General features: G+C 41.6%; 45 protein-coding genes, 2 rRNA genes and 1 pseudogene (1 of these 48 running past the window's edge). 33 read left to right on the forward strand and 15 right to left on the reverse strand.

The window, feature by feature from the left end:
• The 5 genes from ATS75_RS13710 to creD all read left to right on the forward strand — a co-directional run.
• A 23S ribosomal RNA gene (locus ATS75_RS13710) occupies window positions 1-556 on the forward strand; the annotation flags it as partial.
• A gap of 132 nt (window positions 557-688) precedes the next feature.
• Window positions 689-803, forward strand: a 5S ribosomal RNA gene (gene rrf, locus ATS75_RS13715).
• 407 nt (window positions 804-1,210) lie between these two features.
• Window positions 1,211-1,891 (forward strand): response regulator, encoded by a 681-nt coding sequence (locus ATS75_RS13720; protein ID WP_058560991.1) that lies wholly within the window; start codon window positions 1,211-1,213, stop codon window positions 1,889-1,891.
• The gene (gene creC / locus ATS75_RS13725; RefSeq protein ID WP_058560992.1) at window positions 1,878-3,359 is read left to right on the forward strand and encodes a two-component system sensor histidine kinase CreC; all 1,482 of its coding nucleotides are present in this window, start codon (window positions 1,878-1,880) and stop codon (window positions 3,357-3,359) included. Before ATS75_RS13720 ends, creC begins: the two co-directional genes overlap by 14 nt.
• A gap of 77 nt (window positions 3,360-3,436) precedes the next feature.
• A complete protein-coding gene (creD, locus tag ATS75_RS13730; protein ID WP_058561181.1) occupies window positions 3,437-4,741 on the forward strand; it encodes a cell envelope integrity protein CreD in 1,305 nt (434 codons plus the stop codon).
• A gap of 44 nt (window positions 4,742-4,785) precedes the next feature.
• Here the strand turns inward: creD and ATS75_RS13735 are convergent, their stop codons facing one another.
• Together ATS75_RS13735 and ATS75_RS13740 are read right to left on the reverse strand one after the other, a co-directional pair.
• Window positions 4,786-6,066 carry a LysM peptidoglycan-binding domain-containing protein gene (locus tag ATS75_RS13735; protein WP_058560993.1) on the reverse strand — a complete coding sequence of 427 codons (1,281 nt, stop codon included), beginning with the start codon at window positions 6,064-6,066 and terminating at the stop codon, window positions 4,786-4,788.
• A gap of 66 nt (window positions 6,067-6,132) precedes the next feature.
• Window positions 6,133-6,996 (reverse strand): LytR/AlgR family response regulator transcription factor, encoded by an 864-nt coding sequence (locus tag ATS75_RS13740; RefSeq protein ID WP_058561182.1) that lies wholly within the window; start codon window positions 6,994-6,996, stop codon window positions 6,133-6,135.
• A 179-nt stretch (window positions 6,997-7,175) separates the two neighbouring features.
• Between ATS75_RS13740 and ATS75_RS13745 the strand changes: the two genes are divergently transcribed.
• Window positions 7,176-8,459: an acyltransferase family protein gene (locus tag ATS75_RS13745; protein ID WP_235591182.1), complete on the forward strand. Its 1,284-nt coding sequence runs from the start codon at window positions 7,176-7,178 to the stop codon at window positions 8,457-8,459.
• 46 nt (window positions 8,460-8,505) lie between these two features.
• Here ATS75_RS13745 and ATS75_RS13750 read toward each other — a convergent pair whose 3' ends face one another.
• Both ATS75_RS13750 and ATS75_RS13755 read right to left on the reverse strand, forming a co-directional pair.
• Window positions 8,506-9,828, reverse strand: coding sequence for a sensor histidine kinase (locus ATS75_RS13750; protein WP_058561184.1), 1,323 nt, complete (start codon window positions 9,826-9,828; stop codon window positions 8,506-8,508).
• A gap of 3 nt (window positions 9,829-9,831) precedes the next feature.
• Window positions 9,832-11,259, reverse strand: coding sequence for a sigma-54-dependent transcriptional regulator (locus tag ATS75_RS13755; RefSeq protein ID WP_058560994.1), 1,428 nt, complete (start codon window positions 11,257-11,259; stop codon window positions 9,832-9,834).
• A gap of 225 nt (window positions 11,260-11,484) precedes the next feature.
• On the opposite strand from ATS75_RS13755, the gene ATS75_RS13760 reads away from it, so the two are divergent.
• The 4 genes from ATS75_RS13760 to ATS75_RS13775 all read left to right on the forward strand — a co-directional run bounded on the left by ATS75_RS13760 (window position 11,485) and on the right by ATS75_RS13775 (window position 18,591).
• Complete coding sequence (locus tag ATS75_RS13760; protein ID WP_058560995.1) at window positions 11,485-12,741, forward strand: efflux RND transporter periplasmic adaptor subunit; 1,257 nt, start codon at window positions 11,485-11,487, stop codon at window positions 12,739-12,741.
• 61 nt (window positions 12,742-12,802) lie between these two features.
• Entirely contained in the window at window positions 12,803-13,522 is a 720-nt protein-coding gene (locus ATS75_RS13765; protein WP_058561185.1) for an ABC transporter ATP-binding protein, read from the forward strand.
• A 201-nt stretch (window positions 13,523-13,723) separates the two neighbouring features.
• On the forward strand, window positions 13,724-16,120 hold the full coding sequence (locus ATS75_RS13770; protein ID WP_058560996.1) for an ABC transporter permease: 2,397 nt from the start codon (window positions 13,724-13,726) through the stop codon (window positions 16,118-16,120).
• A gap of 68 nt (window positions 16,121-16,188) precedes the next feature.
• Complete coding sequence (locus tag ATS75_RS13775) at window positions 16,189-18,591, forward strand: ABC transporter permease (protein ID WP_058560997.1); 2,403 nt, start codon at window positions 16,189-16,191, stop codon at window positions 18,589-18,591.
• Window positions 18,592-18,664: 73 nt separating this feature from the next.
• Here the strand turns inward: ATS75_RS13775 and ATS75_RS13780 are convergent, their stop codons facing one another.
• Window positions 18,665-19,195, reverse strand: coding sequence for a sugar O-acetyltransferase (locus ATS75_RS13780; RefSeq protein WP_058560998.1), 531 nt, complete (start codon window positions 19,193-19,195; stop codon window positions 18,665-18,667).
• Window positions 19,195-20,097 (reverse strand): pepsin/retropepsin-like aspartic protease family protein, encoded by a 903-nt coding sequence (locus ATS75_RS13785; protein WP_058560999.1) that lies wholly within the window; start codon window positions 20,095-20,097, stop codon window positions 19,195-19,197. The genes ATS75_RS13780 and ATS75_RS13785 overlap by 1 nt, the downstream gene beginning before the upstream one ends.
• 156 nt (window positions 20,098-20,253) lie before the next feature.
• Here ATS75_RS13785 and ATS75_RS13790 point away from each other — a divergent pair, with 156 nt between their 5' ends.
• The 7 genes from ATS75_RS13790 to ATS75_RS13815 all read left to right on the forward strand — a co-directional run bounded on the left by ATS75_RS13790 (window position 20,254) and on the right by ATS75_RS13815 (window position 28,053).
• Window positions 20,254-21,009, forward strand: a complete 756-nt coding sequence (locus ATS75_RS13790; RefSeq protein ID WP_058561000.1) for a DeoR/GlpR family DNA-binding transcription regulator — start codon at window positions 20,254-20,256, stop codon at window positions 21,007-21,009.
• A 115-nt stretch (window positions 21,010-21,124) separates the two neighbouring features.
• A complete protein-coding gene (gene glmS, locus ATS75_RS13795) occupies window positions 21,125-22,945 on the forward strand; it encodes a glutamine--fructose-6-phosphate transaminase (isomerizing) (RefSeq protein WP_058561001.1) in 1,821 nt (606 codons plus the stop codon).
• A 112-nt stretch (window positions 22,946-23,057) separates the two neighbouring features.
• Window positions 23,058-24,236 carry an alpha/beta hydrolase-fold protein gene (locus ATS75_RS13800; RefSeq protein ID WP_058561002.1) on the forward strand — a complete coding sequence of 393 codons (1,179 nt, stop codon included), beginning with the start codon at window positions 23,058-23,060 and terminating at the stop codon, window positions 24,234-24,236.
• A 212-nt stretch (window positions 24,237-24,448) separates the two neighbouring features.
• Window positions 24,449-24,577: a hypothetical protein gene (locus ATS75_RS20755; RefSeq protein ID WP_268801571.1), complete on the forward strand. Its 129-nt coding sequence runs from the start codon at window positions 24,449-24,451 to the stop codon at window positions 24,575-24,577.
• Between the two features lie 602 nt (window positions 24,578-25,179).
• Window positions 25,180-26,811 (forward strand): serine hydrolase, encoded by a 1,632-nt coding sequence (locus ATS75_RS13805; protein WP_268801572.1) that lies wholly within the window; start codon window positions 25,180-25,182, stop codon window positions 26,809-26,811.
• A 55-nt stretch (window positions 26,812-26,866) separates the two neighbouring features.
• Entirely contained in the window at window positions 26,867-27,532 is a 666-nt protein-coding gene (locus tag ATS75_RS13810; RefSeq protein ID WP_058561004.1) for a hypothetical protein, read from the forward strand.
• Between the two features lie 2 nt (window positions 27,533-27,534).
• Window positions 27,535-28,053 carry an RNA polymerase sigma factor gene (locus tag ATS75_RS13815; RefSeq protein ID WP_058561005.1) on the forward strand — a complete coding sequence of 173 codons (519 nt, stop codon included), beginning with the start codon at window positions 27,535-27,537 and terminating at the stop codon, window positions 28,051-28,053.
• Between the two features lie 431 nt (window positions 28,054-28,484).
• On the opposite strand, the gene ATS75_RS13820 is transcribed toward ATS75_RS13815, so the two are convergent.
• Window positions 28,485-30,020 (reverse strand): winged helix-turn-helix domain-containing protein, encoded by a 1,536-nt coding sequence (locus ATS75_RS13820; RefSeq protein WP_058561006.1) that lies wholly within the window; start codon window positions 30,018-30,020, stop codon window positions 28,485-28,487.
• Window positions 30,021-30,199: 179 nt separating this feature from the next.
• On the opposite strand from ATS75_RS13820, the gene ATS75_RS13825 reads away from it, so the two are divergent.
• From ATS75_RS13825 to ATS75_RS13855, 8 genes and pseudogenes are all read left to right on the forward strand, one after another.
• Window positions 30,200-31,000, forward strand: coding sequence for a CPBP family intramembrane glutamic endopeptidase (locus ATS75_RS13825; protein ID WP_161936903.1), 801 nt, complete (start codon window positions 30,200-30,202; stop codon window positions 30,998-31,000).
• 12 nt (window positions 31,001-31,012) lie between these two features.
• Window positions 31,013-31,753, forward strand: coding sequence for a hypothetical protein (locus ATS75_RS13830; RefSeq protein ID WP_058561008.1), 741 nt, complete (start codon window positions 31,013-31,015; stop codon window positions 31,751-31,753).
• Window positions 31,750-32,886 (forward strand): DUF4405 domain-containing protein, encoded by a 1,137-nt coding sequence (locus tag ATS75_RS13835; RefSeq protein WP_058561009.1) that lies wholly within the window; start codon window positions 31,750-31,752, stop codon window positions 32,884-32,886. Before ATS75_RS13830 ends, ATS75_RS13835 begins: the two co-directional genes overlap by 4 nt.
• A 147-nt stretch (window positions 32,887-33,033) precedes the next feature.
• Window positions 33,034-34,608 (forward strand): MBL fold metallo-hydrolase, encoded by a 1,575-nt coding sequence (locus ATS75_RS13840; RefSeq protein ID WP_058561010.1) that lies wholly within the window; start codon window positions 33,034-33,036, stop codon window positions 34,606-34,608.
• A 112-nt stretch (window positions 34,609-34,720) separates the two neighbouring features.
• On the forward strand, window positions 34,721-35,269 hold the full coding sequence (locus tag ATS75_RS13845; protein ID WP_058561011.1) for an outer membrane beta-barrel protein: 549 nt from the start codon (window positions 34,721-34,723) through the stop codon (window positions 35,267-35,269).
• A 56-nt stretch (window positions 35,270-35,325) separates the two neighbouring features.
• A complete protein-coding gene (locus tag ATS75_RS13850) occupies window positions 35,326-36,021 on the forward strand; it encodes a M23 family metallopeptidase (RefSeq protein ID WP_082665487.1) in 696 nt (231 codons plus the stop codon).
• An 86-nt stretch (window positions 36,022-36,107) separates the two neighbouring features.
• Window positions 36,108-36,336 (forward strand): annotated as a pseudogene (locus ATS75_RS20650) (esterase); the annotation flags it as partial.
• 113 nt (window positions 36,337-36,449) lie between these two features.
• Window positions 36,450-37,751, forward strand: coding sequence for a DEAD/DEAH box helicase (locus ATS75_RS13855; protein WP_058561013.1), 1,302 nt, complete (start codon window positions 36,450-36,452; stop codon window positions 37,749-37,751).
• A gap of 344 nt (window positions 37,752-38,095) precedes the next feature.
• Here the strand turns inward: ATS75_RS13855 and ATS75_RS13860 are convergent, their stop codons facing one another.
• The 3 genes from ATS75_RS13860 to ATS75_RS13870 all read right to left on the reverse strand — a co-directional run bounded on the left by ATS75_RS13860 (window position 38,096) and on the right by ATS75_RS13870 (window position 45,353).
• A complete protein-coding gene (locus ATS75_RS13860; protein WP_082665488.1) occupies window positions 38,096-41,317 on the reverse strand; it encodes a S41 family peptidase in 3,222 nt (1,073 codons plus the stop codon).
• Between the two features lie 155 nt (window positions 41,318-41,472).
• Window positions 41,473-42,876: a hypothetical protein gene (locus ATS75_RS13865; protein ID WP_058561015.1), complete on the reverse strand. Its 1,404-nt coding sequence runs from the start codon at window positions 42,874-42,876 to the stop codon at window positions 41,473-41,475.
• A gap of 32 nt (window positions 42,877-42,908) precedes the next feature.
• The gene (locus ATS75_RS13870; protein ID WP_058561016.1) at window positions 42,909-45,353 is read right to left on the reverse strand and encodes a TonB-dependent receptor; all 2,445 of its coding nucleotides are present in this window, start codon (window positions 45,351-45,353) and stop codon (window positions 42,909-42,911) included.
• Window positions 45,354-45,762: 409 nt separating this feature from the next.
• On the opposite strand from ATS75_RS13870, the gene ATS75_RS13875 reads away from it, so the two are divergent.
• From ATS75_RS13875 to folE2, 4 genes are read left to right on the forward strand one after another with little or no spacing between them, the layout of a single operon-like run.
• On the forward strand, window positions 45,763-46,236 hold the full coding sequence (locus ATS75_RS13875; RefSeq protein ID WP_058561186.1) for a Fur family transcriptional regulator: 474 nt from the start codon (window positions 45,763-45,765) through the stop codon (window positions 46,234-46,236).
• Between the two features lie 15 nt (window positions 46,237-46,251).
• Window positions 46,252-46,680: a MerC domain-containing protein gene (locus ATS75_RS13880; RefSeq protein WP_058561017.1), complete on the forward strand. Its 429-nt coding sequence runs from the start codon at window positions 46,252-46,254 to the stop codon at window positions 46,678-46,680.
• Window positions 46,677-48,005, forward strand: coding sequence for a dihydroorotase (locus ATS75_RS13885; protein WP_058561018.1), 1,329 nt, complete (start codon window positions 46,677-46,679; stop codon window positions 48,003-48,005). Before ATS75_RS13880 ends, ATS75_RS13885 begins: the two co-directional genes overlap by 4 nt.
• 22 nt (window positions 48,006-48,027) lie before the next feature.
• Window positions 48,028-48,936, forward strand: coding sequence for a GTP cyclohydrolase FolE2 (gene folE2 / locus ATS75_RS13890; protein ID WP_082665490.1), 909 nt, complete (start codon window positions 48,028-48,030; stop codon window positions 48,934-48,936).
• A 154-nt stretch (window positions 48,937-49,090) separates the two neighbouring features.
• Here the strand turns inward: folE2 and ATS75_RS13895 are convergent, their stop codons facing one another.
• Window positions 49,091-49,888: a response regulator gene (locus ATS75_RS13895; protein ID WP_058561020.1), complete on the reverse strand. Its 798-nt coding sequence runs from the start codon at window positions 49,886-49,888 to the stop codon at window positions 49,091-49,093.
• A 301-nt stretch (window positions 49,889-50,189) separates the two neighbouring features.
• Window positions 50,190-50,435, reverse strand: coding sequence for a DUF3297 family protein (locus tag ATS75_RS13900; protein ID WP_058561021.1), 246 nt, complete (start codon window positions 50,433-50,435; stop codon window positions 50,190-50,192).
• A gap of 249 nt (window positions 50,436-50,684) precedes the next feature.
• Between ATS75_RS13900 and ATS75_RS13905 the strand changes: the two genes are divergently transcribed.
• Window positions 50,685-52,760 carry a TonB-dependent siderophore receptor gene (locus ATS75_RS13905; protein ID WP_058561022.1) on the forward strand — a complete coding sequence of 692 codons (2,076 nt, stop codon included), beginning with the start codon at window positions 50,685-50,687 and terminating at the stop codon, window positions 52,758-52,760.
• Complete coding sequence (locus tag ATS75_RS13910; RefSeq protein WP_058561023.1) at window positions 52,750-53,895, forward strand: DUF1624 domain-containing protein; 1,146 nt, start codon at window positions 52,750-52,752, stop codon at window positions 53,893-53,895. The genes ATS75_RS13905 and ATS75_RS13910 overlap by 11 nt, the downstream gene beginning before the upstream one ends.
• Window positions 53,896-54,052: 157 nt before the next feature.
• Here the strand turns inward: ATS75_RS13910 and ATS75_RS13915 are convergent, their stop codons facing one another.
• The 3 genes from ATS75_RS13915 to ATS75_RS13925 form a co-directional block, all read right to left on the reverse strand.
• Entirely contained in the window at window positions 54,053-54,469 is a 417-nt protein-coding gene (locus ATS75_RS13915) for a hypothetical protein (RefSeq protein WP_058561024.1), read from the reverse strand.
• A gap of 88 nt (window positions 54,470-54,557) precedes the next feature.
• On the reverse strand, window positions 54,558-55,001 hold the full coding sequence (gene nudB / locus ATS75_RS13920) for a dihydroneopterin triphosphate diphosphatase (RefSeq protein WP_235591184.1): 444 nt from the start codon (window positions 54,999-55,001) through the stop codon (window positions 54,558-54,560).
• A 78-nt stretch (window positions 55,002-55,079) separates the two neighbouring features.
• Window positions 55,080-55,973, reverse strand: a complete 894-nt coding sequence (locus ATS75_RS13925; RefSeq protein ID WP_058561025.1) for a LysR family transcriptional regulator — start codon at window positions 55,971-55,973, stop codon at window positions 55,080-55,082.
• Window positions 55,974-56,510: 537 nt separating this feature from the next.
• On the opposite strand from ATS75_RS13925, the gene ATS75_RS13930 reads away from it, so the two are divergent.
• Window positions 56,511-57,167: an ABC transporter ATP-binding protein gene (locus tag ATS75_RS13930; RefSeq protein WP_058561188.1), complete on the forward strand. Its 657-nt coding sequence runs from the start codon at window positions 56,511-56,513 to the stop codon at window positions 57,165-57,167.
• A protein-coding gene (locus tag ATS75_RS13935) for an ABC transporter permease (protein WP_058561189.1) crosses the window boundary here: on the forward strand, window positions 57,160-57,671 show its beginning. It continues 1,927 nt past the right edge of the window; only the first 512 of its 2,439 coding nucleotides appear in the window; its start codon is at window positions 57,160-57,162; its stop codon lies off the right edge, out of view. The genes ATS75_RS13930 and ATS75_RS13935 overlap by 8 nt, the downstream gene beginning before the upstream one ends.

A 57,671-nucleotide genomic window follows, 5' to 3' on the forward strand; every position in this document is an offset into this window, starting at 1 on the left:
GCGAGACAGACACGTCGAGCAGGTACGAAAGTAGGTCATAGTGATCCGGTGGTTCTGAATGGAAGGGCCATCGCTCAACGGATAAAAGGTACTCCGGGGATAACAGGCTGATACCGCCCAAGAGTTCATATCGACGGCGGTGTTTGGCACCTCGATGTCGGCTCATCACATCCTGGGGCTGAAGTCGGTCCCAAGGGTATGGCTGTTCGCCATTTAAAGTGGTACGCGAGCTGGGTTTAGAACGTCGTGAGACAGTTCGGTCCCTATCTGCCGTGGGCGTTTGAGAATTGAGAGGGGTTGCTCCTAGTACGAGAGGACCGGAGTGAACGAACCGCTGGTGTTCGGGTTGTCATGCCAATGGCATTGCCCGGTAGCTACGTTCGGAACTGATAAGCGCTGAAAGCATCTAAGCGCGAAGCAGGCCTCGAGATGAGTTCTCACTAGACTTTTAAAGTCTCTGAAGGGCCGTTGAAGACTACAACGTTGATAGGCAAGATGTGGAAGCATGGCGACATGTTAAGCTAACTTGTACTAATTACCCGTGAGGCTTAACCATACAACGCCAAACGCGTTTTATGTGACTGTTTAAGCGCAGAAGTTAATAGACTAAAGTAGATTACAGAAAACTTTATTATCAGAATTCCAAATTTAGTTAGTGCGTAGTGATGCGGACTGACAACCAAATTTGCTTGGTGACAATAGCGTTTTGGACCCACCTGACCCCATGCCGAACTCAGTAGTGAAACGAAACAGCGCCGATGATAGTGTAGCATTTGTTATGTGAAAGTAGGTCATCGCCAGGCTCCAAATAAGAGAAACCCGTTACAGCGATGTGACGGGTTTTTTGTTGTCTGGGATAAAGTAAATACATCAGGCCACGCCCTCCTGCTGTACTCAGTAGTGAAACGACACAGCGTGAAGGCCAACGATGGTATAGCATTTATTATGCGAAAGTAGGTCATCCTACTGCGTAGCGCACCATGGCTCCAATTAAAGAAAGTCCGACTCAATGAGCCGGGCTTTTTCACGTCTGCAGGAAAGTGAAATAGTTAGGGAGTCGCAAGCTGTTTAATCTTTCTATCTCGGTTTATACAAAGTACCTAACCACGCCATTATGAACAAATAGCATTCTTATAAATGATATTGACTGCATTGATACTTACTGTAACTATGAATGTGTATAGTAGGTTGTAGTAAAGGAATTAGTTGTATGACAACTGCACGGGTTGTGATCATTGAAGACGAAAAAGCAATAGCAGATACGTTGATCCATACGCTGGAGATGGATGGTTTTTGCGTCGAGTGGTTTGATACCGCTGGAGCTGGGCTCAATTTTATTAAAACATCAAATGTAGATTTGTTGATTTTAGATGTTGGCTTACCTGATGCAAACGGGTTTGAATTATGTAAGCAGATCCGTGAGTTTTCCTCTTTACCTATTATTTTCTTAACAGCACGTAATGATGAAATTGATCGTGTTGTTGGATTAGAGATCGGTGCCGATGACTATGTGACAAAGCCATTTAGTCCACGAGAAATGCTTGCTCGCGTTAAGCTGCGTTTAAAACCTTATGTTGTTAGAGAAACACAGATTAATGAACCTACAGAGCTATCAGGACTCTACAGTGATAACTTTGATTATTACTTTAATAACGCTCCGTTAAATTTAACTGCTCTTGAGTTTAAATTGCTCGACAAGCTCGTGTTATCACCTAAACAGGTATTTTCTCGAGAGCAGTTGCTATCATCAGCACAACTCTGCCAAGACAGTGTTTATAGTCGCAATGTTGACAGCCACATCAAGGCCATAAGAAACAAATTACGCATAGTGTGTGATGAGCCAATGATCCATACTAAACGTGGTTTTGGTTACTTTTATGAACCTATTTAAGCGCTCAACACGTTCATTAGCTCGTCTTAGGCGTTGGCCTAAAATTCCGCTCGGGCTTAGGTTGTTTTTACTCTATTTTATACTCGTTATGTTAACCACTTACTTTGTCAGTTCAACGGTTATGCGTGAGATTAAGCCTACTATCCGTCAGGTTACAGAGGAAACCTTGGTTGATATGGCCAATTTACTTGCTGTCATGGCACGAGATGATTTAGCCAATGGCACACTGTCACAGAGCCGTTTCGCTACTGTGGTAAATTCATATGGGAGTAGGGAGCCAAATGCAAAAATCTGGGGAATAGACAAGCCAGCGACGAATCACCGTATTTATATTACCGATGCTGCGGGAATCGTGGTGGTTGATTCATGGCAGCAAGATATAGGTAAAGATTATTCACAGTGGAATGATGTTTATCTCACATTACGGGGAGAATATGGAGCTCGCTCAACCGCCACTGATAAAGACGATCCCCTTTCAACAGTTATGCATGTGGCAGCGCCCATAATCGATAATGATAATATTATTGGCTCAGTCACTGTCGCTAAGCCTAACCGCTCAGTACAACCTTTTATAAATATGTCTAAATATCGCGTATTAAGTTGGTTAGTTGTGATGAGTGTGTTGGCATTAATGGTAGGTGCATTGATTGCGTGGCGTATTAATGGGGCTTTGTATAAACTGGCCAAATATGCCGATAAAATGGGGCGGGGAGAAAAAGCATCTAAGCCAAGGTTTAGGGTTTTTTATGAATACAGTTTGTTGAGTGATGCGCTTGAAAAAATGCGCAACCAATTGGATGGTAAAGGTTATGTTGAGCACTACGTACAAACGCTTACTCATGAATTAAAAAGCCCTTTATCAGCAATCAAAGGGGCGAGTGAAATTTTACAATCCCCATTAAGCACAGACAAGCAACAGCTATTTGCTACTAATATTGAATCTGAAACAGTGCGAATGCAGCAACTCATCGATAAGTTACTCGCACTGACTAAATTAGAGCAACTCCCTGAACTCGAGCAGCGCAAGAAGGTATTAATACGCCCTATATTTGAAGCGATTAAAGGATCGTTTGTGGCCAGAATCACAAAGCAAAAGGTACAAGTAACACTCGATTGTGACGTCCATAGTCAATGTGTAGGTGACGCCTTTTTGATTCAGCAAGCGCTATACAATATTATCGATAATGCATTGGATTTTATTAATGAGGAGGGTGAAATCCACATTCAAGTAACGGAAAAACCGACATCAGTTGATATTTTTATCGATAATACGGGGCCTTGTATTCCTGATTACGCGCTTCAACGCATCACAGAGCGTTTTTATTCTCTACCTAGAGCAGATGGTAAAAAAAGCACTGGCTTAGGCTTAAACTTTGTTGAGCAAGTTGTGAAGTTACATAAAAGCCAACTCAACATAGAAAATACTCACAATGGTGTCCGCGTTCATATAAAAATGCCTACCCCATAAAAGCTCCATGTAAAAACCTCAGTAACTCCATATAGCTTCGTTACCCTGTGTTTATGAAATACATGGAGCGCAAAGCAATGAAACAAAGAATAGAAACCAAACTCATCATAATCATAGGCCTCATCGTGTTGTTATTGATCCCTATTTTTATGATCCAAAACCTCATCGATGAGCGATCAGAGCTACAGCAACAAGTACAGGCTGAGATAGCAAAGAGCAGCAGTGATGAGCAGCGTGTCATTGGCCCGTTTATTCATGCTCAGTACTTAGAAACTGTCACGGTTGATGGCAAAACGAGCGAGCAATTGATGAATATTACGCTGTTACCTGACTCACTTAATGTCAGTAGTAATCTATCAACATTTGAAAAGTATCGTGGTATTTATAAAGCGTTGTTATACCGCTCACAAAACCAATTTGAAGGGCAATTTAAAATAAATTCATTAGCGGTTTTGGCAGATAAAAAAATCAAACGGCTTAACCTTATTTTGGCGATTGCTGATATTCGAGGGATAGGACAAGGGTCAAAAATTAGTGTGAACGAACGTGAATATGAGCTTCTACCTGGTACCCAGCTAAATCAGTTACCAGAAGGTATTCGTATAGAGCTTGATTATGACACCCTTCGCGAAAGAGCGGTATTACCGTATAGGATTGATTTAAATCTACAAGGTATGCGTCAACTCGCATTTGCACCCGTTGGCAAAAACAGCTCACTGACCATGCAAGCGGATTGGCCACACCCAAGTTTTGTGGGGGACTACCTGCCACTAGATTCAACAATTTCGGCACAAGGTTTTTCTGCTCATTGGCAAACTAATTACTTTGCAACTAATCTGCAAGAGCTCTTTAATCAGTGTCTATTTAGTAGTGACTGCACCTTGTTTAAGCAGCGCAGTATGGGGGTAAATTTAGTCGATAGTGTTAATCACTACCTTAAAAACTATCGGGCGAGTAATTATGCCATCCTGGTTGTTGTGCTTATTTTTGCGAGTTTCTTTCTGCTCGAGGTGCTGCGTGATGAACCAATACACCCTGTTCAATATGGTTTTGTAGGGCTCGCTTTGGCGGTATTTTATTTACTGTTAATTTCACTGAGTGAGCACGTAGGGTTTAATATTGCGTATTTATTATCTGCGCTTGCGTCAGCCGCCTTACTCAGTGTTTATGTTGCGGGTATGCTCAAAAATAGCAAACACGGCGGGTTATTTTTATGTGGGGTGTTATTTCTCTATAGTCTTTTATACGGGTTACTCAGTGCTGAAGATTACGCATTGCTAATGGGGAGTGTGTTGGTGTTCGCGGTACTCAGTTTAATTATGTTATTAACGCGTAAGGTTAATTGGTACGGCGCCCAGCCGCAGGACGAAGAGACAAGCTAATACCTTTAAAAGGGGGGGCTGACAGTTGTTTCAGCCCCCTTTTGTTAACTATTTGATAAAAATACCGTTAGCTTCTCACCTATTTGTAAGCGATCTCGCGACAGGTTATTCCATTGTTTTAATTTGCTAATACTGACATTGTAGCGTTTGGCTATTTTCCATAAACTTTCGCCTGATTTAACTAAGTGCTCAACCTCTTGGTCTGCCAGCATCGGTAGTATCAATTTTTTACCTGCACGAATACGGTCAGTCTTTAAATTATTAAATGCTTTTAGCTGATTCACACTGATAGCATAACGTTTTGCAATCACGCTTAAGCTATCTCCTGGTTGAATTGTGTAATGCTGCCATTGGCTGTAATCATTTGCTTTTTGGTTAGCTAACATACCCTGAAATTCAGCGAGTTTATTCACCGGCACAACAATATGAGGTGCATCAATAATTGCGGGGAAGCGGATCACACCATAGTTTAATGGCTCTAACGATTGCCATTCTTGTTGACTATCTAACATAACCGCACCGGAGATAGGTAAAGTTGCAATGGCTTGTTGGTTATTAATTGCAGGGAAGGCCATTTTATTACTTTTTAAAAGCTGGGCAGCAGCAAGTAACTTAGGAACATATTGGCTTGTTTGCTTAGGAAGTTTTAAATTAAAAAAATCAGTGGGCTTACCCTGTTTTTTATTGTTCCTGATAGCTCTTTTTACACGGCCTTCACCTACGTTATAAGCTGCAATTGCATGATACCAATCACCATCAAAGCGCGTGTGTAAATACTCCATAAAATCCAGTGCAGCTCGGGTACTGTCTATTACGTCTTGGCGTCCGTCATACCAAGGTGATATTTGCACGTTAAAATACTTAGCAATAGCAGGCGTTAGTTGCCATAAGCCAGAGGCATGTTTATGCGAGTACGCACTGGCATCAAAGTCACTTTCAATCAACGGCATTAATGCCAGCTCAATGGGCAGCCCGCGTTTTTCAACCTCACTAACAATATGGTAAAGGTAAGGCTCAGCACGGCGGCTAATTTCATCCATGTAATTTGGGTGTGTTAAATACCAGGCAATACGCTTTTGCACCGCTGGATGGCTTGAGTTTGCAAACGAAAGTTGTACTTTAATACGTTGCCATACATCGTCTAGCGCGTGTGGGTTGATTGGTGTAATGTGCTCAACAACCGCCTCTTTGGGCTCATTTTTTACAATGGGGCTTGGTTGCGCGATGGTTTTTTCTGGCTCAGGTGTTGGCGCTTTGAGCGTGGTTTCACAGCCAGATAAAATAATAACCAACGGTAGAATGCGGATGAATCGATTTACAAACACGTACTAAATTACTCCGAAAATATAAATGCAGCTAAATTAAAGCCGTTTAGCTTAACATAGGGTGAGCTAAAAATGAGTCGTGACTGAATTTAAATACGTTTTAAACGGCTCTTTATAACGACGAGACAGGTTAAGCACTTTGCCTGTGGTGAGTTTCACTTCACTATCGCCGCTGGGTAAAGGTGTGATTGATTCAACCGTGTCTAAGCGAATAGCGTGTGAGCGATGAATGCGGCAAAACCCTTGCTGCTCTAACTGTTCACTCAATTGGGTTAACGTTGCGCGTAAAGGGTAAATGCGTTCGCCTATGTGTAAATTCACATAATTACCACTGGATTCAAGCCAGTCTATGTGTGCTACGCGAATAATAAACTCTTTACCTAATTTCTTGACAAGTAGTCGATCTAAATTAGCGTTTTGAGGTGTGTCTTCACCTTGTGAAATAGGGGCGGCCTCCCCTGTTAATTGACTCACAATATATTGATAGGTTTTTATGACCACAATTAAAAATAAGAATCCCCATAAGTCTTTTCGATATTCATACAGTAATTCAAACCAACTTAAACCAAAGTCATAATGCATGTCCTGCACGGTATACACTAGCTTGCGAATCGCGACCATTACACCGATATGTGATAGCGAAAAAACAATACTGCTAAGAGAGTAAATTAATAATGAACGCGCTATTTTTTGCCAATCAAAAGGGCTCACTTTTAATAGCCATATTAAAGCAGGAAATAACAATAGGGTGCCAATAGCGCTAGAGTATTCCCATATAAAGGGTTCCCAAAGCATAAAGGGAAGTACACCATCACGCTGGGCTTCCATAATATTTGAACTGGCATTTATCGTGTTATTAATAAAAATATAACTACATAAAAATAAGGTGCCATACCAGGTTTGATAGCGTTGAAAGTGCATTAAAGTGATCATTATTATTAGTATGCTGAAGGTCTTTAATAAATAGATTATCAATATAGCTAACAATCACCAAGTTTATCATCCCTGTATTCCACCGCTTGTCCCTAATGACTGTTTTATAAGCCTTTTTTTGTTGCATTAAACCACACCGTAAGCATAGTGAATGTCATTTAATTTTTGTTGAAACAATGATGTTCACTAAAACACAGATAAAGAACCGCTTCGAAATTGTATTATCTCCTTGGCTAAACGTGTTTAACCAATCTGGCGAGCGAGCACCGCGCCGTTATGATTTAGATTGGTTGAGAGTGTTAGCCTTTGGCTTATTAATTTTTTATCACACCGGCATGTTATACAGCCAAAACTGGGGATTTCATTTTAAAAGCCAGTATCTATCAAGCAATGTAGAAAATGCCATGCTCTTACTGTCGCCATGGCGGATGGGGTTAATTTGGTTTATTTCAGGTGTGGCGCTGCGCTTTATTGTTGCGCGCTTTAGCTTAGGTGTATTTTTAACTACGCGAAGTGTAAAAATATTATTGCCATTATTAATCGGTATTTGGTTTATTGTGCCGATTCAGCTTTATGCGCAAATGAGCCAAGAGGTTGGTTTATCTATGAGCTTTTGGCAGTTTTATAGCCAGTTTTTTGATTTAACCAATCCGCTATTTGAGCAGTACCAAGCAGGTATTTGGCCGCATGTTGATGTAAATCACCTGTGGTATTTACGCTCGTTATGGCAATTTACTATGTTGCTGGTATTGGCTCTGCCGCTGCTTCATCACGCTGTTGTGCAAGCAGTTATCACACGTTTATGTGAGCAGTCGTTACTGATGATTTTCATCACCTTGTTACTGCCGCTGTGTATTTTAAAGTTGAGCTGGCCAAGCGATACATTCAGATACCCCATGGGCGCGCTGTTTTTACTATACGGTTACTTGTTTGCGTGGCAGCCTGCATTTTATAGCCAGCTACTTCGCCATTGGCGAGTGTTGCTCGGTGCATTTTTGGTTGGTTATTTGCTCGTGGTGGTGGGGTATCACATGATTTGGCAAAACTCTGCTGCTAGCCAATGGCAAATTACGAGCATTGACATGCTGTATACTGCGCAAAGATTAGTAGGCGTGTTGTTAATGCTGGCATTAGCAAAACGTTTTTTGAATCACGATCACCCTAAATTAGCGTTACTAAACTCAGCCGTATTTCCATTTTATCTATTGCACCAAAGTGTGATTATTGGTCTTGCGTTTTACTTATCTGAGTGGCAATTAGGTGGGTTTTTGGAACCGCTATTGGTACTGAGTTTAACGTTTATACTCTGTTGGCTGGTGTTTGTGAGTGTACGTAGTGTTGATTTATTACGCCCGCTTTTAGGAGTGAAGGCCAAAGGTACATACACGTCATGGCAAGTTAAAGCTGGCTTTTGCTGCGGGCTTATATTGGTAAGCCCGCTGATCTTTAGGTTGATTTAATTACCTGTATTGCAAGTTAATTATCGGCGCAAACGACGACCTATACTCATCCAAACACACACCTAAAGCATGCGCCGTGTGGCTTTTGTACATAAATTAAATCACCGCCGTGGTTGAGCATGATTTGCCGAGAGAGGCTGAGACCAATACCAGAGCCCTGTTGTTTAGTAGTAAAAAACGGCACGAAAATCATATCCAGTACATGCTCGGGGATCCCGGGACCTGTATCAGCCACTTCAAGGTAGTACTGCTGAGCTGAGTTTTGCCCAAGGGTTAAGCTTATTCGTGCATTTAATTGATCAGGAGATTCACTTTTTAGTGTTGCCTGTTGCTCTAATACATCAAGGGCATTTTTAACCAGGTTAATCAACACCTGTTCTATTTGCGCAGGGTCAAGCATCACTAACTGTTGTGTATGCGTATGCTGCGTAAGTGTAATGCTATGTTCATTTGCGTGTTGTTGATGTAAAGCAACCACGCGATGCAACATTGGGGCTAAATCGGTTGGATGTAGTTTAGCTGCGGGCAGCTGACTAACTTGCCGGAAACGCGCGATAAATTCGCCTAAATGCTGCGTACGTGATGCAATAGTGTTTAAGGCTAGCTGTAAATCTTGTTTATCTTCATCATCATGAAAAGACAATGTCTTAGGTAATAAGCTAGTGCATGTGTGAGCGAGCGAGGCCAATGGGGTAATTGAATTAGCAACTTCATGGGTGAGCACTTTGGTGAGTCGCTTATACGCTTGTTGCTCTTTATGTTGCAGCTGATCATGGATAGATTGAATACTGATCACACGGCGGTTTTTGCCTTGGATAGCGGCAATACTTAATTGAATAGAAAGCGTATCTTGCTGCTCACCACTGTGCCATTGGCTGGTGGTACGAAAGTTAGTCTCACTGCTTAATAGTAAATCCCCAATAGTCTCTAACTGGTTTAAATGGGTAACTGATTGGCCAAGCAGCTTGACTACGGCGGGATTTGATTCGATCACTTTACCGTGGTTATCACACACGAGTACGGCTAAGTCGATATGAATGAGCAGCGCTTGCAAAAATTGCGCTTGTTGCTCTGCGTTAAAGCGCGCAGTTTGCATTTGGTTTTTCACTTGTTCGAACTGTTGGCGCATTGGGTTATGCTTACCAAGGCCTAGGGTACTGTCACCATTGGCAAGTGCGCGAATGACCATTTCGGCTTGGCGTTGTTGGCGTCTAAACAAGTTAAAAATATGCCCGATCAACCCTATATTTATCAGGCTAAGTAACACTAAGCTGGCAGATAAGCCTTGTTGTAAGAATAAATTAGCGGCCAGTAAGGTTAAACTAATTAACGCGGCTAAACTGCCTGCGAGTCCCCATTGTGAGTGCATCATTTATAACCCATATTTTTCAAGTCGACGGTACATTGCACCACGTGTTAAGCCAAGTGCTTTAGCTGCGTGACTGACATTTCCTTGATGGTGCGTTAATGCAGCTCTTACAGTTCGCTGTTCAAGCACTTCTAAATCAAATGTATCATACGCGTGGGATGATCCACTCGATGCAGCAACATCAAACAAGGCGTCAGTACTGTCAGAATTACTTGTGATAACGGAGCGGGTATCCAGCGTTTCACCTTCCGTTAAAATAACCGCCCGTTCTATGGCGTGGGCTAACTCTCGCACGTTCCCTGGCCAGCTGTACTGACAGAGCTTTTGCATATCCTCTGGCAAAATATTGAGATGCCGCTTATATTTTTGTCCAAAGTGCGTAAGGTAATACTCACACAGTAAAGGAATATCCTCTTGACGCTCTCTCAATGGTGGTAAGCGAATTTCGACCGTATTAATGCGATAGAGTAAATCTTGGCGAAAACGACCTTCGTTCACAGCATTTTGTAGATTATCGTTCGTTGCACAAATTAGGCGTATATCAACATTAATGGGTTTACTGGCGCCAACGGGAATAACCTGCCGATTTTGCAGTGCAGCTAACAACTTTACTTGTTGTGCCATGGCTAAGTTGCCTAACTCATCAAGAAACAAACTACCGCCATGGGCAAGTTCAAATTTCCCCATGCGATCCGCTTTTGCGTCTGTAAAGGCGCCTTTTTTATGACCAAACAGCTCGCTTTCAAATAAACTGTGCGACACGGCACCCATATCGAGGCCAATAAATGCATTATCACGGCGTTGGCTGGCTTGGTGAATTGCATGAGCTGCTAACTCTTTACCTGTGCCGCTCTCTCCGGTAATAAGAATGTTTGCATCCGTTTGCGCTGCTTTTTCAATGGTTTGGAATACGTCTTTCATGGCGGCGCTTTGGCCTAAAAATGAAAAATGTTGGCCACTCACTGATTGATTGAGAGCTTGGCTCAGTCCTTGTGTTTGGCGTGTTAATTGGCCGACTTGTTGTTTATCTTTAGCGTGTGAGAACGCGGCTGCAACAGCACCTAGTAATTGTTCGTTCTGCCAAGGCTTGGCAATAAAATCAGATGCACCGGCTTTAATCGCATCAACGGCAAGTTGAATATCGCTGTAGGCTGTCATCAATAGCACAACAATACTGGGGTCTTGTTCGATGATTTTTTTTAGCCAGTAAAACCCTTCTTTACCGCTGATTGCATCTTGGCTGAAGTTCATATCGAGCAAAATCACATCGATGGGGAAATCGGTGCTTTTTTGTTGGGTGATCAATCCTTCAATATCAAACGGATTATCGGTGGTTTTTACGCTTTGATAATGCTGTTTGAGTAGTAAACGCGCAGCAATAAGAATATCGGAATTATCATCGACAATGAGAATTGAACCAGCCTGTTTCATGAATGTGCCCCTTTGTTATTGTATTTTTAGCCTACCCCAAAAGCGTATCAAGTGTCCATTAATGGACGATTATAAATTTCAAAGTGTTCTATTAATGGACACTCATTGTTTTTAAATTTAGTTTTTATTTGTAACTTACTGTAATTTATTAAAAATAAAACTTGGCATGTTGTTTGTAATAGTCATGACTATTACGTATCAGAAAAAAGTTAAATAGGCAGCATGATGGATAAAAAAATAAAGCGTACCGCTAGTCAAAAATACCTTAAAAAGCTCACTATTGCAGTGCTTACACTCAGTGTTGCGGCGGCTGCCTATGGATTTAGCCAAAGTGCAGATCAAGGACGTAGCCAAAACATTGCATTAACGAGCTTAACGATTAGTACGGTTAAACAAGGCGCCTTTAAAGATGCATTGAGTTTGCGCGGTCAAGTGGTGCCAAAAACCAGTATTTATCTTGATACTATTGCGGGCGGGCAAGTCGAAGAACGTTTAGTTGAACAAGGTGAGTATGTAGAAAAAGGTCAGCCGTTGGTGCGCTTAAATAATACTAACTTACAGTTAGATGTTATGAGTCGCGAAGCGCAAGTTACAGAGCAACTCAACTTTTTACGCAATACGCAAATGACCATGGAAACCAGCCGCTTAAACTTACGCCGTGACTTGCTCGAAATCGACTTACAAATTACACACCTTGCACGTCGTTTGAAACAAACAAAACCATTAGTAGAAAAAGGCGTGCTTGCGCAAGAGCGTTTATCAGAACTAAAAGAAGATTTAGCGTATTACAAAGCTCGTAAAGAGCTCACGCTTGAACGCCAAAAGCAAGAAAGCGCGATTCGAGAAGTGCAAGTTGCACAGCTTGCTGATAGCGCAACCATGCTTGAAAAAAACCTTCAGTTTGCACGTCGAAACCTTGATAACTTATTAATTAAGGCCCCCGTTACTGGCTATTTAAGCGAGCTCGATGTTGAAATTGGCGCATCTAAAATGAGTGGCGCACGACTTGGTCAAATCGACATACCTAATGAGTACAAGCTGGTGGTGCGTTTAGATGAGTTTTATTTAAACCAAGTACAGCGTGACATGACTGTGCTGATTGAGTTTGAAAGCGGCATGGTGAATGCCAAAGTGAGTAAAATTGATAGCCGTGTTCAGCAATCACAATTTCAAATCGAGGTTGATTTACCAACCGGTACTCAAGGTGTTAAACGCGGCCAGAGTATTGATGTAGAGCTGATGCTTGGTGATAACAAAAGTGAAGCTTTACTGCTAAACCGAGGTGCATTTTTTACAAACACGGGTGGCAACTGGGTGTATGTGCTTGAACAAGGGAATAACAAAGCGGTGCGTCGTGATATCCGCCTAGGAAAGAAGAATCAAGATTACTTTCAAGTGCTCGCAGGGTTGAGTGCTGGAGACAGAGTGATTACCTCAAATTACAGCAACTTTGACAAAGCGCAGCAGCTTTACATTGACTAAATCTATTTGAACAAGAACCAGATTAACTTAAAAAATTAAACCGAATTAAGGAATAAAAATGATGATTTCACTTACCAATTTAAGTCGCGTATTTCGCACTCAAGACATTGAAACAACAGCGCTTAACGATATCAGTTTAGCGGTTAATGAAGGCGAGTTTTTAGCTATTATGGGTCCGTCAGGTTGTGGGAAATCTACCTTGCTTTCTATTTTGGGGATGCTCGACTCGCCTACATCAGGAGGCTTTAATTTTATGGGCGTTGATATTGCGGGTTATAGCGAAAAGCAATTGGCTGAATTGCGTAAGGCATCAATTGGCTTTGTTTTTCAAAGCTTTAACTTAATCGATGAGCTGACCGTATTTGAGAATGTTGAATTGCCATTGCAGTATCAAAAAATTTCAAAAAGCGATCGTAAGCAGCGCGTTGAAGCCATTTTAAAGCGTGTGGGCATTGATCATCGTGCAGATCATTTACCACAACAATTATCAGGAGGCCAACAACAGCGTGTGGCGGTTGCGCGTGCTTTGGTAATTAACCCTAAGCTTATTCTAGCCGATGAGCCAACCGGTAACTTGGATTCCAAAAATGGTGATGAAGTCATGGCCATGTTGCGAGAACTAAACCGTGAAGGGACAACGGTTATTGTGGTTACTCACTCTGAGAAAGAAGGTGCTTATGCAGATCGGTTAGTGCGTTTGCTTGATGGCAAAGTCATGGTTGATAAAGCGAATTCACAGCAACACGAGGTCTCAAGCGTTAAACAGGGTCAAGTAGCCTAATGCTCGCGCTTTAGATATGTAGTGCGGTATGTGCCTATTTAATTAGCCAGTACGCGTGCTGCAATCTTATTTTTTACACTGAGTGTATGCGCAATCAAGGATGATCTTTCTTATGCCTATCTCAGTGAAATGGTGAGCGATTTTGTCGCTTTTCAGCCGTTTTATTTTGACCTCTAAAGCAGGCCAAGAAGGAATTTAATGATGTTTAAAAATTATATTATGACCGCAATGCGATCATTTAAGCAGCAAAAGCAGCATTTTATATTAAATGTAATGGGTCTCAGTGTGGGCCTAGCGGCCGCTATTTTAGTGGCCTTGTTTGCACAGAACGAACTGTCTTACGATAGTCAACAACCCCACGCGGAGCAGGTTTACCGCGTAGGGCAAGATTTTTCTAAGTTAGGACTGTCGGTGATTCCGATATTTAATTATTCACAAGCGGTTCAAGCAACAGATTATACGCAAGTAGAAGAAGTGTTTGGTTTAACTATGGTGTCAATGACTCGGGAGGCGATGGTTGATGTGCAGTATCGCGATCAGGGTTACAAGCTTAATGAGTTATACGGTGCAACGCCAAATATTGAAAACTTTATCACGATGGAAACATTGGCCGGTGATTTAAAAAATGCCATGAGCACTCCGGATAGTTTAGCGCTAAGCGAATCAGAAGCTGTGCGTATTTTTGGATCGGTGAATGTTATTGGTACGACTTTGCAACACGAGCAAGGCCAATACACTGTGCGAGCGGTATTCGCTGACTTGCCTAGCAATACGCACTTTGCGTTTAAAAATCTTGTTTATGTAAAGCATGATCCGAGCAACTTGATGGTCAATAGCAGCTATGTCTATATGCGTTTAACACCACAGGCTGATCCAATAGCATTGGCAGATACATTGTCTAAGCAATATTTTAATGGTCAGATGGCAGGGAAAATCGCCATTGAGTTACACCCATTACTAGACTTACATTTAACAGCAAAATCACCTTTTGAAATGAAAGCTGGGGGTGCAAAGCAAGTGGTGATGATTTGTGCTGGTTTAAGTGTATTACTTATTCTGATTGCTGGCTTTAACTTTATTAATATGACAGTGGCACAATCAACAAAGCGCGCAAAAGAAGTTGGCGTGCGTAAAGCGCTTGGCGCAAGTAAAGTGCAATTAGTCACCCAGTTTTTAGCTGAGTCAGTCTTGGTGTCGTTATTATCGATGATCATAGCGTGTGTATGTGTTGAATTTATATTGCCAAGTTTTAACCTGTTGGTCGATCGTGAGCTTGTCGTCAATTACGCCTCTGTGTTTGGGTTGAGTATTGTGGCTGTTGCCATGTCAGTGGGAATACTGGCTGGTTTATACCCTGCACTGTTTATTTCATCATTTAGTGCTAAGCGTGTATTAAGTGGTGACTTACAACGAGGCAGCACAGCTATTTGGGTGCGTAAAAGCTTACTCACCCTGCAGGCTTCATTAGCTATCGGCTTGATTATTGCCTCGGTGACCTTGTTAAAGCAATTAGCTCACCTTCAAAGTCTCCCTTTAGGTTATCAAACACAGCAGCGATTAGTTATTTCAGAGTTACCTGTGCAAACTGTGTTTACTCAACAACCTAGTGCGTTAATGAACCGTTTACGAGCGATTGAAGGCGTTGATCAGGCAACGGTTATTGATACTCGTTTAACCGTTTCAATTAACAATACACTTCAACCTGTATGGCCTAATGGTGAGTCATCAAATGGCATCACCCCTGTGATAGGTTCGGGCTTTGATGTTGTTAAAGGTTTAGGCCTTACATTAATGGCGGGGAGAGATTTTAGCCGTGAATATGCCAGCGATTGGGCAACAAGGACCAATGGGGTTACAACGGTGGGTACCATTATTACAGAAACTGTTGCCAGACAGGCCGGTTATAGCAATGTGGCCGACATTATAGGCAAAACAATCAAAGATCCAGGGCGTAATGTAGATATGCGTGTAGTGGGAGTTGTGCAAGATGTAAAAGTCGGGAATGCCCAAGATGCGAATTCTAATATTATGTTTTTATGTGGCTTTAACTATTTAGCGCCGGTATCTGAAGTGATCTTAACGGTTGATTTGCAAAACCTCCCTATGATCAAGCAGCAAGTGAACACTGCCTTAGCAGAGGTGGCCAATATTTATGAGCCAAAAGTAAACTTATTAGCTGAAAACTATAAAGCGGTGCTAACAGGGGACGAGCGAGTTTCTCGTGTGGTACTTATTTTCACCGGGCTTGCGATATTTTTAACTTGTTTAGGGACGTTTGGTCTCGCGTCGTTTGCGACCATTCGTCGTCAAAAAGAGGTGGCAGTTCGCAAAGTGTTAGGTGCATCACGTATTAGTATTGTCAATATTCTAGCAAAAGAGTTCCTCGTACTTGTTGGTATTAGTATCGTCCTAGCCTATCCAGTGACTTACTTATTAGTAGGCGATTGGTTAGCTAATTTTAACGACCGTATTGAGCAAGCGTTTTGGGTATATGGTGTCGCGGCCGTTTTTGTTGCGGGTATTACGTGGGTGACTGTAGCAACACTTGCTTTTAAAGCTGCCAGCACGCGCCCCTCGCTAATTTTACGTTACGAGTAATTACGTTATGACACGGCTATCACAGTGATAGCCGTAATAAATTACGTTGAATTGACTAAGGAGAAGTGATGTTTGCTTCCTATATGAGTTTGGCACTAAAAACGTTTTCTCAGCATAAACAATATGCATTATTGAGTATGCTTGGGCTCAGTATAGGCATGGCTGTGCTGATACTAATGGCACTGTTTATTCAAACAGAGCGCTCATTTGAGTTGGAACAGCCAAATGTGGCTAATCATTATCGGTTAGTGATGCAGGCACAAAAAAACGGTAATGAACACATTTTAATGACTCCTCGTGCTAAGCAGCATTTGCTTGATATAGCAGGTATTGAAAGCGTTTTTTATCTGTTTAAAACACGCATGCTCAGTGATGACAAAGTTACCATTGAAGCTGATGGGTTTCAGTTGTCTGCGCATTATGCGGCATCAAGTAACATTTTATCGTTTATTCAAATGACGGTGCTAGCGGGTGATATTACCAAGGCTTTACAAGCCCCAGAAAAAATAGCCTTAGCACGTACGGAGGCACTGCGTTTGTTTGGTTCAGGCTTCACACCAGAGGCGCTCATTGGTAAAACGATGACTCGCCAACGTGATCAACGCTTATTAACGGTGGCTGCCATATTTGAAGACTTACCTGTTAACAGCCATTTTTATTTTCAATCGTTAGAAAGCTTTGCACCTTATGAAAACATTGGTGGCAATGTGGCGCATACTTATGTGGCACTCACCCCCACGGCTAATCAGGCCCACATTGCGGTGTCGGTGAGCAATGTATTTAAGCAGATTTGGCAATGGGATCATGTGCAATATCGGTTACAACCTGTGGCTGACATTCACTTAAGTACCAACTTTGCTCATGACATGAAAGTGGGTGGCTCTAAAAGTTCAGTGATGATATGTGCTGTGATGGCGCTTATTTTACTGGTTATTTCATGTGTGAACTATGTCAATTTTAGTGTTGCACAATCAGCTAACCGCGCCAAAGAAATTGGAGTTCGTAAAGCGCTGGGGGCTAGCAAGACGCAACTCATGATGCAATTTATGAGTGAGGCGGTTGTACTCACATGGTTTGCCATGGTGCTTGCATGCGTATTGGTTGAGTTGTGTATGCCCAGCTTTATGCACTTGATTGGTCGGCCAATTGCTTTCTCTGGCTGGGCGCAGTGGATAGGGCCTGTATTTATATTTGCGACAATTATCGGTGTTGTGTCGGGCATTTACCCTAGTGTGTATATGTCGAGCTTTAAAACACGTGAAATTTTAAGCGGTGAGCTTAAGCAAGGGCGTCAAGGCGTTTGGATCCGTAAAGGTTTGCTTTTGGTTCAGATAACCCTGTCTATAGGGTTACTGATTGGTGCAATGACGCTCACGAAGCAGTTGCAGTTTTTGCAGTCATTACCCGTTAATTACAGTAAAGCGCAACAATGGGTTATTAATGATATACCAGGCCAAAAGCTATATGGTGCACAGCATGAGGCTTTTTTTAGTGCATTACAGCAAGTGGATGGAGTGGTGTCGGCTGTGGCGATGGATTTTTCTATTACTCAATCGACCAATGCAGGTATTTTTATCGAGAATACACTCAACCCAGAGGAGCCACATTCAATGGCTCTGGCCGGAGTGAGCGCTGAGGTAGTAAGGACGCTGGATTTAAAGCTGGTGGCGGGTCGAGATTTTTCGCGTGATCATGCTGCAGATGGGTATAACGATCGCACGAATCAGGCTGGCGTTATTTTACCTGAATCGATCGTAACTTTACTGGGCTTTACTAATGCGCACAGTGCAATAGGCCAATCTATTCGGTTTTCGGCGGGGCCGCTATCTCACGCCACAGGGGTTATTGTGGGCGTTGTTAAAGATATTAAAGTGGGGCCTGTTAATCATCAAAGTGCCCCTGTGGTCTTTGTAAACGGATTCAGTGTGGGAGGGAATTATTCTTTAGTTGTTAAAGTAGCAGATGGATCAGATCAACAGGTAAAGCAGGCAGTCGTTAATTTTATTAAATCGCGATTGAACATAGCGCCTGTGAGTCTGTCATTATTGGAAGATGATTACCAAGCCTTATATCAACAACAGCAACGCCTAAAAGATGCCGTGGTGGTTGGCAGTATACTGTCGGTTGTGTTGATTATTATGGGCGTCTTTGGGCTAACGGGTTTTATTGTTCAACAACGGATCAAAGAAGTGGCGATAAGAAAAGTGCTCGGAGCAAGCAGGTTGAACATTGTTAACGCTTTAGCCAAGGAGTTTTTAGTCATGATTGCGCTAGGTTGTTTAGTGGCGTGGCCGCTGGCCTATATTATTTTAACCGATTGGCTCTCAGGATTTGCTTTGCACGTTGAGCAATCGTTATTGCTGTATGTTGTTATGAGCGGCGTGGTTGCCGTTATTACTTGGTTGACCGTTGCAAGCCTGGCTTTTAAAGCCGCCAGTGCACGGCCATCACTTATCCTGCGTTATGAATAATCAGCACTAACAGGTACAAAAAAGGCCTCATAGGAAAACCTGAGGCCTTATTACTCACACGGATATCTAGTGGTTAGACATCGTTAATTTTAACGGCTGGGTTGCCTGCGACGACAGTATTAGTGAGCACATCTTTAGTCACAATAGACCCTGCGCCAACAACCGCATTATCGCCAATGGTAATGCCAGCTAACACAATCACACCTGCACCAATCCACACGTTATTGCCAATTGTAATTGGTGCTGCAAAGTTTTCTTTCTTGAGCCGTTCAGTTGGGTTAACCGCATGCGAGACAGCCAGTAGCTGAACATTCGGACCAATTAAGCAATCATTGCCTATGGTGATAGCACCTTCACGAATTGGTGCATCTAGCACCGTGCAATTAATGTTTATAAACGTACGATCACCAATTTGCATTTGCGCGCCGTAGTCACAATGAAACCCTGCTTCAATAATGACGCCCGAGCCGGAGTGAGCAAACAGCCCTGTTATGCGTTTTAAGTTTCCCTTACTAGGGCTTTTATTAAATAAGCGACATATTTCATGGGCGGCTTTGCGTGACTCGCGGGTACTTTTATCTAGGCCGTTAAATAGTGTGTGCATTATGATTCTTCTGGTAAACCGATATGGGCGTTGCCGCGTCTGTAATCAATGGTAATTAAAAAATGTTTTAGTACATCATAACCAATAAGGCCTTCTACATTCCTACCTTTAATGCGTGTGTTTGTTGTTGCAAACTGACTTCTCAGGTTGGCAGTTTCACCTTCATCAGGAATGCTAACCTGTACATTCTCCATTTCAAAAGGGCCGAACTTTAACCAAGGGATGCGAAAGGTTTCTGTCACGGCGCTGGTGGTTGCACCTCTGCTGATTTGAGATTCACGATCGATATTTTCAATCCACCCCATTTTACGCGCTACGTTACGGTTGACTACCATTCCGCCATTGTTGCCCGTATCGAGGATTAGCCAAATCGATTTACCTTCGCTTAGCTCAACTTCAACAATGGGCATGCCAGAGCCTTTTTGTTTTTCCATCTTGATGTTTTTCATTTTACTTAAATCCAAAGCATCATGAGTGATCAAGCGCATTTTTTGATTTGGGTAATCAAGTTGCATTACAAATTGTCGGAAAAAACCGGCACCAAATAGCAGTGAATTTTCATGATGACCTAGGTTAATTTCTACCGCATCATTAATCGTGGTCTCCATACCAAATAAATTGATAGGCACGTTATTATACGTGGCTTTATCTTCAACACCGTATACTCCACGCACCCGTGTTTTGCCCCCTTTATCAAGGTCGAGTTCATTTTTATTAATAAAGCGAGGGTTAATACCATTCATTTGTGCGCCGGTATCTAAAATTGCTTTACTAGGGATGCCAGATACGGTGGTGGGCACTTTTACATGACCATTTTCTAACGTGAAATCTAACCAAGGTGTGACACCTGCAAACGCAGATGAGCTGACAATGCCCAAGCATAGGGTAAGTATTCGTTTCATATTATTCCTTTAACTTATTGTTTTTTATAGTTGTAACTTAAACATTGTGCAGGAAAATAAAATAACGTGCAAGATTAAAAATTGTTCATATACAAATGCATTTGTTTCGTTTAAAATCTCGCTTCTTTCGAAACGAAACTTACGAACAGGTATTTAATGACCAAACGAAACACTCAGCAACGTCGCCATACAATACTTAGCCAGGTAAATGAGCTAGGAGAAGTTGCTGTAGAGGCATTGGCTGAGCAATTTCAAACGTCTGAAGTAACTATTCGAAAAGATTTAACCGCACTTGAAAAAAGTGGTCTATTACTTCGCCGCTACGGTGGTGCGATTGCATTACCGCAAGAAATTGTTGCAAATAGCGATTCGCTTCGCAAAATGGCAATCGCACAAGCGGCAGCTAGCCTTATCAACGATCACAACCGCATCATTATAGACAGTGGCCGCACAACGGCTGCGATGATCCCTGAGCTGGCCAAAAAACGCGGGTTAGTGGTTATGACTAACGCTATAAATGTAGCTAACCGCTTGCTTTCACTAGAAAATGAACCAACATTATTGATGACCGGCGGGACATGGGATCCTCATTCTGAGTCGTTCCAAGGTCAAGTAGCAGAGAACGTTTTACGCTCTTATGACTTTGATCAGCTATTTATTGGCGCAGATGGCATTGATGTTGAAAGAGGAACTACCACCTTTAATGAGTTAGTAGGGTTAAGCCAAGTAATGGCTGAAGCCGCTCGTGAGGTAATCGTGCTGGTTGAGTCTGAAAAGATTGGTCGTCGAATACCAAATTTAGAACTACCTTGGCAAAATGTGACAACGCTTATCACCGACAGCGGCCTTGCGCTTGATACACGTAAGGCACTTGAAGCATGCGGTGTACAGTTAATCTGTGCCGAGGTTTAATAGCAATTTCAATTTAGTTAAAAGCAAACCGACAACATTTGCTTTTACCTTTTAATCATTATGACAACACATACGGCCTAAAATTAAATTTTGGCACGTGCAAATGGAGAATATTATGTGTGGAATCGTTGGGGCAGTTGCAGAACGCCCAGTAAATAAAATTTTAGTTGAAGGTTTAAAGCGCCTTGAATACCGTGGTTACGACTCAGCGGGTGTTGCACTTTTAGATGGCAACACGCTGAACACCGTTAAAGCGGTGGGTAAAGTCGCTAACCTTGACAGCGCCCTTGAAACTGCCGGTGTTAAAGGCACGACGGGTATTGCACACACGCGCTGGGCAACTCATGGTGGCGTAACTGAAGCCAATGCGCATCCGCACATTTCAAACAGTGAAATTGCCTTGGTGCACAACGGTATTATTGAAAACCACGCCAGCCTACGTGAAGCGCTTAAAGGCGACGGCTACGAGTTTTTATCTGATACTGATACTGAAGTGATGGTGCATTTAATTCATCAACTTCGCCAACAGCACACAACATTACTTGCCGCTGTTCAAGCCGCTGTTAAGCAGTTTGAAGGTGCCTTTGGTACTGTGGTCTTTGATAAAGCAAATGATAATGAAATCATCGTTGCACGTTCAGGCAGCCCGCTAGTAATTGGTTTGGGCCTTGGCGAAAATTTTATTGCTTCTGATCAGTTAGCATTATTGCCAGTAACACGCAGCTTTATTTACCTTGAAGAAGGTGATGTGGCACGTATTACGCGCGACAGTGTTGAAATATTTGATGCAGCCGGTAATGCCGTTGAGCGCGAAGTCATTGAATCAAACATCACCCAAGATGCCTCAGGTAAAGGTGAATACCGTCATTACATGTTAAAAGAAATCTACGAACAGCCACTTGCTGTACGTAATACATTAGACGGCCGTTTAAATGATGACCGTGTTGCCATTGATGCCTTTGGCGACAGCGCGCAGCAAATTTTTAAAGACGTAAAACACGTACAAATTATTGCCTGTGGTACGTCTTACCACTCAGGCATGGTTGCACGCTATTGGCTTGAGCAATTCGCGGGCGTGAGCTGTAATGTTGAGATTGCGTCTGAATTTAGATATCGCCAATCATTCGTGCATGAAAACAGCCTACTTGTGACGATTTCACAATCGGGTGAAACAGCCGATACGTTAGCTGCACTTCGTTTAGCGAAAGAGCAAGGTTACATGGCCTCAATGACCATTTGTAACGTACCTGGCTCGTCATTAGTGCGTGAGTCAGATCTTGCCTTTATGACCAAAGCAGGCGCTGAAATTGGCGTTGCGTCAACTAAAGCATTTACCACACAATTAGTTGGTTTGTTAATGCTTACTGCGTCTATTGCGCAGGAAAAAGGCTTAGATCAAAGTGTTATTGTTAACGCAATTAAAGCGCTTCCAAACAAATTAGAAGAAGCATTATTGCTTGCTGATGGCATTGCAGACCTTGCAGAAGAGTTTGCCGATAAGCACCACTCACTGTTTTTAGGCCGCGGTTCGCAATACCCAATCGCGATGGAAGGTGCGCTTAAGCTTAAAGAGATTTCATATATCCACGCTGAAGCTTACGCAGCCGGCGAGCTTAAGCACGGCCCATTAGCACTCATAGATGCCGACATGCCAATTATTGTTGTAGCACCAAACAATGAATTGCTTGAAAAGCTTAAATCAAACGTAGAAGAAGTACGCGCACGTGGCGGCATCATCTATGTATTTGCTGACAAAGACTCAGCCTTCGCATCAGACGACACAATGCGCGTTATCAACGTAAACCATGTAGACGACGTGATTGCACCAGTGGTATATACAATCCCACTACAGTTACTTTCATACTACGTAGCGGTAATTAAAGGTACCGACGTTGACCAACCACGTAACTTAGCAAAATCGGTTACAGTTGAGTAAAATCAATAGGTTGGTAATTACCTGTTGAAGCTAAAAAGGTGCATTATGCACCTTTTTTTGTGCCTGAAACTCTGTTAACTTTAGTAAGTTATTATTATCTAAAGGATTGGTTATGCGCTTACTCACCGCTTTGTGTTTTTTTATTTTTAGTTCACACAGTACTTTTGCACAATCGGATATGAAACACCAAAGTACAGATTACTTCCAGCAAACACTTACTTTTAAGTCGGCTGTTTTAAACGAACAGCGCACCGTTGTCGTTCAGTTGCCTAAAAGCTATCAATCTAAACCAAATAAAGTTTATCCAGTCATTTATCGTTTAGATGGCGCGGGTAATATTCCGCTTGCTAGTACTATTATTGAGCGCTTACAAAATGATAATCGTGCGCCTGAGGTTATTATTGTCGCTATTGAAAACACTAATCGCCTCAGAGATATGTATCCTACAGTGAACAAGGAACCGCAGGGCCCAGTTGGTGAAGGAGGCGGCGCAGCAAAATTTTTAGCGTTCTTTGAACAAGAGCTTATTCCTCTCGTTAATAAAAATTATCGTACGCATGACTATAAAGTAATTTCTGGCGCCTCTGCGGGTGGTGTATTTTCGTTATATACGTTGCAGGCCAAACCTGAGTTGTTCCAAGCGCATATTGCTTATAGTCCTGCGGTTTGGTGGAATTATGGCGCAATGGTAAAAAGCACAAAATCGTTTATAGCTAAAACGAAAAATATGAATAACTACGTTTATATCAATATTGGCGAAGAAGCCGGCATAATGCGTGAAAGGTATGATGAATTGCAGCAATCACTGCAATCGCATAAAGTGCGAGGGTTACGCTTTTTTAGTGATGCGTTTGCTGGCATCTCGCATAACCTGACTTCTGGTGCTGGGGCATTTAATGCCTATTACAACTTATTTTTATCTAAACAAATGCCCATAAGTGCGTTAACTGACGATGTGGCATCGATTAATGCATACTATAAAACATTATCTCAGCAATGGGGTGAGCAAATATCACCACCGGATCGCGCTGTTAGATCACTCGGTTATAACCTAACGGATAACAAGCAGTTTACCCGTGCTATTGAGGTGTTTAAGTACAATATAAAAAATCACCCGCAATCAGTCGATGCGCTTTCAGCTTTATCTTATGGCTATGAAATGCAAGGTAATACTCGCCAAGCGCTTAAACATATGGAATCAGCTTTAACAATTGCAGACGACTCATATCCTTATATAAATTACTTAAAAGAAACAAAAGCTAGGCTGCAAGCAGAGCTGAGCAATAACTAATAATATTGCCAACTTAATTGTTGGTTTTTTATGAAGGCTTATTCAGGTTAGAAGCGCTTTCGAACAAATTAGAAGAAGCGTTATTCCGTGCGATGGCATTGAAGGTTTAGCTGATAAGCCCCACTCACTATTTTTAGGTCGTGGCTCGAAATCGCGATGGAAGGCGCACTTAAGCTCAAAGATATTTAATATATCCACGCTAAGGCCTATTAATGAAAACTTTTCTTGTGCCCGCGCCAAAAGCAATCTTAGAGTTCATTAAACGCTTAACGATGAAAAAGCCTGGCCAAGGTCATGATAAACACTATAAGCCTTTTCTTACCGTCAGTGATGTTTCCTAGTAAAGAAAGGGGTTATAGGCGTCCTGCATTAACTCATAGGTTAAATCGTTCATTTGCTGTCTAACTTAGGGCTGTTCAGTTACTTTCGACTGGGATTTTTCAGTTACAGATATTAAAGAACAGTTTCCACTAAATACCGAAAAGTTGCCAAACCTCAGAACGCCTTGGAATTCGACGCCCATCAGTTAGTGATGTATGGACTGCCCAGCTTTATTTTAGACACTTTAGAAAATGACCAAGTTATTCAAGTAGCTATTTAAGTGAAATGCAGTGGGGTTTGAATAATATAACGGCAGTCTATACATTACAGGCTCCATACCTACATTTATGCCGTAACATTAACGGATATTTAAAACAGAGATAATAGATAACTTAAGGTATGCGATTAGGGTAATTTAAGCTTGAGTAGAAGGGCAAAGAGAGAGTCGATTAAATAATATTTCAAAGTGTTATGTAATTTTTTCACACACATTCTGAAAGATTTTTGAGTAGCGGTCACTAATTAGATATCACTAAATCTTTTATGGCTGAGCTATCCACCTATGAACAAGACAATGCAACTGAATAACAGATTAATTCCCTATCCATTGCGAGCACTGGTAATGTGTTTGCTTTTTATTCTATGTAGTGCAAAAGCACAAGAATTTGATACAGCAAACCTCAATACGTATATAGAAAGTAAAGTTGAAAAGAATCAGTTTATGGGGGTGGTATTAGTCGCCAAGGGAGACGACCCCCTATTCTTCAAAGCTTTTGGTTTGCAAGCAATAGTTGGTGAACCAACAAATCCAGAGCTAAGAAAAGAAAAGCGTATAAAAAACGACACCGTGTTTCCCATCGCTTCATTAACTAAACAGTTCATTGCAGTGAGTTTATTGCGGCTAAGTGAAACCAATAAATTATCTTTATCTGACAGTATTTGTAAGTATTTGACTTCTTGCCCAAAGCTTTGGAAGTCAATTTCAATTGAGCACTTACTAACTCATACTTCAGGTATCCCTGATTACACTCAAACCGCTGAGTTTAAAAAGGCTAAGTACTTGAAGCGAACACGCGATGAGGTGTTACAGCAAGTTCAGAGCAAGCCTCTAATGTTCACCCCGGGATCAACCAATCAATACAGCAATACAGGCTACTTTTTGCTAGGCGAAATCATTGAAAGAGTCACGAACCAATCGGTCGCAGAGTTTTTAAATGAAACTCTATTCGTTCCCTTGCAAATGACAGCGACCTCTTTTTCAAGGGACTTCAAGGTTGCCGGCCATAGATCTACTAACTCAAAGATTGAAGCTACCCCTTTGGTGGATTGGAGTAATGTTTATTCCGCTGGGGCGATAACATCTAGTGCTAGCGATTTGGTTCGCTGGAATCAAGCCTTGTATAGCCACAAGGTTATTTCTACTGTTAGTTTGGCCAAACTGGTTGGTAACAATGGTACGGGTATGGGAGTGAATATAAGTCAGCGAGGCGTTCAAGAAGATAATCAAGTCGATGTTTATCAGTTTAGCGGCAAAATTGATGGCTTTACTTCGGTACTTTCGTTTTTGCCACAGTTCAACATGAGTGTTGTGGTGCTGTCCAATGTTGAAAGTGAAGCTAGCTTGCAGATTAATAGCTTTATTCTTGATCATTTAACTAAATTAAGTATTAACCAAGCAGTTTCCTCAAATCCAGTGGCGCCTTCAAATAATACATTGTCTAGCTTTGTTGGCACTTATCAAATGGAACGCAAAGGTGTAAATACCAAGATCACCTCATTAGAAGATAAATTGATAGCTCAACTTCCAGGTATGCCGCCTATGGTATTGATAGCCAAATCTAACAACCAGTTCCAGAGTGAAGATTTTGATGTATCGATATCGTTTAAGCAAGACAACAACAATAATGTTGTCGGCCTTATAGTTAAAATGAGAGGAATGATGATACCAGGGCGTAAAATTAGTAATGACGTTGCAACCAAACAAGCAATCCACTTATCAGAAGCTGAATTAATTGAATTCGTTGGCAGCTACAGAATCCCATCACAGTTTGATATTGAGGTGGAACTTCGCAATGGTACATTGTTCGCCCAAGCCACTGGACAACAGGGGTTCAATATATACCCAGAGGGCGAACAGGCATTTTTTGCCAAAGTTATCGAGCTTCAAATTATTTTCCATAAAAATGATAGCGGCAGAGTAACTGCATTAACTATAAAGCAGGGCCCGGTCAAAACTAAGGCGAACAAAATTTAGACCGATATTCCGAAATACAAGTTTAGTAATATGACAAATATTAATGGTGAATGAAATGAAATGTGATGAAATCAAAGCGCTAATTAATGCGGCTACTCTGGCTGAGTTACAAGCCAACAAAGAGATAGTGAATCACACAAAGACCTGTACAAAATGCGCAAGTTATTTAGAGACCAAACAGGCTGATAAAGCCATCGAGGTTCTGAGTACTCAGCAATTTTCATCAAGCAAAAAAAATCAGCTTTTAGAAAGTGTTAAGAAAATTTCAAAGGAGTCAGCAAAGCAACTTAAAATCGCTTTGTTAGGATTGGTAGTGAGCGTGTTTGCGTTAGTTTGGTTTGTGAATTTGGGTGATATAGAACTTGCTGGCGCTATTATCTTGTCGGCGTGGATTATTGGCTCTGCGGTGTATAGCTCTTACCTTGCTCGCAAAAAGAATAGGGTAGAACATTCTCTTATTGAGCTTGATACTTCTTTGTTTGAACATTGCCGAAAAGATATCACTTTTAAAATTAGAGTAATTAAAATTTTAGGCTCAATATTAATGTTCGAAGCGATCGTTTTGATTGTCGCTATATTAGTTAAAGGGATAACGGTATCGTCTGGGCTACCTATTTTTATTGGCTTATCTGCGATTTTTTCGCTTTTTGTCGCCTATCAGTTTTTGGTTGTAATGCCTCGTTTAACCAATGAGTTAAAATTGTTAAATGAGGCAACCTAAGCATGTTTGGATTATTTAGTACAAAACCTAAAGCGATAAATCACGATGATTTGACGTTTAAGCAAGTCTTTGATGACTACTACGACTATGTATTGCGTTTAGCACTTAATTTGTCGGGAAACTTGGCTGACGCCGAAGATATCACACAAGAAGTGTTTATAGGCGTCAATAATGGTTTGACTCGTTTTCAGGGAAAGTCACAATTAAAAACATGGATTTATCGCATTACCATTCGCATAGCCTGTCGGTATCTCAGTAAAGTAAAATCAATGGACAACATTGATGATTTGAAGGCGGGGGCTACTGGGAAAGCGCAACAACCTAATAGGGCTGAAACAGATGTACTTGCAATAATGCGTAAACTTCCTTTGGAACAACGTACATTAATCAGTTTAAGTGCAATCAAGGGGTTGTCTCATCAGCAGATTGCTAGCATCTTGAACCTCCCAGCGGGAACTATTGGTTCAAGACTGCATACAGCTCGGAAAAACCTCTCTCAATTAATTTCACAACATACGTGAGCGGCATAACTCGATTAACACATCATATGCCAGTATTTGTGCCGCCGTGAAACAACTGTGAGCCGTTAGGTTGTTTCACATGGTTTTAGCAATTATCGTTATTTTGTAGGTGAGCCACGTTTTCTTTTGTTTCAGTTACATATAGGTTTACTAAAGCAAAGATACTGAAGTGTTTTAATCGGCGTTAATGCATCGTTGAAATTAAAAATAAAACGACACCTAAATACGATTATGCGGGTGTCGTGTGGCAGCTATGCCGCGCCATACTTCAACGGCCGTCACAATAAGATGCATTGGTCTGACTAAAGATGATTTGGATAACGACTTCAATGAGCGAGTTTTGTAATTACTAATACAAACTCGACATTGGACATAAACATTTTGAAAACTAATGATAGAAACATTGTTTATATTGAATAAAAAATCCTAGTTTAAAGGTTGGTATTTACTTCTGCTGTTTTCTGCAGCCAATCATTAGCTATATCTACAAGCTGCTTTAATCGACTTTTGCCTGCTATTTCTGATGCTTTTGCAAATGCGATTTTTGCTTTTTCAATATTATTCAACGCGAGTTCAAGTTCCCCTAAGTCTATATACATACTTGACTGGCCATAAGGCTCCCTAATTGCTTTATAAAATGACAAAGCCTTAGCAATCTCCTTTCTTGATTGCTCGTAGTTTGCTAATTGAAGGTATGCTTTTCCAGCAATTCGAGAATTATTTGCTAGGTACAAGCGATCATTTGCTTCTTGACTTAAGGGCTTTGCTTTATTTAGTAGCGAAAGCGCTAGCTCAGATTTTTTTTGCTGAATGACGCTAACGGCTTGCCAAACATAAAGTCTTCCTAGGTTTTTAATGTCTCCATTTTGTTCGATAAATTTAACAGCATCTGTCGCTATCTCTTCAGCTTGAACATATTCACCGAGATAAACATAAGACTTTACGAGCATTACAATGGCCAATAGGTTTTTAGGCTGTGTAGCTAAAACAGCTCTATACATGGTCGCCGCTTTTTGATGGTTACCTATTTGAGTTTCATCTATCGCTGAAGCCATAAGCGTATTAGCAAAGTTACGCTGGTAATCACTCGGGACTTTTCTTTGCTTAGCGCCTAGTGACGTTAATATTAAGGAGTGAAAATCTGAAAAAAGAGTATTGAGATCATCGGCAAAAAGTACGCCACGAGCAACATCATTTTCTTTATAAACCCTGTATACCAACTGGAATTCGCCATTAAAACCTGCAATTGACTGTGTGATAATTACACTTGCGCCTGAGGCTTCAAACAGTTGATGTATGGTCTCTTCCTCAAACTCTTTATTGGCAAGCTCTGAACGTTTAATCGTTTCCAACACCATTTCCGTCGGTAACACTAGCGATTTTACCTGATGCTGTAAATTATCAATAAGGAGGTCCATTGCTCCATAACGAACCCATTTATGTTCTGCCCCCATAATTCGATTAGTCACAGGCAGGACCATAATTGTTCCTGAGTCTGCTAGAGGCTCCTTACCATAAAAATGGTTTTGTACGGTTACAAAAGAGATTAAAACAACAACCAATGCAATGGTTGCATAAGAGAGCTTGCGAGCTAAGCGTGTTTTCGGTTGGATGTTGTGGCGTGTATTGATTTGGTTAGCTTCACAATTATTCGATGTATTAGTTTTCTTAATAATCGGCACTGATATTGAGTAGCCTTTTCGCGGGTGTGTTTTAATAACGCGATTGTCACCGAATATTTTGCGTAGTTCTGTGATAGATTGAAAAATGACGTGTTCTTCTACAATGACGTCGTTCCATACGGTTTCTAATAATTCACTTTTACTAACAACCTCACCATTTGCTTCAAGTAAAACAGTTAAGAGTTCTGAAGTTTTAGGCCTGACCTTAATAACTTCCTCTTCATTATGAACTTCATTTTTTTGCGGGTAAAAATACACACCGCCAATTTGAAAATAACGTGACATTTAGTGTTCTTAAGTACTTGTTGTTGATTACGTTGAATGAACAAAACCCACATGTTAAATGTTGGTTTATATCATTGATAATTAAATGATTATAGAAAGTTATAGAATTCTTTAATGCATATTTATTTGTGTCGTATGGCATGGTGAGGCCAATTCATACTTTACAGGTAACATTAAAATTGAACAAGCTAAAACACGCCGCTGACGTTTGTCCGCTGACACTGACAGTAGTCCTTACATTTTTATCCGTAGGCCTACTCTTTATTGCAAAAATATTTGAACAAAGCCCTGAGCCTTTATTTCAATGGCCAAGGTTAATCTTACTTATTGGTATTTCGTACTTTGTATTTAGAGTGCTTAAAAAGTTTAACTGGAGCAAGGACGCTGGCCTAACTCTTCCAATGTCATCATGGCATGGTCGATGGCTTTTGGCTTCCATTCCGCTACTGTTAATTGCACTTCTTAGTTCTACAAGTGCCAACTGGGCGGAGGTTGAATTTTCAACCTTACGCGTATTTGCTTGGCTATTGTCTAACTTTTCAGGCAGCTTTTTTGAAGAGCTACTGTTGCGTGGCCTGTGTTTTTATATCTTACTCAGCGCTTGGGGGGCAACTAAAAAAGGGGTTTACCTTGCCGCTCTATGTCAAGCACTGATTTTTGGCCTAGCGCATCTGGCCAATCTCTATCATATGCCGGCGCTGGATGTTTTCGCGCAAGTGATATTTGCCACCTTAATTGGTATAGGTTTCGCAGGCTTAGTTTATATGACGAAATCCCTTTGGCCCGGGGTAATTGTTCATAGCCTTATAAATTTAGCGGGCACGATAAATGACTTTTTAGTGCCTGGTGGAAGTGAGTTTCAAAGTCCAGGCCTAAATGGCTATGTGGTCATTATCATCATCTTCTTTGTACTCTCAACGATACCCGGCTTGTTTTATTTAAGAGCAGGTAAGTCGCGCGAAACGAAATCAGTATTATAAAAGGAGGCGGTCATGTTAGTACGTTTGTTGTCGGTCACTTTGTTTATTGCTTGTCTGCCTGTTGAAGCGTTACTGCAAGAGAAAGGAACGTATACTGCACATACCGCTTATAAACTAGCTGTAAATAAAATTACAACCCAAAGGGCACCTTTGCTTGATGGTCAACTTATTTCTTTCGAAGAAATTATTGAAGCGCAAAGTGGTGATAGCCAATCGGTTACGAAAACGGTGCACTTGGATTTAGCTGGTATTGAATATGTGGAAAACATTTCTGATATCAGTACTGACGATAATGAAGCTGGATTGAATTGGCAGTCTAATATTTTGGTCGACCCCTCTAGGTATCCTGAAAACCCGCAGTTGATTGCTGAAACTGAACACACTTGGGTTTTTAGTATTCCTACGCAAATCAATGCGGACACCAGTGATGTTGAACAAGAGGTCGACAATGCCGAGGTTAACAATGTGTTGCTGTCGTCACTGGTATCAGAACTAACCATCTCAAAATCGTCACCACACTTTGTTTCCCAGAAAATCTACGCTACACACCCTTTTAAACCAGATAACTTAGTTAAAGTTAACGAGTTCATGGTCAAAATAGACTTCGTGCAAGCTTGGCAAGGAGGCCCTTGGGTGACTGAGTCCATATACCGGGTACTTAAAGGTAACTACGCATTTTTTGTGAGCGTAGAAGAGTTTTCGGTAACACGATATCAAAATTTTGAAGTGATTAATAAGAGCGCCGAACAATGAAGTTTATTCAAAATATAAAAAGCCGAAGTGTTGTTAGTTTATTTGTCTTGCTGACGTTCTCGACTATAGCCGTTACGTCTATCCTGATGTTTAGTCAACAGTATGATAGCTCCATCGCACTTGTCCACACTGTGGTGGGTTTTGCTTTAATCCTGATGGTTTTGTTTCATATTAAAAATAACTTTGCACCACTAAAAAATCATACAAAACTAGGTTTTAAGCAAAAAGATAAGACGCTTAACTTGGCGCTACCTATAACGCTTGTTATCACCTGTCTCTTGGTGGTTATGTCATTTTATAAAGTACAACCCATGTTGTTTTTATACGAGTGGGGAAATACCTTACGAGCCGATACAAAATTAGAGGTAGGAGAAGAGTTAACCTATAAAGTTGTGGATAAAACACTTGATACCGCTACTGGTCGCAAAATCTCCATTGATTTACGTCAAGGACCCTATTTTGCGTGGCCTCAATATGCTATTTGGGTTGAAGATATGAACGGTAATTTTATCCAACCGCTCTTCGTTACGTCCAAGTTGGCTAACAATAACTTTGTTAATAAAGTTGATAAAGTCGACAAGGATGTGGTGTTTACTTCACACGTTATTTTATCTGGAGACGTCGATTTACAATCAACGTTTGCATCCGGAGTATTTCCAGAATCGAAAGCTGACCGTGCTCGTCCAGAGTCTTTGCCGGTGTTCCTGCATAAATACCAACAGGCTTCAGGCTCAGAAAGTATAGTGCCCGATGGAGACAATGCCATCGCTGATGCTTATAGCGGTGCAACAATCACCCAGAGCTTTCTTATGAAGTCAAAACTGCAAAACAAAGTAGATGGCAAAGTAAGAGTACGTTTAGAAATCAATAATTCTTTTGATTTCAATGAATATTACTCTAGTGATCGTTTCCCTTATGATACTACCTATTCCGGCAACGGTTATAGCGCACAACCTTCTCTGATTTACGAAGCCATTGTCAATTTAGACGATGTGAATAGCATTATCCCAATGCAGTTGATAGGACGCGGTCATCACTCAGGAAAAGACGGTGACGTATACCAAGATCTGGAAAACATGACAACGGCACTAGAGCTCATTGACCGCATCATCGTCGAGGTGGGCGATAGCTAAAATCACCAAAAAATTTACTAAAAGAATATGCAAAAAATCAGTAAAAGCTTAAAAAGCTATTAAACACGGTCAACATCTTTGTGTTAACGATAGGGCTAACATATCGTTTTGGCCGCAAGTTAAATAGTTCATAAAATAGGAAACAAAATGAACATTATCCGCAAAAATCTAGCGACATATGCCTGCAATGTCGCGCTAATATTAATCACTTTTTGTAGCTCAATAGTTGCTGCTGACGAAAAAGAAAATCAAATAATTAACCACGCCGTTAAAGCTTATGGCGGTGATAAACTGAAACAGCTCAATAGCCTGACATTTTCGGGCAATATGAACCAATTTTCTCAGTGGCAAAGTGGACATGCACTTCAAGGGCCAATGGTGTCATACTTGAATGATGTACGTTTTGAGTACTCTATCGATCTGCTAAACAAACGGAAAGCCTACAAGGAAGCCGTGACAACAATTTCAGGTGGCCATGGAAGCAATATTCCTAGCGTCACCCATCGACTATTTTTAGATGGTAAAGGATACAGTATTGATCATGCACTGCAGATGTACCAAGCATCAGATCGTATTTCCTTCGATAATACAGATTTGGGCACTCACCGATTACTAGACACATTAATCATTAAACAGTTGAGCGAGGAAAGGCATGCCAGCCAATGGATTGATATGGCGTATATTGAAGGACAAGCCAATGATGTGCTGTCTATCAACGCCGGAACAGAGAGTGAATATTACGTTTATATTAATAAACGTAATGGATATCTAAGCAGGGTCCTCCGCAAACGCGGTGGCGATATGATTACTTATGACTTTCTTGCTCATCAGCAAGCAGATGGTTTCACTTGGGCTCAACGACTGTTTGTGGGCACTGCAGAAAAAGTTATTTATCACTCTGATGATCGTTATGTTCGCTTTAACTCAGCGCAGGATGGCGATTTCCAGCTTCCACCACAATATAGCTTGAGAGCTCAATTGTACCCTGTCGATGTTAGTGAAATGATCGTTAAAAAATTGGCAAGTGGGGTTTATTTTGTAGGGCAAGGTTGGGCCTATACTTTGTTTATTGATGTGGGCGAATATTATATTTCCGCAGGGGCATGGCAAGTTTCCCCAGAAGATAAAAATTGGCAAGCAGGATTAAAACTACTCCACGAAGAAACAGGCACAGTCAAACCCGTCAAGCAGCATATAGTGACTCATCACCATAATGATCACATGATGGGGTTACAAGATGTGGTCGATCAAGGTGCAAGCCTAATTGTGCATGCTGCAGATATACCGTCTGTGCAAGCACATTTATCTGCCCCATTGCCTAGGGAGCGATTGTTCGCTATTTCCAACACAAAGAACATCGCTAATGGCAATATTTTGCTTTTCGATGTGCCAAATAGTCACGCAAATCACAATTTAGCGGTCTACTTACCAAAGCACAAAATACTTTTCACCGAAGATATGTTTGGCAGTAGCTTTGAAACGGCTTTTAATTCTCCAAGCACCTGGCCAAGTGGCGATACCTATCATAGGCTCGAGGTGTTGATTGACCATACCCGCAAATTAAAGCTTGAAGTTAATCAATATGTTTCATCACATCATGCAAGGGTGTTAAACCAAAAAGATATCGACAAAGCACGAGCAATTGCTCGCCCTAATAAAACACAACTTATGCAACGGTTGTTTTCTCAGAAGCGGGATGAAGCTTTTAGTGTGGAAAAATGATAGTGATTTTTATTAAGGTACAGCGCATGACTGCCTTTAATTTGCATAATAATTAACGGTTTAGAAAATGTTCAATTACTTAAGAAATAAAAAATTACTAACAAGGAAAAGCATGAAAAAAGTATATTTCACGTTGCTACTTTTTGTTATCACAGAGCCATGTTTAGCTGTTGATAGCATGAGTAGTAACGGAAAAAACCATACATTAGGTTTTAGTTTAGGCGGTGGGTCAGTTGATACTGATATATCTTCAGAAAATGATGATGGAGGAAGTGTTTCCGGATTTACCTATGGCTACAAATATGACTCAACCTTGACGATAAATACAGGAATAGTATCTGGTGATAGTTTTTGTATTGTAACTTGTTTTACAGACGTCCGCGTTCTCAATTACGATAGTTACATTTTAAATGTTAAAGGTTCATTACCTCTAAGTAATCGTTGGTCTGTTTTTGGAAAGCTGGGCGTAAACTATTATGACTTAGTGTTTTCTGGTGACGACCGAGTTAATACAACAGATACTGGTGTTGGTGCATTGTTGGCTACTGGGTTAGACTTTAGATCTTACAATGGTTTTGGTCTAGGTTTGGAAATGACATTGCTAGACATGGATAATATTTTAGCCAAAAACCTCACTATAAACTTCAGTTATATGTTTTAAGTGCTGTAACAGTGTTGTCAATAAACATAATAAACCAAGTAGTGGATAATCACGTAATGGCTGTGCCAAAACGTTCACGCTTTCTACTACTTGGGGCGTTAGGCAAACGTTCAAGGAAGCGTATGTATCTTAGATTTTTAATAGTAATAAGCAGTTTATTTTTTCTTATATCATGTAATTCAACGACGGCTACAGTTGATGGAAATTGCATATCGCAAAACGCATCTCGATTTATTGAGCCTGAAAAATCATTATATAATTTACCTTTTGGTGTTGGCGAAGGTTATCAATTAGGGCAAGGTAATTGCACGTTCCATACTCACTCAACTGAAAGTAAATCAGAGTTTGCATTTGATTTTATTATGGATATTGGCACTCCCATTCATGCTGCCCGATCTGGTCAAGTGGTTTCTATTGAAGATCGTTTCTTTGATGGCAATAGAATCGGTAGTGACTTTAACCATATAATAATTGCACATGAAAATAACACTTTCTCCTCTTACATTCATCTTACTAACGCTGGTGTTATTGTTGAGCCAGGTGAATATGTAAATCAAGGTGATGTTATTGGATATAGCGGAGATACGGGGATGAGTTCGGCTCCACATTTACATTTTGAAGTTTTTCAAACCAATGACGATTGTTTTAAAAAAGGTGTAGATGGGAGGTGCCCTACCATTCCCGTCTCTTTTAAAAACGCCAGTCCAAGTGACAAAATACTTACACATGGATTAGTTTATACCGCACTCTAGTTTATCCTGTTGATATATCGCTTAGATGGAGCGGATAACTAACGCTTGCTAGTGCTGTTATTGAGCATTTACAAAATGATAATCGTGCGCCTGAGGTGTGGTGGAACTATGGCGTATCGGTAAAAAGCACAAAATCGTTTATAGTTAAAACGAAAGAGCTTAATAGTTACGTTTACCATTAATATTGGCGAAGAAGCGGGTTTAATGCGTGAAAGGCATGATGAATTGCAGCAATCACTGCAATCACATAACCTGACTCCTGTTGCTGGGGCATTTAATATCTATCACAACTTATTTTTATCTAAACAAATGCCCACAACTTTAGATCAAAGCTCATGTAAAACATATTAAAATCACTAATCTCTACTTAACGGGCAATAAATACGCTAAAATTGCAGGCTATTTTTAGCAATGAGCCCGCACCTTTTATGACCTCAGCCGCAAATCCTAGTAATTTCAATGAACTTGGCCTTATTCCAGAGCTAATTGCTCGATTGTCTGATCTTGAATACATGCAACCTACGCCGATTCAGGCAAAAGCAATTCCAAGTATCTTGGCGGGAAGTGACTTAATTGCAGGGGCTAATACCGGCTCAGGTAAAACGGCCACGTTTGCATTGCCTATGCTACAAACGCTTTTTTTGGCGCAAGATGCGAATAAAACACCGAGCAAAGGTAACTTTGTATCAGGGCTTATTTTAGTACCTACACGTGAGCTGGCAACGCAGGTGGCTGATAGCGTTAAATCATACTCTGCAAACTTTAATGGCGCGATTAAAACGGTGGCAGTGTTTGGTGGTGTATCGGTTAATACCCAGATGCAGGCACTTCGCGGCGGTGCTGATATTATTGTTGCAACCCCTGGTCGTTTGCTCGATTTAATCTCAAGCAATGCTATTAAGCTGGATAAAGTTTCAACCTTAGTGCTTGATGAAGCTGACCGCATGTTAAGCCTTGGCTTTACTGAAGAACTTGCAGAGCTATTGGCGCTAATGCCTGCTAAAAAGCAAACTATGTTGTTCTCAGCGACTTTCCCAGAGCAAGTTAAGTTATTAACGCAAGAGCTGCTAAACGACCCTGTTGAAATTCAAGTGCAAAGCAAAGACGAAAGCACCTTAGTGCAGCGTGTCTTTACGGTTAATAAGGGTGAAAAAACCACGGTTTTAGCACACTTAATTAAAGCGCATCAATGGCGCCAAGCACTGATTTTTGTAAACGCGAAAAAAGACTGTGAGCACTTAGCCAGCAAGCTTGAAAAGCGTGGCGTGAATGCACAAGTGTTCCACGGTGATAAAGGCCAAAGTGAACGTACTCGCGTAATTGAAAAGTTTAAAAATGGCGAAATAGAAGTCCTTATAGCCACGGATATTGCCGCCCGTGGTTTAGATATTGCCAAACTTCCCGTAGTGATTAACTTTAATTTACCGCGCAGTCCAGCTGATTATATGCATCGTATTGGCCGAAGCGGTCGCGCTGGTGAAGTGGGTTTAGCGTTATCGTTAATTGATTACGAAGACTTTCATCACTTTAGAATCATCGAGAAGAAAAACAAACTACGTCTAGAGCGCGAAGAGGTAACTGGTTTTGCTGTAAATCAGGCCAACCTTGATGCGGCACTGGCGCTTAAAAACGAAAAGCCAATGGCAAAGCCTGAAGGCACAGGTAAGAAAAAGAAGAAAAAAGCCGATGTTGAAGATGTGTGGAGCGGCTGGAAAAAGCCTCAGCGCTAAGCGTTAACAATCGTTTTAAAATAAAAACCCCGCAAATTAGCAGGGTTTTTTTATTAGGGCGTGTTGACCTTTGCAGATTGAAATTTGTTCAATCTAGGGGCGACTAAATCGCGGCGCGAGGTTTGTAACCTAGTGGGCTAAGTAAAAACCGAGTAACAAAGAGTTTATCGCCCCTAGGCAGAATCCGAAGGGCAGCGCATGTTTGGCATTTATGCTGCGTTATCGCCTATTTATGGGGAGTAACCACACTGCATAGGCTCTGCCTTGCCTAAAAACCAAACACACTGCTGCAAATTCAACCATCAAAGTTCAACACGCCCTAGCTAATATTGCTATGCAGAAAGTTAAAACTTAGACGGTGCAGGTGGCACCACTAAAGGCTGCTTAGGGTTTTCTTTAAGCTCCTTTAATAACTCTTTTACAGCACGTTCTATTGATGGATCTTGGCCTTTATAAATAAGCTCTGGGCGGTCAACCACTTTAATATCAGGTGCAACGCCTTCGTTTTCTATAATCCAGTTACCTTGTGTATCTAAAATACGGAATGTAGCAGCAATTACTTGCCCGCCATCGACAAGGCTTGGGTTACCAGAAATACCAATTAAGCCCCCCCATGTACGCGTACCAATTAGTTTACCTAAACCAGCTTGACGGAAGTAGTAAGGAATAGCGTCACCGCCGGAGCTTGAATAGCCATTTATTAGCATTGCTTTAGGACCGTCGTGTGCAAACTGTGGCGTTTTAGTGGGCTCAGTGCCTCGGCGTTTCCAATAGTTAAGGGGTTTACGCGCAAGCCAGGTGATCATGTGCTCAGGAATATAGCCACCGCCATTGTAACGATCATCAATAATCATGGCGTCTTTGGTTGTTTGCGGCATGTAATTTTTAAACATGGCGCGATTACCTTCATACGCTGTATTTGGCAAATGTACGTAGCCAATACGCCCATTAGAGAGCTTATTAACGTAGGCTGCACGCGAGTTAACCCAGTCTAAATAACGAAGACCTTGCTCACTGGCTACCGGTTTAATCGTTACTTGCCACGCGCCTTTGCTACGCGGTTTGCTGTTTAACACCAGCTCTACTTGCTCGCCTTGAGTGTTTTCAAGCAGTTCGTAAAAGTTGGCAACATCTTTAACCGAGCGGCCATTTACCGCAATAATGTAATCGCCGTTATGTGCTTTTACGCCTGTAGTCCCCAGCGGTGAGCGGAAATCGTCATGCCAGTTTTCACCTTTGAAGATTTGCTCTATTTTTACGTAACCCGATGGGTCACTTGCAAGCTTAGCGCCTAATAAACCGTGGTTTTTACGCTCGGCTTTTGGCATATCGCCTGATTGTACGTAAATGTGGCCAGCGTTAATTTCGCCGGCAATTTCACTCAGTACGTAATCTAGGTCGCTACGGTGACTAATGGCATCAGCCATAGGTTGGTACTTAGCTAAAATAGCATCCCAATCTTGGCCGTGATGATTCTCGTCGTAGAACCAGTCACGCAGTGTACGCCAGCCTTCTACGTACATTTGTTGCCACTCAGCTTGCGGATTAATTTTAAGCGTCATCTTGCTTAAATCTAGCTTGTTGGCGTCAAGGTCTTGCTTTGGCTTAGGTTCTATTAAGCTGTAACCGCCACTTGTATGTACAAGGAGGTGCTCGTTATTGCTTGAAATAGTGTAATGACTAACGCCTTTAGCCACGGTTTCTAGCTTGCTATCGTGCTCGGTGCCTATAAGTTGTAAACCACCATTGGCAAGCAGCAGTACGCCGTCTTTTACCGCGGTTAAACCACGGTAATCGCCCGCAGGGGCATTAAGCGCGGTAACACGCTGCATAAAGCCGCTGCTTTGCAGTGCATTTTTAACTTTTTTGTCGTCTTCTTTTTCGTCTTCTTTATCTTTTACAATCGCGGCTTCGTCACTTTGTAAGGCGATAAGCGGTTTAACGCTGTCGTTTACTGCGGCCGCATAAATACGGGTGGCGCGGTTAAACATGTAGTCAAACTCGTAGCTGCTAAACGCCAAGTTAAAGTCGCGCTCAGAGCTAAAGTAAAGGTATTGGCCATCTGGCGAAAAGGTCGGATTTTGCTCGTTACTCATTTCGTCTGTTAAGCGCGTTACCTTTTCTTTTTTAAGGTTGTAGTGCCACAAGGATGCATAACGGTTTTCGTTATTTTTAACATATACAATGTCTTGGTTGTTAGGCGACCACGTATATTGAGTAATGCCGTTTTCGTCGTAAATACCGGTATCTATTTTGTGTTGTTTGCCCGATTTTGCATCTAACCACCAAAGAGTATGGTTTTTATCTGCAAACAACAGCTTAGTGCTATCGGGTGACCAAATAGGTGTAAAGCGCCAAATAGTGCCATCGCTAGTAAGTTGCTTAATGGCGTTGTTTTTACTGCGATCTTTTAAGTAAATTTCGTATTCGCCGCTTTCATCGCTCATGTAGGCAATGTAACGCCCATTTGGCGACCAACTTGCGTCTATTTCGCGGCCCTTTTCTGTGTACGATAAGTTACGCGTAGGCCCTTGTTTAACTGGCACACTAAATAGTTCGCCACGGGCTGTAAATACAGCACGTTTGCCATCGTGAGAAATCGACATAGAGTCAATAAAGTCGTTTACATTTTTGCTGTGCGGCATGGCGTATTGGCGTACGCCTGCAATGTTAATGCTCAGCTTAGTGCTTTTCTGTGTTTTTGCGTCAAAGCGGTATAAGTAACCGCCGTTTTCGTAAACAACTGCATTAGGGCCTGCTGAGGGCCAAAGTACGTCAAAGTGTTTATAATTAGTGAGCTTTTTAGGCTCACTGCCTTTGCGGTATTGGTAAAGGTTTAGTGTGTAATCACGGTCAGATACAAAATAAATATTGTCGCCAACCCATGTAGGTTGCTGGTCGGTTGCACGGTTAGTAGTAAGTTGCTCTGAGGTGTTATTTTCTAAATCGTAAATCCATACGTCTTGTGCGCGGCCACCACGGGTGCGCTTCCAGGTACGAAACTCACGGTCAATTGGCGTATAAACATACTTGCTACCATCTGGCGAAAGCATACCGCCGCCAGTTTCTGGAATCGCTAAAGGTTGCTCAAGGCCACCGTCTGCAGGGACCATGTACGGGCGACCCATACGTTTGCCCCATGGTGTGCGGTTAGCTCTAAACACGACATTTTTACCATCGGCGGTCCAATCTAAAACGCGGTAATCAAAGCCACCACGCGGCGGCATTGGGCCAACATCGTTATAGTAGGTAAGTTGCTTTAGGCCAGAGCCGTCGCTGTTGATTACATAAACTTGGCGGCTGCCGTTATATTCGGCTGAAAAAGCAATGCGCTTACCATCCGGAGAGAACTTAGGAAATGTTTCAAAACCAATATGGTCGGTTAAACGTTTGCTTTCGCCTGTTTGGGTATTAGCAATATAAATATCGCCGCTGTAAACAAAGGTCACGTTTTGGTTATGAATATCAGGAAAGCGAAGTAAGCGCGTGTCTTTAGTTTCATAGGCCGATACGCTTGGTGCGATAACCGCAGCCAAGGCAATAGCCAATGTTGTTAGTTTTTTCATTGGATTACATCCTATATTAATAGCTGTTACATCATAACAATAAGGTTATAAATAGCGATGCACTTGCGATAAAAGGTCTGTTACAAAGTGTGTATAAAAAAAGGTTGGCATTAAAACGCCAACCTTTAGTGAGTGCTCTTTTTCAGGGGGTAAAATTAGTGGTCGTGATCGTCTTCTTCTTCCTCTTGTGCGATACCAAGCCAAGTAATTGCACTAGGGGCAAAAGTAAGTTCAACCTCACTTTCAATTTCTAAGTCTTCTAAGTGTACTTGAACAACGTGCTGGGCAATTGGGTCGGCAACATAAGCGAACTGACCGTTTTGCGCTACAGTCATGGTAAACTTCATACCTTCAGGCATGGTTGTTATGTCTTCTTCAGTGATATCAACTTGGCCTGCTAGTTCCCAGTGCATTTCGCCGTCGTGTTCATGTGCCTCAAGTACGTTTAAAAAGCCTAGGCTGTCTAATATTAAAAAGTGCTCGCCATGGGCAGAAAAAGAGTAAGAAATAGCACTTGCGCCATCAGCTAACTGCCATTCTAGTTCTTCCATTTCAGCTTTTTCAGGGTGTATACTCACAATCACAGCAGGGCCGCCACCGTGTCCAGACGCAACACCAATAAAGGTCTCACTGTCTTCATGACCGTATAAAGTACCAATACGTAAGTCACCAATAGCATCAATGTTTGCAATTTTTTCAGCGTCGTACTCGTCGTCGTGTTGATGAGCTAGTAACACGCCATCGCTACAACCAAATGCTACATAGTCGTGGTTTTGTGCTGCACCATGCAAATCAGGACAAGTAAGCGCTAAAGTTTGTTCAAGTTCATATTCACCATCATGAAAATGGTAAACACCCACTTGATCAGGCAGGATTTTAGCGGCAGATGTACTATCGGCATCATCACGACGAATTGTTGATAATAAATGTTCACCACGTGGCTCTGCAACACCGTGCATATTAATGTCGTAACTAATACCTGGAAGGGTAGCTGTTGCGTTTGTGATGTCGTTATCTGTTAATACTTCAACAGACGCAGTTGTGCCTGAGTCTGCATTACCATCGTAAAATATGGCTAACTTACCATCATGTTTTACAAGGTGTGTTGGACGACTACCACTTGTTAGCTCATAACTGATAGCTGCTGGGCTTTGTTTGTAATCGTGTAAATGTTCGCCGTGATCTTCACGCCATAAACCACCGTCGATAAAGCCTAGGTAGTCCTGTGCGCGATTTGCGATCACGGCATAACGAAAATCAGGTGATGACGATAGCGTATTTGTATCATTGTTCAGAGTAAATGTTTCAAGCAGCGCGTTGTCGTCTAAATCAAAGAAGCTGGCTGTGTTGCTATCGCCAGCAAGTACTACAAGTCTACCTAATGAATCAATGGTGTATTCATCACCATGGTCATGATCGTCGTTATCGCCATGATCATGGTCATCAGGCACTTCTATTGGGTCTTTTTCAACGATATTAGTTTCTGCATCGCCACAAGCGGTAATTAATGTGCTGCTTATCGCCAGTGCAATAAGCTTTAATTTGAATAATTTAGTCATGTTAGTTTCCTTTATTTATAATTTTTTAGCGCTTAAAAATAACCGCGAATACCGAGTGCAAAGCTACGACCTGGACGTGGTGCAATATTCTTTAAAAATGAGCTATGCACGCGCGCTTCGGTGTCTGTTAAGTTAGTGCCACGTAGATACAGCGAAACATCTTGGTTTAACACTGATAAGTCATATGAAATGCTGGCATCAAGCATGGTGTAACCGTCAGTCGTTGTTTCTTCTGGCGCTGTGCGGTCTTGCTCTTGATAGCGAGTTACATGAAGGTGCGCACTCAGCTTTTCTGTTTGATAGCTGAACTCAGTACCAAAACGTAGCGGTGGTGTGCGTGGTAAATTGCCACCATCTTTAAGGCGTGCGCGAACGTAATCTGAGAATACATCTACTTTAAACTCATCGGTTAACTGCCATGCAACTTGTGCTTCAAAACCATGTAAAACCACGTCATCGGTTTTGAATAAATAAACCGGCAGCTCAGATGAGTGGTCGTGTTCGTCTCCATGGTCATGCTCACCGCCGTGGTCGTGTTCATCACCATGGTCGTGGCCACTTTCAGCGTATAAGCCCGTGTCTATTTGGTAGTAATAGTTATCTACTTGGTTATAAAAAGCGTTAAAGATAAAACCGATATCGCCTTGTGTTTTACGGAAAGTTAAATCAATGTTGTTGGCTGTTTCTAGGTCAATCGTTTGCTCAGATAACCCCAAATGGCCGTCTTCATGCATATCAAATAGCGCACCCACTTCATAAGTGCCAGTACCAATGTGAGCACCGAATGATAATAATTCAGAAGCCGAAGGGGCACGCTCTGAAAGAGATACCGATAAGCCCAAGTTGTAACTAGGCGCAAAATCCCATACTACACCAGCAGATAAGCTAACAGGAGTGAACTCGTGTTCTGCGTTGAATACACGAATGATATCGGTGCTTTCTTCGTGAGCGTGTTCATGACCGTGATCATGGCTGTCATGTCCATCTTCATCATCATGTGCGTGAGCATCGATATTTGGTAATAGCACGTTGTCTGCATCAATTGTTACACGCTCTGCACGACCACCTAGTTGCACTAAAAAATCACCAAAGTGTCTTTCTTCCATTAGTGCGACAGCAATACTTTGTGTTTCTGATGGCGGTGTAAATGCCTCAGAGCCTTGTGCTTCAACATCGCTTTGTTTGTAGTGGATACTTAAACCGCCATTCCACTTTGAAAATGAGTTGTGCATTAGGTCTACACGTAGCTCGTTGGTTTCATTTTTAAATGTTGTACCCACTGTGCCATGCTCTATTTCAACATGTTCGTAATCTGTAAAACCTGCGCGTAGGTTTATTTTATTAAGCCACTCATTATCGAGGTTATACTCGCTTAATAATTGCACTTTAGTTTGCTCTAAGTCAGCGAAGACGCTTTCTTCTTCGTCGCTATGCTCATCTTCGCCGCCATGTGTGTGGCCTGGAATGCCGTATTGACGATTAAATTGCTCAACAGCTATACCAACAAAACCTTGATCAAATAGGTAGCTAGTACCAAGGGTGAAACCGTCTGATTCTTCATGGCTGTTTGCAACTGTATAATCGCCACTATGCTCTTCATGGTCATGGTCATGGTCATCTAATTCAGCGGCTACTGGGATTTCATAGTCATCAGCTTCACGCCAAAATGCATCGGCATAAAATGCAAAAGAATCGGTGCCAGTAGTGGCATTAAACGAGGCTACTTTTTGATTATCAACAGAGTTGTGCTCTACATTCCACTCACCGCGAGTAGTGCTATCTGTTGGCACTCTATTATCAACGACATTTACAACACCGCCAATTGCGCCGCTGCCATAAAATAATGTTGCTGGTCCACGTAGTACTTCGATTTGCTGAGCGGTTGACGCTTCTGATGCGACTGAGTGATCGGGGCCCACTCTTGACACATCACTGACATCTAGGCCGTTTTGAGTAATAAGTACACGGGGACCACTTAAGCCACGAATAATTGGCGTACTAGCGACTTTTGCATGAAAGTTGGTATTAACCCCTGGGAGTTTTTCAAGGCTATCGCCAAGAGTCGCAGCTTGCTGGCGTCTTAATTGTTCGCCAGATAACACGCTAACGGGAGACGCTGATTCCATTGCCGACATGTGGATAGGAGTGGCTTCAATGTCAATGACTTCAATCGGTGAACGCTTGAGATTGAAAGTAACAGAGTGGCTTTCATCATTATTTATTATTATGTCTCGGTGAAGATGTGCATAGCCAGGTGCAACTACGTGCAATTCTTTTAAGCCATCTTTTAAATCTACGATAACAAATCGACCATTTTCATCGGTGGTGACCCTGATTTCTGAGCCTTCAACTTCCACTATTGCGTTAGTCACTACGTTCCCTTGGCTATTTAAAACAACACCTTCTATTGTTTTTGCTAGCACGCTAGCGGGTAATAGAGCTGCTATCAGTACAGCTAATTGAGATCTTCGATTCATTTGATTACCTTGTTAAATGTTATATTGTATCAATTATGATTGAAATGTTATATTGTATCAATAGGAAGTTAAACATAGTTCTCAGAAACACAGGGTCTCGTTACCTCGATGCGATTTAAGTTGCTGCGAACTTGTTTGTTAGCAATGGCTAAACAAATCAGCCTAACTGTAGATGTCGGTTAGCTTTCTCGTTGGGAGAGGTGCTTTACGAGCAAGTGTGTAGGTTACCGTGTTGCATGTTGCCAAGCGCTAGTTACAGCAATAGCGATGATAAAAATAGAAAACCCTATTAAAAACGTAGGTATAGCGAGGTTTTAGTCAATTCCGTTGTGGTTGAAAGTCGTTCAATGGCGTTATCGTAAGGAAGGGTAAAAGTCGCGCCTAATAAACCTGAGTTAGAGTGAATACAGTGAATCAACGACAGCTAAGAAAAGCAATCCGTTTTGCAAACAGCAAGTTTGAAAACTCTGGGAAGCAATTAACAGAAAAACGACAACAGGTATTGGAGGTATTACTTCATGCAAATAAGCCATTATCTGCATACGAACTAACAGATCAATTTAATAAAGTAATGGAAACTCCGATTTTAGCGATGTCGGTTTACCGTATTCTAGACGTTTTAGAATCGGTCAATTTAGTACACAGAATAAAATCTGAGAATAAATTTATGGCATGCAGTCACACGAATGACGGCTGCCAACATACGCTATCCATGCTTTTGATTTGCAGTTCTTGTAACAAGGTTATTGAGGTGAATGATGAAGATGACAAGTTAAAGTCATTATTCGAGCAGGTTGAACATACTGGCTTCTTGCCGAACAAGTCACAGTTAGAAATCTCGGGTTTGTGCTGTCAATGCAAACCCAAATTATCTCAAAATTAATGAGAGGAAAGCAAAATGCAATTGACTCAGAGAGTAATGGATAAGCTGGCTATCGGGCTTTCCATTATGTGTGCAGTTCATTGTTTGGCAACGCCGCTCCTGTTAACGCTATTACCGAGTCTTACGGCGGTACAATTGGATAATGAACAATTACACCTTTGGATTTTGGTCGCCGTTATACCAACCAGCTTAGTTGCATTGACCCTAGGGTGTAAGAAACATACGCGTTTGAGGTATGTGGTTTCAGGCTTTGTTGGCGTCATTTTGATGGTGCTGGCTGTAACGCTTGGGGAAGCTAAGTGGGGGGAGCTGGGAGAGAAAGGGTTTACGTTAATCGGTGCAGCTTTTATTGCTATAGCACATTGGTTTAATTACCGTCAGTGTTTAGCAAAAAATGAAGACGATTGCCCGTGTTCAGATAGTGTTTCGGAGCAAGCAAATTGAAAACAACATTAATTAAACAAGCTAATATCGTAAATGAAGGCAAGTCATACATTAGCGATGTACGCATTGTTGATGGCCGCATAGAAAAAGTAGCAACAGAAATTTCAGCACAAGCAGGCGATATTATAATTGCAGCTGATGGCTGTTATTTATTGCCCGGTATGATTGATGACCAAGTGCACTTTCGTGAACCTGGGTTGACTCATAAGGGCAACATAGCCAGCGAATCGCGGGCGGCAGTTGCTGGTGGTATCACTAGTTTTATGGAAATGCCCAATGTCAGTCCATCAACCACCACCATAGAGGCGCTGGAGCATAAATTTGCACTCGCTTGTGATAACTCATTGGCAAACTATAGCTTTTATTTAGGGGCCACAGAAAATAACTTAGAGCAGATTAAGCAACTCGACCCGACCCGCCACTGTGGGGTAAAAGTGTTCATGGGGGCATCAACGGGGGATTTATTGGTTGAACACCCTGCAGCGCTGGATGAAATATTTAAACACAGTCCAACACTTATTGTGACGCACTGCGAAGACGGGCGGGTTATTGCCAAAAACCTTGAGCAGTTAAAGGGGCAGCCTTTAGGTATTCAACACCACCCTATTATTCGCGATACGCAAGCATGTTATGCCTCCTCTTCTTACGCGGTAGAGCTTGCTAAAAAGCATCAGAGCCAGTTGCATGTATTACACATCACCACAGAAAAAGAGTTGAGCTTATTCTCAGTAGGCGATATTCGAGATAAACATATAACAGCCGAAGCCTGCGTTCATCATTTATGGTTTAGTGAAGAGGACTACGCACAGCGCGGAAATCTGATTAAATGTAACCCTGCAATTAAAGCAAAAAGTGATCGCGATGCGTTATTAAAGGCCGTGATAAATGGCCAAATTGATATTATTGCCACCGATCATGCTCCGCACACGTGGGACGAAAAGCACGTGCCATATAGTCAAGCTCCAGCCGGTTTGCCTTTAGTTGAGCATGCATTACTCAGTTTACTTGAGCATGTAAAGCAACAACGTTTAACCATAGAGCACGTTGTTGAAAAAACAGCCCATAATCCTGCGCTGCGTTATAACATTATTGACCGAGGCTTTATACGCGAAGGCTACTTTGCGGATTTAGTGTTAGTCGATATGAATGACTCAACAGTAGCAAGCCACGAAACAACCCGTTATCAATGCGGTTGGACACCATTTGATGGCCACCGATTCCCTGCAAAGATTAAAGCTACTTGGGTTAATGGTGAGCAGGTGTTTGATGGCCAGCAACTTATTACGACGAAAGGCAATGCTATGCCTTTGTTATTTAATCGCTAAGAATGAAAGATAGATACTAAATATGACTTTACCTGATGTTACATCGAAACAACTTACAACAGCTTCGTTACCTTTAAAATGGGTGGGTATGGAAGGCATTGCACTCCCCATCACGTTGGCAGAGTACCCTTCAACCTCGCTATCAGCTAAAGCCAGTGTGTTTGTCAGTTTAGATAAAAAAGATGCTAAAGGCATTCATATGTCACGGCTTTATTTGCGGCTAAAAGAATCATTAAGCAATAAACCCCTCACCTTGAGTGCACTTAACGCTTTATTACACGCGTTAGTGAGTTCACAGGAAGGGTTAAGTTTAACGGCAAAATTACAATTAGATTTTGAATTAACCTTACGTAAACCAGCATTGTTGAGTGAGCAGTTTGGCTATCAAACTTACCCGGTGAGTATTCGGTGTGAATACATAAATAATCAGATGAATACTGAGTTATCGTTAAGTATACCATATTCAAGCACTTGCCCGTGTTCTGCTGCGTTATCAAGACAAGCAATGAGTGATGCAATTGCTAAACAATTTAGTGGCGAAGTCGTAGCAAAAGAGGCGCTGTTAGCGTGGATCACCTCGCAACAAGGTTCAGTTGCAACACCTCACAGCCAGCGCTCATTTGCTTATTTAAAAATGCAGTGGCAGCATAACACTCTGCCAAACTTTTCAGCGTTAATTGAACACTTTGAAGAGGTTATTGGCACGCCTGTGCAAACGGCGGTAAAACGTGAAGACGAGCAAGCGTTTGCAAAATTAAATGCCGAAAACCTTATGTTCTGCGAAGACGCCGCAAGACGTATAAAGCAAGCGCTGGAGAATAACGAGCAAATCTCAGATTACTGGTTTAAAGTAGAGCATCAAGAAAGTTTACATGCTCATAATGCGGTCGTTATTGATCATAAGTTTTTACATGGTTACGAAAAACTTTAAAGTGACTAGGGTCTGTTGACCTTTTAAGGTTGAATTTGCAGCAGTATGTTTGGTATTTAGACAAGGTAGCGCCTATATAGGGTGCTACCCATAAATAGGCGATAATGCAGTATTTATCTCAACGACGCTCGCATTTTGAGGTGGTTTAGAAGTATTAAGACATAATCTTAGACAACAGCTCTCTTACTGTCGCGGGCTCAAATGGCTTATCACATATAGCATCAACTCCCGCTTGGGCAATGTTTGCTAAATGAGTGTCGTTGGCTTCTGAACTAACCATTAAAATAGGAATGTGTGAGTGAATGTTAGAGCTTCTTACCGTTTCTGTGAGTTCTTTACCGTCCATTTCAGGCATGTTGTAGTCTGTTACAATTAAATCAAAAGACTGTTCATTAAGATGCACCATTGCCTGTTTGCCATCTTCTGCTTCTACAGGCGCAGGAATCCCCATACCAGCAAGTACTCTTATAATATGTTTACGCGCAAAGCGGCTATCATCAACAACAAGTACGCGTAGCAAAGTGACATCAAAATGCTCTAATTCAACTTCTTCTTCACTAATAATATCTAATGTCGCTTTGAGTGCACGAGTAATCGCTTCGGCGCTAAAAGGCTTTGGCAAAATAGCCAACACGCCTGATTGTCTTAATTGTTCAAGGTACTTTTTGTTACGCTCGCTGGATACCAGCATAAACGCTTGATGCTCAGTTTGTGGTGTTGAGCGTATTTTTTGTAATAGAGAATCGGCGGTGCCGTCAGAAAAATACATACTACTGATCACCAAATCAGGCTGATAGTTATCAAGTAATGCTAAAGCTTGGGCTTGTGTGCTAGCTGTTTCAACTTGAGTAACACCGCTCTGAGTCAGTGACTTTATTATCAACTTTTGTTGGACATCGGACGGTTCGACCAACAGTATTGATAAGTTGGCTATTGCGGTTAAATCACTCATTCTTGTCTCTTCAGTGCTGTTGTTATACGAAGGCGTTTTTAGAACGGTATTATAGATCAACAATATGCCCTAGCAGGATAAAACTTTGCACTTTTGTAAAATAAAAGAGCTCAATTGATTATATTTGGGTGGTACGTGCATGTAAGAATAGGAGTGATGATTACCGCAGCATTTAGCACAATGTGACGAGTTAGTATGATTATATCGCTAATATGGTGTTGTGCTTAGTACTTTTGCTTACGACGGATACGTTAATATTCATCGTAAGCTGCAACGTTGAGCTTTAGTTTACCGGTAGGTATTAACGATAAAATACTTCAACAGTGCCTTTTACTTTCATAAGTAAAGGCTGGCCGCGACGGTCTAGTGCTTTTGGTGCCGCTACTTTTATCCAACCTTCGCTGATGCTGTATTCTTCTACGTCAAAACGCTCTTTGCCGTTAAGGGTAACACCAATTTCATGTTCAAATACTTCTTCAACATAAAACTTGCTGCGTGGGTTGATCGAAAGTTGATCAGGTAATTCTGGTTTATTGGTATCAGTCATAATGGTGATCTGCGTTGAATTAATTTTGCGCTATTGTAGGCAATCAAGGCGAGGAGCTCAATCAAATTTAATCAGCCCTTTATAAATTAACAGCTTTGTGATTATGCCCCTAATCATTACTGCGGCACCTTTTACTTAATAATTTATTGTTAAAATAGCAAAAATACATTTTGTTATACTATAACATTCTTAAATGTTGTGATATGTTATAACAAATAATTTCAACTATTAATAAGTTATAAATTTACTATGAAATACTCTGCATTATCTTTAGCCGTTGCGGCCATTTCATTTGGAACTGTTGCGACAGAGTCAGATATCGAAACGATTACTATTGAACATAAGCAAGCCTTTAGAGGGGATGTTCCCACCCGCGATTTACCCCAGTCGATCACCACAATTGGTGAGAATTTGGTCACTAATAATGCAATCACTACGTTTCAAGATGCATTGGATTTTTCAGCGAGTATTTCACGTAAAAATAATAGTGGTGGGCTGTGGGATAGCTATTCAATGCGTGGTTTATCTGGCAATGAGAATATGCCTTCAGGCTATTTGATCAATGGTTTTAGCGGTGGTCGTGGGTTTAGCGGTCCAAGAGATATGTCGAATGTTGAATATATCGAAGTATTAAAAGGCCCAGGCTCTGCTTTATATGGCCGCTCAGAGCCGGGTGGGACAATTAATATCATTACAAAGAAACCACAGTTTGTTACACAAGGGCAAATAAAGGCTGAGCTAGGCAGCGAAGACTTTAAACGTATTCAAGGTGATTACACAGCGGGTTTAAGTGACGATTTAGCTGTGCGTTTAAATGGTGCATGGCAAGATAGCGATAGCTTTCGTGATTACGTTAGCCACAATAAAATAGTATTTACACCGTCTTTATATTATCGCTTAAATGATAAAACGAGCTTAACCTATGAATTTGAATATGTTGATCAAAGCCAGTTATTTGACCGTGGTATCGTTGTGCTCAATGATGATATTGAAACCGTGCCAGCGTCGCGTTATTTAGGTAACCCGCATGATGACCCTACCCAGGTTTATTCACGTGCCCATCAGCTCAATTTAAATTATGATTTTGATAATGAGTGGTCACTGCTCAGTGGTGTTAACTATCGTCAATCTACATTGAATGGATTTTCATCGGATGCAGAGCTGTCACCTTCAAGGCAATCACTTTATGAAGATGGTGAAACATTAACGCGTCAACATCGTCATCGTGATTATTATTCAGATGATCTGAGTGTACGTTTTGAGTTTAGTGGTAATGTAGATATAGCTGGCATGACGCACCATATTTTAATGGGGGTTGATGGTTATGATTATGAACTTCGCACGGGGCTGTCACGCTATCGTGGTGGAAACGGTACCTATACACTTAATATTTTTAAGCCGGATTACACGGGTGACATCCCAGATGTGGGGCTGTTATATGAAAATAATGAGCAACAAGATGCGTATGGTATTTATTTTCAAGATCAGGTTGATGTAACCAGCAAGTTGAGAGTGTTATTAGGCGCTCGTTACGATCAAATTAAGCAAGATATACTCGAAACCGTCAGTGGCGTACAGTCAAACAGTGATGAAAACCGCCTCAGCCCGCGCTTAGGCGTGGTGTATCAGTTTACTAATCAAATCAATGTATATGCTAGTTACTCAGAAGGTTTTTTACCATTAAGTGGCACGGACTTTCAAGGTAACCCGTTTGGCTTTGAAGAGAGTGACTCGTTTGAATTTGGTGCTAAATTCGACTTTGATAATGTAAAGGGCACCCTCGCAATCTTTGATGCAAATAAAGATAATATTCTCGTCGCAGATCCAATTAATGTCGGGTTTTCAGCCCCTTTAGGAGAAGCAAATAGCCGAGGTGTTGAAGTTGACGTTACCGGTTATTTAGGAGAAAGCACGGAATATAGCCTATCTTATGCTTATATGGATGTGAAAACTTCAAACGATACAGTTAATGCTGATTGGGGGGTCGCTTTACCCAAAGGCAGCCCACTTGTTAATGTGCCAAAGAATAACCTGAGTGTAGCGCTAAATCAGCAATTGCGTTTATTAGGCGAAGTGGTCTCTGTGGGTGGGCATTATCAATATGTGTCTAGTCGTTTGGGTGATGCTGCTGATTTAAGCTTTCGCTTACCAAGCTACCAGCTGGTGGGATTATTCGCTCAATGGCAAGTAAATGACAAAACACAGCTGTCTGCAAACATAGATAACTTATTTGATGAAAGCTATATCGCCAGTAGTTATAACGAATTATGGGCTTACCCAGGTGCGCCGACGCAATTCAAACTTGGTTTAACGTATGACTTCTGAGCAGCTAAAAGGTCGCATTCACAGCATTGATATTATGCGTGGAGTGGTTATTTTATTAATGCTTGTTGATCATGTTCGAGAGCGGTTCTTTTTGCATATGCAGGTGTCTGACCCAATGGACATAGATACCACCAGTCCTGGGTTATTTTGGAGCCGTTTTGCGGCGCACTTTTGTGCGCCCACCTTTATATTTTTAACCGGACTATCGGCGTGGTTATATAGCCACCCAGCCAACGGTGTAACACGCTCGGCGCCAAGCTTTTTAGTTAAGCGGGGGCTGTTTTTAATCGCTTTAGAAATCACTGTGATTTGCTTTTCATGGATGGGGTACTTTCACACTATGTGGCTGCAAGTAATGTGGGCTATCGGTTTGTGTATGCTCACATTAGCGCTACTTATTAACTTACCGCAACGATTGTTATTGATACTCGGCTTGTTGATTGTGTTTGGCCATAATTTGCTTACACCAATTAGCTTTAACCCAGATGAGTGGGGTTATACCTTATGGACCATACTGCACGATCGCGGTTATATCTCCCAAGGTGGCTTAATTGATGTCAAAATTAGTTACCCAGTATTACCGTGGATTGGCGTGATATTACTCGGTTATTGTGCCGGCCCATTATATGCGGCTAGTCGTGATAGTGATGATAGAAAACAGTGGTTATTAGGGTTAGGTTTGGCCTGTGTTGTATTATTTGCCATGCTGCGAGGTTTTAATCTTTATGGTGAGACGTTACCTTGGCAACAGTATGCAAGTACCTCTGAGACATTGATGTCGGTATTTAATGTTACTAAGTATCCACCATCGTTAAGCTTTTTGCTGACAACTTTAGCAATGATGTTCTTTGGCTTATGGTTATTTGAAAGGCCGTTAAATCGCTTTTCAAATGCACTACGCACCTTTGGTTCGGTGCCGATGTTCTTCTATATTGTGCACCTTTATGCGTTGCTCGTATTATATGCTATTGGTCATGCTGTCTATGGCGCTAATCAGGGCAGTTATTTTGGGGTTGACCATATTGGCTGGATTTGGCTTATTGCAGCTGTATTGGCACTCACTTTATATTGGCCGACTAAATGGTTTAGTCAGTATAAACGGGCAACGCAAAAGCCGTGGTTAAAGTATTTATAATAAAAAGCGGTGTTATAAAGTTTTTATAACACCGCTACATTAAGCGCAGCAATGCCTTTATCAGCTTGAAGTTAAGCGAATGCTTTGTTGAAGTCGAAAGGTTGAGTCATGTGTCACTCCTGCTGAAATAACATCGATTTCTAAACACTATCAGCGGCTAGGCAATAATACTCAACAATACCCCTGGGTCGCTAACACCGGCTTCTTGCATGGCATCGGCAATGCCTTGCGTTAGTGTAATAACCTGCCTTTCAAGCCGCATAACCATTTCACTTTGTATTTCAATTTGCTGTTGCATTGCATCACTTTGGCTATCTTTATGTTGCTTTAGCTCTGCGAGTCGTTCTTTAGCGAGTTCGAACTGCTCTTTAAGCTTGTCTAATTGCTCAATCATTCTTTTTATATGATCTGGTACATCGAGCTCTTCTGCTTTGGGGGGCTGCTTTTCTCCACGGCCAGCGAGTGTGTTTTGTTCGTCCTTTGAGAGGCGATAATGAGTTGCTGTGTCAGCTTTATTGTTGCTTGAGAGCTCAGTATTAACGCTTTGTACTGATTCGCTTGTATCAATATTCATGCTTTAGCTATTTGAGGTGGTTTGGGTATATGTTGATATCGGCTTAGGGACTAAACTCTTTAGTAAGTACAGCACAACTAGCTGTGCTTTATAACGCCAGTATTTCGTCTCGGTTGCTGGGTGACCATGCTTTTTCAGCCGCCTGCTGCTGTGATAACCACATATAATCAGTGTGTTCGCAGGGGTCGAGTTGAATGCTAATATCATCAGGGACACATACGCTAAACACATGCTCAGTATTAATTAGTGCATTAGCATAGTAGCGATGACGCCAGCTTTCTCGGATAGTATAGTGGTTAGTTTTTTGGTGATCACGAATGGTTAAACCCAATGCAGAGGCGTGAATGCCTGTTTCTTCAAATAACTCTCTGTGCGCCGTTATTTCCGGCGTTTCACCTTGTTCTATACCGCCTGTGACGGATTGCCAAAAACTCGCATCATCCGCTCGTTGAATCAGTAAACAATCTTTATTTTGTTTATAAATAACAACTAATACAGAAAAAGGCTGGCGTAGCGTGATAGTTTCAGACAAGGAAAACACCTATATTATTCGTTAGTTTAAATCATTTCATGTTGCTAAGTTTTTGCAGCTCAACATGCTTTACTCTTGTTAATGCTGGTCAGTCTTCATGAGCTCGTAACGCAACAAACCTATAAAGGTACGCGCTGCCGGCCCTAACCGATCGCCGTCTTTAAAGAGTAAGTGCAGCTTCGCATTTCGTGTCGTACTGTGGGCAAGATTAAGCGGCTTTACTAGCGAATGTTTAAGCTGCTCACTGATAGCGCTTTTTGGCAACCATGCAAAGCCAAAGCCATTACATATCATCTCAACCGACGTGCGCATATGGCTTACCGTCCAGCGTTGCTCTGCGCCCAGCCAACCGCCATCTTTTTTATTATGTAATGCAGAATCACGTACCACAATTTGTCGATATGATTTAAGGTCTTCGAGAGTGAGTGCGCGGCGAATACTGTGAAGGGCATGATCAGGGTGAGCAACAGCCACAAACTCTATTGAACACAGTTCCTCACTAAAACCTGCGGCATCGGTAAAGCCAGAGATGGCAATATCAGCATGGGTATTTTCAAGTAACTCATTAGCACCAGTAAGTATTGATTCATGTAATTCAATTCGTAATAACGGGTATTGCTCTGATGTTGCATTGAGCACTTTATAAAGTAATGCTTGAGGAAATATTTCATCAACAGCGATACTGAGTTTACTTTCAACTCCTTCACTTAATGTATGACCAACCGCTTCTATTTTTGCGGCCTCGTCTAGTAAATAATTAGCCCGTCGTAGCATCATTTCGCCTGCTTCGGTGAGCACTGTTTTACGGCCTTCAATCATCAATAGTTTCACATTGAGTGAGGTTTCAATTTTACTCACCGCATTATGAATACTGGACTGGCTTTTATGGATCTGCTGTGAGGCTTGGTTAAATCCTCCAAACTCAACAACAGCGCGAAACATACGCCATTGTTCTAATGTAATTCTAAGCATTTTTGTTGTTACCCTTACCCTCATCATGAACACATGCATTTAGCATCGAACGTGCGAGCATATTTTGTTTGCGTATGTGCTTTAAATCTTCCATTTGGTTTATCCCGACTATTCAATACTTAAGGGCCGATTTATATATCCGCAATAAGTTAAGTCATTTCTGACATGCACATATCCTAAGAATCTTAAGGTTTTAGCATGGCTTAGGCGCTTACAAAATACAATGAGTATTAGCGTTGGTTTATCTTTCGTGGTTGATTTTGCAACAGTGCGTTCGGTTTTTAAACAAGATAGAGCCTATGTTGCGTGGGTGCATCTCATAACTATTTGATAAGATTAAATTATAAACATGCGCCGATATTTAATTGTACCTAAGTAGAACAAGTATTTATTCTGATAGGTTAACAGGCCCTGAGCGGCATTTTAATGGTCACAGTAAGTGGTGGGTGTAAAAATAAGCGTGTATGTGAACACTTTACTGCTATGGTATCGTTTAAACATTGGACTCAGTTTTGCTACAGGAATGATTTTTTCTTTATGATTGCGCTAAAAAATGTGTTTTTTACCCGTCAAGATGGTGGCTTAAAGCGTCATATTATTAATGACTTATCGTTAAATATTTTACCATCAGAGCAAATAGCGTTACTGGGGGACAGTGGTTCAGGTAAAACAACATTGTTAAATTTATTAGCTGGTTTACTATCGCCTGATGCTGGCACTATTCGTGTTAATGAGCAAAACATTAGTACGCTAAATGCAAATCAGTTGGCTATTTACCGACGTAAAATAGGTGTTATTTTTCAGCATTACCAGTTGCTTAGCCCATTAAATGTGAAAGATAACATGTGCTTTCAAGCAAGGCTGAATGGTCTATCGCCAAGTGAAGAAGAAATACAAAAAATGAGTCGCAAGCTTGGCCTTGAAGGAAAGCTTAATGCGATGCCTGAGCAATTATCGGGTGGTGAGCAGCAGCGTGTAGGTATTGGCCGTGCGTTATTAAATAAACCAACCCTATTACTTGCCGATGAACCTACCGGAAATCTTGATGCCGCGCGTGCACATGATATTGTTACGCTATTAAAAAATTTGTGTGAAGAGCAACAAATAATATTAATAATGGTCACCCACAGTCAGCGGTTAGCGGATCAATTCACCACGCAACTGGTTTTAAAAGATGGCCAAATTAATGGCTGAACTTAAACTTATTATACTTACATACGGGCAGTTTTACCGTCGCCACATTGGGTTGTTACTGCTATTTTTTATTGGTTTTAGTTTGGGGGCGGCGTTACTCACTGCTATACAAGGTTTAAACCAAGAAGCGGGCAAACGTTACCAGCAAACCACCGCATTAATTGCAAACCCAGTGACACATTTTGTACGTCCAGTGCTGGGTGAAAATAGGTTATCTAATGAGGTGTGGTCAACGCTTAGGGCCACTGGTTTTACACAAGCTCAGCCCGTTTTAGAGGGGATTGTGGAAACCGCCAACCAACGCACGCTAGCGCTGCGTGGGGTAAACTTATTTCAATGGCTGACGCAAGATACACAAGGCACAGAAAGCTCAGTAGCGACAATAGATAATCGCCATACTGGATTTGATAGATTGTTTAATACCGTTTATATCGACCCTAAATTAATGCAGCGGCTTAATGTAAAAAATGGCAAGATTACACTACAAGTCGGTAACACCCTTCG

The sequence above is a fragment of the Pseudoalteromonas sp. H105 genome (genome assembly GCF_001469215.1).
Classification (GTDB): Bacteria; Pseudomonadota; Gammaproteobacteria; order Enterobacterales; family Alteromonadaceae; genus Pseudoalteromonas.

What these genes read in the sequence shown, in the direction of transcription:
- ATS75_RS13870 (WP_058561016.1), bottom strand. Translation starts at nt 45,353, where the DNA reads ATGAATCGAAGATCTCAATTAGCTGTACTGATAGCAGCTCTATTACCC.
- folE2 (WP_082665490.1), top strand. Translation starts at nt 48,028, where the DNA reads ATGACTTTACCTGATGTTACATCGAAACAACTTACAACAGCTTCGTTA.
- ATS75_RS13765 (WP_058561185.1), top strand. Translation starts at nt 12,803, where the DNA reads ATGATTTCACTTACCAATTTAAGTCGCGTATTTCGCACTCAAGACATT.
- ATS75_RS13820 (WP_058561006.1), bottom strand. Translation starts at nt 30,020, where the DNA reads ATGTCACGTTATTTTCAAATTGGCGGTGTGTATTTTTACCCGCAAAAA.
- ATS75_RS13815 (WP_058561005.1), top strand. Translation starts at nt 27,535, where the DNA reads ATGTTTGGATTATTTAGTACAAAACCTAAAGCGATAAATCACGATGAT.
- ATS75_RS13760 (WP_058560995.1), top strand. Translation starts at nt 11,485, where the DNA reads ATGGATAAAAAAATAAAGCGTACCGCTAGTCAAAAATACCTTAAAAAG.
- ATS75_RS13790 (WP_058561000.1), top strand. Translation starts at nt 20,254, where the DNA reads ATGACCAAACGAAACACTCAGCAACGTCGCCATACAATACTTAGCCAG.
- ATS75_RS13755 (WP_058560994.1), bottom strand. Translation starts at nt 11,259, where the DNA reads ATGAAACAGGCTGGTTCAATTCTCATTGTCGATGATAATTCCGATATT.
- ATS75_RS13925 (WP_058561025.1), bottom strand. Translation starts at nt 55,973, where the DNA reads ATGCTTAGAATTACATTAGAACAATGGCGTATGTTTCGCGCTGTTGTT.
- ATS75_RS13750 (WP_058561184.1), bottom strand. Translation starts at nt 9,828, where the DNA reads ATGCACTCACAATGGGGACTCGCAGGCAGTTTAGCCGCGTTAATTAGT.
- ATS75_RS20755 (WP_268801571.1), top strand. Translation starts at nt 24,449, where the DNA reads ATGAAAACTTTTCTTGTGCCCGCGCCAAAAGCAATCTTAGAGTTCATT.
- creC (WP_058560992.1), top strand. Translation starts at nt 1,878, where the DNA reads ATGAACCTATTTAAGCGCTCAACACGTTCATTAGCTCGTCTTAGGCGT.
- ATS75_RS13785 (WP_058560999.1), bottom strand. Translation starts at nt 20,097, where the DNA reads ATGAAACGAATACTTACCCTATGCTTGGGCATTGTCAGCTCATCTGCG.
- ATS75_RS13720 (WP_058560991.1), top strand. Translation starts at nt 1,211, where the DNA reads ATGACAACTGCACGGGTTGTGATCATTGAAGACGAAAAAGCAATAGCA.
- ATS75_RS13905 (WP_058561022.1), top strand. Translation starts at nt 50,685, where the DNA reads ATGAAATACTCTGCATTATCTTTAGCCGTTGCGGCCATTTCATTTGGA.
- ATS75_RS13770 (WP_058560996.1), top strand. Translation starts at nt 13,724, where the DNA reads ATGTTTAAAAATTATATTATGACCGCAATGCGATCATTTAAGCAGCAA.
- creD (WP_058561181.1), top strand. Translation starts at nt 3,437, where the DNA reads ATGAAACAAAGAATAGAAACCAAACTCATCATAATCATAGGCCTCATC.
- ATS75_RS13855 (WP_058561013.1), top strand. Translation starts at nt 36,450, where the DNA reads ATGACCTCAGCCGCAAATCCTAGTAATTTCAATGAACTTGGCCTTATT.
- ATS75_RS13775 (WP_058560997.1), top strand. Translation starts at nt 16,189, where the DNA reads ATGTTTGCTTCCTATATGAGTTTGGCACTAAAAACGTTTTCTCAGCAT.
- ATS75_RS13840 (WP_058561010.1), top strand. Translation starts at nt 33,034, where the DNA reads ATGAACATTATCCGCAAAAATCTAGCGACATATGCCTGCAATGTCGCG.
- ATS75_RS13830 (WP_058561008.1), top strand. Translation starts at nt 31,013, where the DNA reads ATGTTAGTACGTTTGTTGTCGGTCACTTTGTTTATTGCTTGTCTGCCT.
- glmS (WP_058561001.1), top strand. Translation starts at nt 21,125, where the DNA reads ATGTGTGGAATCGTTGGGGCAGTTGCAGAACGCCCAGTAAATAAAATT.
- ATS75_RS13850 (WP_082665487.1), top strand. Translation starts at nt 35,326, where the DNA reads ATGGCTGTGCCAAAACGTTCACGCTTTCTACTACTTGGGGCGTTAGGC.
- ATS75_RS13900 (WP_058561021.1), bottom strand. Translation starts at nt 50,435, where the DNA reads ATGACTGATACCAATAAACCAGAATTACCTGATCAACTTTCGATCAAC.
- ATS75_RS13845 (WP_058561011.1), top strand. Translation starts at nt 34,721, where the DNA reads ATGAAAAAAGTATATTTCACGTTGCTACTTTTTGTTATCACAGAGCCA.
- ATS75_RS13800 (WP_058561002.1), top strand. Translation starts at nt 23,058, where the DNA reads ATGCGCTTACTCACCGCTTTGTGTTTTTTTATTTTTAGTTCACACAGT.
- ATS75_RS13895 (WP_058561020.1), bottom strand. Translation starts at nt 49,888, where the DNA reads ATGAGTGATTTAACCGCAATAGCCAACTTATCAATACTGTTGGTCGAA.
- ATS75_RS13745 (WP_235591182.1), top strand. Translation starts at nt 7,176, where the DNA reads ATGATGTTCACTAAAACACAGATAAAGAACCGCTTCGAAATTGTATTA.
- ATS75_RS13930 (WP_058561188.1), top strand. Translation starts at nt 56,511, where the DNA reads ATGATTGCGCTAAAAAATGTGTTTTTTACCCGTCAAGATGGTGGCTTA.
- ATS75_RS13860 (WP_082665488.1), bottom strand. Translation starts at nt 41,317, where the DNA reads ATGAAAAAACTAACAACATTGGCTATTGCCTTGGCTGCGGTTATCGCA.
- ATS75_RS13780 (WP_058560998.1), bottom strand. Translation starts at nt 19,195, where the DNA reads ATGCACACACTATTTAACGGCCTAGATAAAAGTACCCGCGAGTCACGC.
- ATS75_RS13910 (WP_058561023.1), top strand. Translation starts at nt 52,750, where the DNA reads ATGACTTCTGAGCAGCTAAAAGGTCGCATTCACAGCATTGATATTATG.
- ATS75_RS13915 (WP_058561024.1), bottom strand. Translation starts at nt 54,469, where the DNA reads ATGAATATTGATACAAGCGAATCAGTACAAAGCGTTAATACTGAGCTC.
- ATS75_RS13810 (WP_058561004.1), top strand. Translation starts at nt 26,867, where the DNA reads ATGAAATGTGATGAAATCAAAGCGCTAATTAATGCGGCTACTCTGGCT.
- ATS75_RS13865 (WP_058561015.1), bottom strand. Translation starts at nt 42,876, where the DNA reads ATGACTAAATTATTCAAATTAAAGCTTATTGCACTGGCGATAAGCAGC.
- ATS75_RS13835 (WP_058561009.1), top strand. Translation starts at nt 31,750, where the DNA reads ATGAAGTTTATTCAAAATATAAAAAGCCGAAGTGTTGTTAGTTTATTT.
- ATS75_RS13880 (WP_058561017.1), top strand. Translation starts at nt 46,252, where the DNA reads ATGCAATTGACTCAGAGAGTAATGGATAAGCTGGCTATCGGGCTTTCC.
- ATS75_RS13805 (WP_268801572.1), top strand. Translation starts at nt 25,180, where the DNA reads ATGTGTTTGCTTTTTATTCTATGTAGTGCAAAAGCACAAGAATTTGAT.